Origin of the sequence: Facklamia languida CCUG 37842, assembly GCF_000245795.1 — a bacterium.
In the GTDB taxonomy this organism is placed as follows: Bacteria; Bacillota; Bacilli; order Lactobacillales; family Aerococcaceae; genus Facklamia; species Facklamia languida.
This window is the reverse complement of the sequence record NZ_JH601133.1, coordinates 1,318,665-1,376,335: the sequence shown is the minus strand read 5'-3', so window position 1 is coordinate 1,376,335 and position 57,671 is coordinate 1,318,665. Positions and strand designations below refer to the sequence as shown.

Genomic DNA, 57,671 nt, shown 5'->3' with positions numbered 1-57,671 from the left:
ATGTGGTGTGAAAGTTCGACATCATGGGGGACTCCGGATTCAACCAAATCCACAAAACTAGGACATGCTAGACTGTCAACTGTCACCCGATCACTCTTTTCTAAGATGGTCCGACGGTAGAGCTGACTTTGAATGGTCCCTTGGGTCCCGATCACTCCGATATGGTTATTCCTCGTTTGTTTAATAGCTGCCCGGCTTCCAGAAGCGATGACACCGACAACAGGAATCTTCAAGACTTGCTTCAATTCATCCACTGCAGCCGCTGTACCGGTATTGCAAGCCACAACTAACATTTTGATGCCTTGTTCTCTCAGAAAATTAGTCAATTGCCAGATATAAGCTCGTACTTGGTCCAGCGAACGGGGACCATAGGGACATCTGGCATTATCGCCTAGAAATAGAATCGATTCATTAGGCAGTTGTTTAAGACTTTCTTTGACAACAGTCAGTCCCCCTACCCCTGAATCAATATAGCCAATCGGTAACTCACGCATTTGTCTCCTCCTCAAACCAGTCTCTTGTTTATTTTAGCATATTTTCCTACCCTTAGCTGACGTTTTTTGATCTTGGTTGGGCCCTGTCTCGATCAATACAAAGCGATTACAGTCTTTTTATCCTTAAACTCCTTCACAAATCCTGGTCAAGAGACAACAAAACACCGAATAAGTCATCACTGGGAGGCGGAATACCACCTGACGATTGGTCGAATTGCTCGATCCTCGGCGGATTTCTCTCAACAACCCTCGTTTGATCAGGGCTTCTCCAGTGATTTCATATTCGGTGTGTTGGTTTTGATAGTAATTTTAAGACACTCTTTGTCTTCTTAAAGAGTCGCGAGTGGTCTCGTCCATTTCCCTTTCAGGCTTGTTGAATACAAGACCTAATGAATCGATCGGTTAGCGATTCGCTTGACGTTCATTACGCCAGATAGAAATGGATTGCTTGAAGGTCCCAATCAATCCCTTCTCACTATAGACCAGAACATTTGACTTGTAGAAGGCCACAGACAACCAGATGCTGAGCACTAAGAAGACCAGGACAATCGCAACCGACAGCCAGATCTCATTGGACATAACGGAGTCATTGGCCAACCGGAAAGGCATAACAAAGGGGGTGAAGAAAGGAATGAAGGAACCAATTTTGACCACAGGCGAATTAGGTGCATTCAAGGCATACATGGCTAGATAAAAGCCAGCTACCCCGATCAAGGTAATCGGTGTCACCATCTTATTGACATCTTCTACCTTGGAGACTAAAGACCCCAGGAAGGCCGCAAGAATGGAATAGATAGAAATTCCCAAGACAGCATAGAGTAAACCGTATAACAGAACTGGTTTAATTTGTGTAAAGAAGGGACGTAAGTTTTCCCAAGTTAACTGCATTCCCAGCCCCGCTTCGAGGCTTGCCAGTTGGTCGCTGCCGCCAAATAACTGCCCTCTGAAATAAAGGAGAGCTAAGTAAGCGATAATCAGGCCAAGAACCAGATAGATAACTAATTGTGTCAGAATAACCAGGCCAACCCCTAATAACTTACCTAAGAAGTGGGCACTTGGTGTAATTGAGGAAAGGATAATCTCCATGATCCGCGATCCTTTCTCTGCCGCAATTTCTTGTGAAACGATCGAAATATAATTCATAATAAATATGAAAATCACAAAGCAGACCACATAGGCAACGCCTGTCTTAATAAAATTAAGCGGGTCATCGGCTGAAACCTCAGTTGTTTGTCCTTCTTGGTCTGTCTTGACCTTAATCGTTTCAACATGAACAGCTGCATTCAATAGGTCTTGCACAGCTGTTTGATCAATATCCAGATTTTCGACCTTTATCGCCATCTGAACTTCCGAAAGCGCCTGGGCCATCCCTCTAACCGAAATATCCTTACCGGCATTCTTCCGGTAGAACTTAGCCTGGACCGTGTCCTCCTCCACACCTGCCAGGAGGTAACCATCGAGGGTCCCATCCGCCAGCTGGGCTTCTGCTTGGTCTTCGTTTAAATCAAAATGATAAGTATTATCATCCTCTAGGTCTTCAATGACCTGCTGAACCCGCGCATCTTCTGTGACGACCCCAACATTTCCCACGGAAGAGGTCGATTGATCACGCACAACGAAGAAAGCAATTGCTGCGATCACTGCCATCATCAAAATTGGACCAAAAATCATCCAGAAGAAGGCCCAAGACTTCACATTCTTGCGATAAACTTCTTTCGCTACTAACCACATCTTAGCCATGAATCAGGTCACCTGCTTTCATTTTGAAAATCTCATCCAACGTCGGTGGTTGCTGACTAAACATCTCAATATAATTACCCTTGGTGATCGTTTTAAAGAGGGCTGGACCATAAGAAGGATCGGTTAAGACCAGCGTATAGCGGTTGGGCTGAGTTTTTTCAACTTCACGAACCCCTTCTAAACCAGATAATTCTTCTTCCGTCCATTGGTCGGTCTCCAGATAGATCTTAACCCGGCCAAAGCTTTCGCGCACTTCTTGCAAGGTCCCGTAGAGGACTTCTTCACCATTGACGACCATGGCCAATTTGTCGCAAATATCGGACACGTTATTCATATTATGACTCGAAAAGATAATACTTGAACCTTGGTTCTTTAATTCAAAGATTCCTTCTTTCAAGAGGTCCGCATTGACAGGGTCCAACCCTGAGAAGGGCTCATCTAGAATCACTAATTTAGGCCGGTGGATCAAAGTCGAAATCAACTGAACTTTTTGTTGGTTCCCTTTAGACAAGGTGTTAATTTTATCTTTTCGGTTTCCTTTAACCGCAAACTTTTCCATCCAGATATCAATCTCATCCAGAATTTCCTTGCGGTCCATCCCTCTCAAACTCGCAAAATAGACGATTTGATCTTCGATGGACATCTTCTCATAAAGGCCGCGTTCTTCTGGTAGGTAGCCTACAATATCATGGATCTTACTACCTACTTCTTGGTTATTCCAAAGCACCTTCCCTCCTTGGTCCGGTGTTAGAAAATCAAGAATCATCCGAAAGACGGTCGTCTTACCTGAACCATTGGGCCCGATAAAACCCATGATGGTCCCGGGTTCCACCGTAAAGGAGACATCCTTTACGGCTTGAACCTCGCCAAAAGACTTGGCTAAGTGCTGTACTTCTAACATACTAAACTCCTCTCTTGTCTTGTCTGCTGGTCGTCTAGATCACGGGATACTTTACTCTGCCAATTGATCGACTAGGGGGTCTTCTACTTCTTCCAGTATCGCTTGGTCTTGGTTGGTCTGTGCTTGGTCACCAAAGGTTTCCGTCAAATCCACTGCATGAATGTTTCCTTGATCATCCTGTTTGAATTGAATCACTTGTCCTTCTTCTAGGAAGGGTAGGAAATCATTCAGAGAAGCAGGGGCTTGGTAGACCTGACCGTCCACCATGAAGTAGTAAATGGTCTCCCCTTGTCGAACAACTGCTTGGATCGATTCGACCTCACCCGTCACCTCTTTGAGTGTGGATTGGTCGATTGGCATCACTTCTAGCGGGTGGTCACTGGCATAGTTAGCCATCAATTGGCTCACACTAGGAGCCACATAAACATTCTGATAATTCTCGACATCTACTAAGGCATAGCTCTTAATCAGACCCGAGGAATCCTTTAAGGTCAGAATATACATGGGCTTACCTTGGAGGTTAATCAAGAGTGGGAAAGTAGCCACATAGCCCTTCTCCTGAACAGAACCTTCAGCTGATTCCATGGCAGAGAATTCTTCAGCTGCTGATTGTGGATACATGGTCGCTTCCTTTGTTCTTAGATTCACTAAGACAAAGCCGATATTTGAATCATCACTCGAGACAGAGGTAATTCCTGTGTAGAGGTATAAGTCATCTTTCATCGGCAAGTAGTTATAACCTTCAGAAGGACGCGTAACCCCCTCTTTAGCAAAGAGCGAATTCCAGAAACCAAAACGGTAATTACCATTTAAGCTTAATTGGTGAAGGACGAGATCTGCCGGATAGACTCGGTCTACCCAGGTCGGGATATCCTTTAAGCCATAATGCTTGTGGTCACCCGTCATCGCATTGACCAAGATCAGACCCGTTGGCTCCGGTTCTTTCAGGAAGAAATTCCGGCCAAAGGTAGTTGCGATATAATAGGGGGTTCCTTCATCATCAATCTCAAAGGCCGGCCGACCAAATAAGGTAAATGGATAGTTAAAGCGCAGGTGCCGCATGATATACCGGTTAAAATGATCGGCATAAGAATAGCGAATCGGTTTGTCAGGGGTCATGACATCCACCTGCCCTGTGACATTATTCACTTGTAAATAATGGGGAATTCCCTCCCGGAAATTATTCAACCATTTAAAGAAACCGGCATATTTTAAGGGGGTCACACGATAGGGTTCTGCCTTAATGTTGATTTGAGTATATTCAGGCGATACCTCAAATTGTGAGACAAGATCTGTTAAGGACCCTAACCGCCGATCCCCCAACCGCTCAGCGGTATCCCGGTCTACTAGTGGGATCTGATTCACATCCACTTCTGGAAAATCTGTTTGAATGTCCTTCTTAGTGGGTTGTAGGAGACTCGAGAATTGTTGGGACATAAATAAAGGAGAAAAAATAATTTGGGTCAGGATAAAGACCAGTCCCAAAGCGATGACTGGGGATAGCAATAAGCGGTATTTTTTACCGACACGTAATTGCTTCCAATCAATCGCTCTTACCTGACCTGACATGAGGTTTTTCACCAGGCGGCTGGAGTCATTGATTAATTCAATTAAGATGACACCCACCAGGATCAAGCCGAGGAAGAACCAAAATTCTCTCGAAGCATAGTGAAGGGGAGGTAATAAAATATAATAATAGATAGCCGCCAATAGGATCAAGATCAGGTAAAGTGACCGAGCCTTAAAGGGGCCTTTGCCGTGTGGGCGGTTGGACCTTTTCTGGTCATCTTCTCCTACATTAAAACCGGGGGTCACATCCTTAATTTTCATTTATCATTCTCCTCACTTAAAAATATAATAACCTTACTTTCATTATAAACTTTTCACAAATTGACCTCAAGATGGATCCACTCAGTCGAAAGTCTGATTTTTTTACCATTCAACTGAGTGGATCACTGATCTTGTAGGACCTGGATGGGGTTAATTTAGGATCTTTTCAAGTGGTGTGTATTCTTTATCTTGGGATTCGGCAACGGCCTTGGATGTGAGGTGGTTCTTATAGGTGTTAATACCGGTTGCGATGGTCGCGTTCTCCTTAACAGCTGCTAGGATGCCCTTGTTCGCAATTTCTTTAGCGTAGTGGAAGCTAGCATTCGTCAAAGCCAGAGTAGAGGTACGTGGGACCGCCCCTGGAATATTGGCAACAGCATAGTGAATCACCCCATGCTTAGTAAAGGTTGGCTTGGAGTGGCTGGTTGCGTGGGTAGTTTCAAAGTTACCCCCCTGGTCGACCGCGATATCGATCAAGACAGACCCTTCGTTCATTTCTTTAATGGTATCTTCCGTTACCAGGACTGGTGCTCGACGACCTGCGATGAGAACCGATCCGATGACCACATCCGAATCAATCACTGCTCGCCGAATATTAACTTCGTTCGACATCAGTGTTTGGACACCATTACCAAGAATATTTTCTAATTGGGCGAGTCGTTGAGGGTTGACGTCTAGAATCGTCACGTTTGCTCCCAAACCATAGGCCAGCTTGGCACTATTTAAGCCAACCACTCCACCACCGATAACGGTGACATTGGCCCGGCGGACACCAGGTACCCCACCGAGTAAGATCCCTGGCCCCCCATTATTCTTCTCTAGCAGGTTAGCAGCCGCTTGAACGGCCATCCGTCCAGCTACTTCAGACATTGGGGTTAAGAGAGGTAAGGTACCAGAATCTTCCATGGTCTCATAAGCAACCCCGATTACGCCTTTCTCAAGCAAGGCATCCGTTAAGTCATTCTCCGGTGCCAAGTGCAAATAGGTAAAGAGGATCAGATCTTCATGGAAATAATCGAATTCTTGTGGCAGAGGTTCCTTTACCTTGACCACCATTTCCGCTTTCCAGACCTCAGCAGGATCATTGACGATCTCAGCTCCCGCTTTTTCATATTGCGCATCAATGAAGCCAGACCCATCACCAGCGTGCGATTCCACAATCAGGGTATGCCCTGCATTTACAAGTTCTTCGACATTGGCTGGTGTAAGGCCAACCCGGTCTTCATTTTCCTTTATTTCTCTTGGTATTCCAATTATCATAATATACTCCTTTCTGATCCATGCTCGTGACAGGCCTTTATGAATGGCCAATAGGATGGTTTTCGATCCACTTCCTATCTTAGTCAGCATGATTTAGCTTGTGATTTTCCCTGCCTAGCAAGAAACCAGGTCATGCATGGACCTGGTTCAACTTTGACAGCCGCTTTAGAGGTGGTTATTTAAGATGGCTTGTAGACGGTCTTTATCATGGAAGCCGACTAATTTCTCAACCACTTGGCCATCTTTCTTGATAATAAGAGTCGGGATGGACATAATCCCGAAGGCCTGGGCAGTCTCTGGTTGGTCATCCACATTCATCTTGAAAACCTCTACTTGCCCTTCCATTTCATCTGATATCTCATCAACAATCGGTGACTGCATCCGGCAGGGTCCACACCAAGGTGCCCAAAAGTCCACGAGGCTGAGACCCTGGCTGGTTGCCTCTTCAAATTGTTGGTCTGTTAATTCTCTTGTCATAAACTTCCTCCTTCTATCTTAAATTCCATTAGTTATATTATCAGAAACAGCCATTCCATGCTATTTATCTGCTTATTAGAATGTAAATGGATCCTTCCATTCCTTACTTAAAGTAAACAACGGTTGAACCGTCCCCACCCGCATTGGGGGCTGAAAATTCATAATGGTCGACTTGGGGATGACTTTCTAACTTCTTTTGAACCCCTTTACGCAGAGCTCCTGTCCCCTTCCCATGAATAATGGTGACCATGGGGTGGTTTGAGAGGAGGGCTTGGTCTAGGTATTGGGTCAGGCCTTGCATGGCAGCATCATAGCGTTGACCTCTTAAGTCCAAGCTGGTTGAAACCTTGCTGCCAGCTCGGCGTTGGACATTGACTCGGTGTTTACTTGATTGGACGGGGGCAATGGCATTCAACTCCTCGGCCGGGAATTTCATTTTGAGAATGCCCATTTGAACGAGATATTCGTTCTTAGCCACCTGTTCAACGACCACACCCCGCTGCTGGTAAGATAAGACCTCTACTTGGTCCCCCACAGCAAATCCTTGCGCTTTTTTAGCTTTCTTGAGCACCTTATTCTTCTTGAGATTTTCGGCCTCTTTCAGCTGGTCAAAGGCTTGCTTCTTATCAATCAAGACATGTTCCTTGATGGTTTGATTTTGCCCTTGGACGAGCTGAAGGTCCCGAATTTCTTGCAAGAGCTTCTCGGCTTCTTTTTGGGCCTCAGCGACCTTCTCATTGGCTTGACGCTTGGCCTTCTCCATCAAGTCTTCCTTCTGATCCAAATAACGGTTGTACTCTGTTCTAAGGTCCTTGAGCAGCTGTTCAGACCGGTTCAGGAATTCAACCGCACTCGCGTGCTTGAGTTCAGACTGACGACGTTCACGCTCTAATTTAGCGACCATTTCATTCAGGGACTGACTTTCCTTAGAGATGCCTTGCCGGGCATCGGCTAGGATATCCTCTCTCAATCCCAGCCGTTTGGAGATGTCAAAGGCGTTCGATCGGCCGGGAACCCCAATTAATAAGCGATAAGTCGGTGAGAGTGACTCACTATCAAACTCCATCGAAGCATTCACAGTTTTGGGTGTTTCGTGGGCATAGACCTTCAACTCAGGATAATGGGTCGTGGCCATGACAGTCGCCCCAACCTTACGCAAGTAATCCAGAATCGCCATGGCTAAGGCTGCTCCTTCTTGAGGATCTGTCCCTGACCCCAATTCATCAAAGAGGACCAAGGAGGATTCATGACTGGCTTCAATGATCTTCACAATATTGGTCATATGACTTGAGAAGGTTGAAAGGCTCTGCTCGATGGACTGCTCATCACCGATGTCCGCATAAATCCCTTCAAAGACACCCAATTGTGATCCCGCTTCACAGGGCACAAATAAGCCGGATTGACCCATGACTTGAACCAGACCTAAAGTCTTCAGGATGATCGTCTTTCCCCCAGTATTAGGACCTGTAATCACTAAGAGCTGGTAAGAGTCACCAATTAAAATATCATTAGCCACAATCTTATCGGGGTCAATTAAGGGGTGACGTGCCTGCCATAAGGCAATCTGTTGGTCTTCAGAGAAGCTAGGCTTGGTCGCTTGATTGGCTTTGGCATAAGCTGCCTTAGCTTGAATAAAATCTAACTGAGCAATCATCCGTTCATTCTGCCGAATCTCCGAAACATAAGGAACCAAGGCCATAGATAGCTCCTCTAGGATACGCTCAATCTCCGCCTTCTCTTGGGCTGCTAAATCAGCCAACTTATTATTTAAGGCCACGACTGCTTGAGGTTCAACATAGAGGGTCTGGCCCGTTGAAGATTGGTCATGGACAGTCCCTCCAAATTGACCACGAAATTCTGCTTTGACTGGTAGGACAAAGCGATCGTTCCGAATGGTGATTAAAGCATCCGACAATTGGGAGGCTTTGGATCTGAGGAGTTGGTTTAGGACATTACGGATCGCCTGCTCCGTTTGACTTTGACTGCGCCGGATGCCAGCTAATTTAATGGAAGCAGACGAGAGGACGGACCCCTCCTCATTCACGGTTTGGTCAATCTGATGGACCAAATCAGGTAAGGCCACACACTGGTCCACCCACTTGTCAAGCGCTGGATAGTTCTTCTCTTCGGCCTTCATCTGATCGAAAAAATCGAGCAATTGACCAACAGTGGTCAGGAGCTTGCCAATCTGGCTGAGCTCATAGCCGTTAAGAAAGGCTTGGAGTTTCAACCGCTTGAAAGCCATTCCCAGCCCCTTCAAATGAGGAATTGGGATGGATTTATTCTGGTCGAGAATAGCCAACGCTTCTTCCACCTCATCCTGCCAGGTCTCGATCTCCTTGAGGGAGGCTGAAGGCTGGAGCTGATCGACCAAGTCTTTTGCCATATTCGTTCGACAATGTGGACGCAGTTGGTTCTTGACCTTATCGTATTCTAACTTCTGCAAAGTCTTCTGCATGTTCATAGAATCCCTCCTTGTCAAAAGCTAAATACCCAGTCCCAATTGATGGATAAAGTCGGATAAAAAAGGCGAAGAATCGACAATCCAAAAAAGCAAGGGATGATTAACAAACTGTTGTTGGATAAACTCGATGGGTAAGAGTGAAAGCAAGTATAAGACCATAAAGACGATAAAATAGACTACAAGCAAATTGATGAAGCCCCCTAGAATACGATTCACGAGGTTTAAGACATCATAATAAGTCACCTTAATCAGAAGGGTCGAGAGCAGATTGGTCACTAGCCAGCCAATGAGCCAGATAATCAAGAAGGTCAAGAGCTTATAGAAGGCTTGATCAAGGTAGAAACTTTGTGCTTCTGTATAGAGGACCAACTGGCTATCCGCTTGAACAGCTGGGAAGGGAACGAACATTTCGACCCAATGATTCAAGACATCAAAATAACGGGTCGCTAATAGAAAGGTGATGACATAACCAATTAACCGGACTGCCTGCATGATGAGGCCAGAACGGTAACCAGCATAGAAGCCATAAGCAAGGATGGCGATAACTAATATTGAAAGCATTGATTTTCTCCTTTAATTTTCCTTGGAAAAGGCCCCATTGGTTCGGTCTCGATCGGATTGACTCATCTGACTTAATTCAAGCTGGTTTTCCAAATCCATAATCCGCTTTTCTTTAATCATCTGATCAGAGATCGCATTGACCGCCATCAGAATCGCTAAGTCTTCTGTCGAGAGATCGGGAGCCAATTGGGCGAGTTGTTCAAGTTGTAGGTTGACCAGTTGGACGGCACCATCTAAGTGTTCTTTTGAATAGCTGCCAACTAGCGTATAATTTTTTCCTGCAATTTCAGCACGGTATCGGTCTCTTTGTACCATAACTTCTCCTTCATGAATCGTCTTTTTACTTATTTTACCAAAAGTCCCGCCAGCTTGCATTATCTGGCGGGATTTAATAGACTTTGACTGATGGATTGCCCTTTTACTCGTGATAAATCCAAGAAAGAAGTGACGGACATGCATTCAATCACCCTTAAATTAGACCAAGCAACCATTCAAAAAATGGCCAACCACTATCAAAAATATTTACAACCCCTCATTCCTCATAGCCAATTACGAGTTAAAATCAATCAGACGACGATTACCGCCTATCACACGGGTAAAGTACTCTTTCAAGGTCCCCAGGCCGAAAGCGAAGCCAAGCTCTGGCAAGATCAGTCAGATGTGCAGCCTCGCCTACACCAAGCCGCATCAAGCTTACCGTCAGAAATTGCTCAGTGGACCTTAATCGGCAGTGATGAGGTCGGCAATGGGTCTTATTTTGGCCCTTTAACTGTCTGTGCAGTCTACCTCGATAAGGACCAACAAAAAGCGGTGCGAAAATTAGGCGTCCAGGATTCAAAAAAACTCTCAGACCAACAAATCCACCAAATCGCTCAACAGCTCATCCAGACCGTCCCCTACCACTTGACCATCGTCAACCCCCACAAGTATAACCAGCTCACGCAATCCTATCATGCCAATGCGATTAAAGTAAAATTGCATGATTTTACCCTGCAGAAATTAAGGGCTAAATTAAGCAAACAAGAAAAAGATGACTTACAAGGCATCCTCATCGACCAATTCACCCCCAAAAAGAATTACTATCAACTCTTAGGTGAAACCATGCCTGACTACCAGCCGATTACCTACTTTGCCCAAAAGGCGGAGTCGATTCACCTGGCAGTTGCCTGTGCTTCCATTATTGCCCGAGATGCCTTTGTCCAGGGACTCATTAAGCTGGGCGCAGACTACCAAGTCCGCTTGCCTTCAGGCGCCAATCCGCCCGTAGACCAATTTGCGGCCCGCTTGGTCGCAGAACACGGTCAAGAAGTCCTCAATCAAACGGCCAAATTGCACTTCGCTAATACGCAAAAGGCCCTCAAGATCGCCCAAGAACTTGCGAAATAAAGCCATCATTCATCCCCTGCTGATGGGTCTTCGACTTCTTCTAAGATCGCGGCAAGACGCCCCTCATCGACTTCAATGGCCTTAATGATCTGAACAAAGCGCAAGAATTTAGCTAGGCCTTGATCCAATAATTCAATGCTCTTGGCATCAATCAACTCACCCTTTTGGTCAAACTTTTCTTGGGCCAGGCCAAGCAGAAACTCGTTACCAGGCAGGACATAGGCATTGAGCCCAGGTGCTTGCATAATTTGACGAAGATGGAGCTGGGCAGTCGAAGTCCCTTGGTCTTGATAGGAAGCCCCAATCACATAAACAGGCTTGTTCAAAAAAGGACGTAGACGGTAACTGAGCCATTCCAAGGTCGACTTTAGGGCCGTTGGGATGGTATAAAGATGCTCAGGGGTCGCAATCACCACACCATCTGCTTCCTTAATTGCTTGGTTGAGATAAAGGAGTGTCGGATGGTTACTCTGGTCCTGACTGACATTAAACATGGGCACATCCTTAATTTCCAATAATTCAAGTTCAAATCGGTCCGCATAACGCGTCTGAATATATTGTAGCAGCATGCGATTATACGAATGATTCGAATTGGATCCAACAATTCCGACCAGTTTCATCCTATTGACCTCCTTCTTCTTGTATCTGAATCAGCCCTTGGTAAAAGCTCTGCGCAGCTAGAACATTCGCCTCGTGATGGCCAGATAAGCCTTGAGTCATTTGAATAAAAGATTGAAAGACTTCAAAATAACCATCCAATTGAGCGACCTTGACAGGGTCCTGCAATTGCCCTTGATCGTCAAAGGCCTGTAAAGAGTGGCCCAAAAGAAAAGGAGGTCCTGGCATCACCATGGCTCGGATAACTGGCGCATTCAGGATAGAGCGTAGGTGACCTTGGGCTCTCGAAGTGCCCAAAGTCCCATAAGAAGCCCCTACAATCAAGGTTGGCTTGTCAACTAAGGGAAAGGACTCACAGGCCAGCCAGGAGAGGGCATTCGATAGGGCAGCTGGAATCGAAAGGTTGTACTCAGGAGTCGCAATAATTACGCCCTCCGCCCTTTCAATCTGGTCAATGGCTTTTGATATTTCCGCGGGCCTTCTCGCCACACCATCTTTATTAAAAACAGGCCAATTCTTCACTTCCAACAATTCAATCTTGGCATCTTTTTGATAGCGGGTCTGCATATAGGCTAACAAGGCCCGATTCGTTGAAACATCAGCATTATTGCCAACAATTCCGACTAACTTTCTCACCTAATCCTCTCCTCTTTCTCACTTGATATCTATTTCCCGGAACAGTGATGTTCCTTTTCCAAAAGAATCATTTAAAGTACTCCCTAAGACTCACCCTGCTCACTCGCTCTAGACAAAAGCGAGCGGGTAAAGCTTTCAAAGTCTGGGAGTGCTTTTTGTTCGGCTGTCATCCTCTGGTCAGATCATAAGGCACAGACCCTATTTAAAAGAAGAGGTGGATTAAAGCCATAAAAAAGGGCGGTAAAAGCATAGCAGGGGTATAGTTCATAATCTTTAAATCTGAGAGATTCAACATATTAAAGGCCAATCCAACTAGCAACAAAGAGCCGACCGCAATAATTTCATGAACCACTGCATCGGACAAGACGGGGGCTAGAACACCTGCCAAGAGGACAATCGCCCCTTCCATCAGGATGACTGGGATCGCCGATAGGATCACGCCAGCCCCAAGGGAGGACCCAAGTAGGATAGCAGTAATCCCGTCCAGAATGGACTTGGTATAGAGAGTCGTATTCGATCCGGTTAGTCCCGCCTCTAAAGAACCTAGGATGGACATTGAACCGATACAAAAGATCATCACACCCGCAACAAAGCCCGGACCTAAGTCCTGTTGCCCATTGCCTCGCGCATACTTTTGTTCTAACTTTTGGATGCCCCCTTTAATCCGGGCATCAATATCAATCCATTCTCCGATCATGGCCCCAAAAACCATGGATAAGATCATCACGATTGTTTCCTGTCCACCTAGCGCTCCATCGATTCCTATCGCTAAGACACATAGGGCAATCCCCTGCATCACCCGCTGGTGGATCTGATCTGGAATCCCCCCCGCAAGTCGAAGACCTAGAATCCCACAAATAACAATGACCGCTCCATTGATGATAACTCCCATATAGTCAATCTTTCCTTATCTATCGATCTCTTCCAATCGTCAGCTAATCCGCTTAAAAGCCATGGAAGGAGATCAAATTATTAATCCTCTTGTTTTTGCTCAGCAATCTGGGCCCCATCCGGACCTGGTATCGAACTGGACTCACTCTCTTGATAGAGTGACGAATTTTTGCGGAAAATCTCAAAGAGTTCCGTGAAAATCACCTTCAAGACCGCATAAGCAGGCACCGCTAAGATCACACCCGTCAGACCGAACAGACGCCCGGCCCCCAGTAGGACGACCAGAATCGTGATCGGATGAATCTCTAGATTGGACCCCAAAATTTGTGGTTGAACAAACCGGCCTTCAATCACATTTTCCACCATTAGGACAATCGCGACCTTGACAAACATGAAGGGCGAGGTAATTAAACCAATGATGAGGGCTGGCACTGCCGATATCACCGATCCGAGATAGGGAATCACATTTAAGAACATGGCAAGGACCCCTAAAGAAACCGCATAATCAAGTCCAATGATGGTGTAGCCAATTGAGAACATAATCCCAACGATGATCGCCACAATAATCTGACCACGAATATACCGTCCAATTTGATAGTGGGACTTATAAAAGATAGTCTTACAGGTTTGGCGGTACTTATTGGGAATGAACTTTGTAATAACCGGCAAGAGCTTATAACCTTCTAGGAGCATATAATAGAGCAGAATTGGGATCGTCACCAAGCCAGCAGCTACGGTTGATACCGTCCCAATGACACTCCCCAAGCCACCAAAGGTTGAAGAGACGATCGGCTGAAACTGCTTGTAGAGATTATTATAATCAATCGATTGAACATTCTTGGCGGTATCGGGAAACACCTCTTCCAGATCCGGCCAAAAAGGGATCCTATTTAAGATTTGATCCATACTCTTAATATAATCGGGTAAATTATCAATGAAAGCAGTCGTTTGCCTTTGAACAATCGGAACGATCGTCGCAATTCCCCACACCAAGAGCAGGGTCACCACAATATAAATAATCCAAATCGACAGATGGCGATTGACCCCCCGCTTGGATAAGCGGATGACCATGGGGGATAAGAGATAATAGAAGATCCCCGTTCCAATGATGGGAAAAGCAAAGAATTGGAAGAAAGTTGCGATTGGTTGAAAGATATAGGCAATCTGAGCAAAGACCCAAATAACAAGAAAGAGTAACAGCAGAAAGATTAGCCGTTGAATATGTTGATTCTCCCAAAAAGCTACCCGGGTCGACTGGTTCGAGTGATCTTTGTTTGGTTCCATGATTCTCACTCCTTTCGACTTATCGTGAATCTATTCTACCATAGTTCGCAAAAAGATGGCGACGCTTACTTATCGAATGAAGAAAATCTTATGCTATAATCATAGTGATTTAATTGAGGAGGTTGGATAATGTTACAACAATTGATCCTGGGAGGCTATACCAAGCGCGTCAACGAGGGGATTCGGACCATCCGTTTTGATGAAAGTCTAAGGAGTTCCCAAGCAATCCAAAGGGTTCTACCGATTGATCACCCCACTTACCTCTGTCTATCCGATCAAGAAGATTCTTTATTTTCGATTGTCAAAGAGGAAACAGGCGCTGGGGTGGCGAGGTTCAAGAAGAATCCCTTAGGTGAATGGGTCGAAGACCAGCGTCTACTCTATACAAGGATTCCCGCTTGCCATCTCACCTATGATTCTATTCGACGGTGCCTATATGTCTCCAATTACCACCTGGGTCGACTTGATGTGCTTGCCTTGAATAGCCAAGACCAGTTGGCTGTTATGCAAACGATTCAATATGGTCAAGATCAACAAACCGATCCAACCACCCCCTCCCATATTCACTATGCCGGAATTTCTAAAGACGGCCGCTTCTTATGGGTCTGTGATTTAGGCCAGGATACTGTCTGGTCCTACCAGATTCAAGCTGAGGGATCGCTAGAAGCTGTGGATTCCATCAAGTTGCCCCAGGGAAGTGGACCGCGCCATTTGGTCGAACATCCTCACCACAATTGGCTTTATTTAGTGGGCGAACTCGATAACCAAACCACTTTAATCGAATTTGGATCCACCGGTCGCTTAAGCATCCTTCCCTCTTGGCCAAACCTTTCCGAAGAAGAGGGACAGGCCGCAGGAGCAGCCATTAAAATCAGTCAAGATGGACGCTATCTCTATGTGTCCACCCGGTTCACCAACCAAATAACCGTCTTTGCGATCGATCCCGAAACGGGTTACTTAACCCCTATCCAAGAAATATCGACCTATGGTCAAATCCCAAGAGACTTTGCCTTAAGTGCCGATGAAAAGTGGGTCTTCGTAGGCCACCAAGAGTCGGATTATCTTTCTTTATTTGAACGGGATGAAGCAACCGGTCAGCTCACTTTCATTCATAATGAAGTCTACGCACCGGAGTGTGTCTGCGTGGTCACGACTCAATCAAGGCCATAAGAAGATATTTATCACACTTGCTAGCTATTCCTTGGACTTAGATCTTGTTAGTTAAAATCAAATGATTCCTCACAATAAAATAAAACACCAATGTGACTTCACAGACAGCTAGCCGACTCGATCCTACCTGTCGGCCTAGCCTCTAGGCAGGGCCCAATGGGATCCGTCCAGAAAAGGAGCCCTTTGTCGGCCATGGTCTGTGATTAACCACTTGGTGTTTTATTCATTTGATTGATTGGGAGTCTCGCGTCATAGGCTGCTTGATAATGAGCCTCTCTTAATGGAAGGTTACTTTTCCGATCTCTTGCCCCTGACTCACCCTACCCGATGCGGTCAGTTCGAAGTGGTCCAGCACCTCATCCCCATTAGTGAAGACCAAAATCATAACATTGTCCTTATTCGCCTCTTCTAGGGCCTGGAAATCGACCGTAGATAAGAGAGTTTGCGGGTCCACGTCATCATGAGCTTTAACAGCTCCCTCAAAAGGCCCTCCATCTAAATGAACGGTATCAATCCCCATATGTAAGAGTAGCTCTAGCTTGTCAGCCTTTAAACCAATCGCGTGCTTGGTTGGAAAAACAGAATCCACTTGGCCCTTGACTGGAGAATAGACCTGATTTGATGAAGGCTTAATGGCAAACCCGTCACCCATCATTTTCTGGGCGAAAACGCGGTCATCGACTTCCTCTATATTTAATAACTCACCGTCACACATGGCATAGAGTGTGACTTCTTGACTTTGTTCTTGACTTTCTTCTTGCTTCCGCTCTTTCTTCTTGAAAAGATTAAACATGACATTCTCCCCTTTCTTATAATTTTGATTTTACCATACTTGCAGGCAGATACCCATTCTTGTGCTTCCTTTGACAGTGACATCCTTCTTTCTTTTAGTTATAATAACCTTGGTCAAATCAACAATGAGGTGAAATTATGCAAGCAGTCGACTTATTAGAACTATTGAAAATCTTTATCTTGAGTGTCGTTCAAGGCATTACAGAATGGCTCCCCATCTCCTCAACTGGCCATTTAATTCTAGTCGAAGAGTTTATTCAATTAAATTTGGACCCTGCTTTTATCGAAATGTTTCGAACCGTGGTCCAATTTGGCTCCATCCTAGCTGTGGTCGTCTTATATTTCAATAAACTCAATCCTTTCAACCCCGCCAAGTCCCCACAAGACCGAAAAGAAACCTGGATCATCTGGTTCAAGGTTGTTGTTGCCAGCATCCCGGCAGCAGTCCTGGGACTCTTAATCAATGACTACATGGAAATGTATTTTAATACCCCGACGGTTGTAGCTTCTGCCTTAATTATCTATGGATTTGCCTTCCTATGGATTGAAGACCGTAAGACAGGCCGTCATGCCAAACATACTAGCCAGGTCACTCAAATCTCCTACCCAACCGCCTTTAAAACAGGGCTCTTCCAGGCCCTCTCCTTGATCCCAGGGACCTCTCGATCTGGCTCAACCATCTTAGGTGGCCTCCTCTTAGGGATGGATCGAACGGTCGCTACTGAATTCTCCTTCTTCATGTCCATGCCCATTATGTTAGGGGCCTCCTTGGTTAAGTTGAAGGACTTCGGCTTCTCCTTCACGACAGCCGAATTAGTCTATCTCCTATTCGGAATGTTGGTTGCCTTTATCGTCTCCTTGATCGTCATTCAAAGCTTGCTCAAATTTATCAAGACAAATAACTTCAAGCCCTTTGGTTATTATCGTATCATTCTAGGGGCTATCGTCATTCTCTACACACTTTTCAAATAAAATCTTTTCAAATAAAATGACGCCTAACAAAAATGCTCACTGATGACACCATTCATCAGTGAGCCTTATTTGTTTACTTAGCGACTGCATTTTCTCGATTAATCTCTGTGATACCACCCATATAAGGCACTAATGCCGTCGGAATCTTGATCGTGCCATCTGCTTGCTGGTAGTTTTCCAGAATTGCGACCAGGGTTCGACCGACCGCTAAACCAGACCCATTGAGGGTATGGACATAATTCAACTTACCTTCTGCATTGCGGAAGCGAATCATGGCTCGTCTTGCTTGGAAAGCTTCTGTATTGGAGCAAGAAGAGATTTCCCGATAGGTATTTTGGCCAGGCACCCATACTTCCAAGTCATAAGTCTTGCTAGCTGAGAAGCCCATGTCGCCTGTGCATAGCGTGATCACACGGTAAGGCAATTCTAAAGCCTGTAAGATCTCTTCCGCATTGACCACCATGGCCTCTAATTCCTCATAAGAATGGTCAGGGTGAGCATATTTTACCATTTCTACCTTATGGAATTGGTGCATCCGGATCAGACCACGTGTATCCCGCCCCGCTGATCCTGCTTCAGATCGGAAAGAAGGGCTCATAGCCGTAAATTTAACGGGCAAGTCCTCGATATCTAAGACTTCATTCCGGTAATAATTTGTCAGCGGAACTTCCGCCGTTGGAATCAGAACAAAGTGACGGTCATCGTTCAATTCAAAAGTATCTTCCTTAAACTTAGGGTATTGACCTGTTCCAAACATCGATTCTTGGTTCACAATATAAGGTGGGATCACTTCTGTATAGTCATTCTTTTGGGTATGGATATCCAACATAAAATTATAGAGTGCCCGTTCTAGCCGAGCCCCCAAGCCCTTGTAGAAGACGAAGCGGGATCCCGTCACCTTACCGGCCCGTTCAAAATCGAGAATTCCCAGGTTCTCAGCAAGATCCCAGTGGTTTAAAGGTTCAAAGCTAAATTCGGGTACAGTCCCCCACCGTCTCACCTCCACGTTATCCTCTTCATCCGCTCCAATCGGAACCGAATCATGGGCAATGTTGGGTAAGCGATGCTCAATATTAGCTAAATCCTGGTCCACTCTGGCTAGGTCTTGTTCGAGACCACTGATCTGTTGACCAATTTCCTGCATTTGTTGAATTAAGGCCTCAGCATCCCCTCGATTGCGTTTAATCTGGGCAATTTCTTGAGAGACTGAATTACGCGTCTGCTTTAAGCTTTCGACCTCTGTTAAGAGGGTTCGCCGCTGAGCATCCAAGTCCTTAAATTGACTTAATGTGGCTTCCTCAACACCTCGGTTGGTTAATTTTTGGGTCACTTCTTCTAAATGCTCACGCAAATATTTACGATCTAACATGGTGATTCCTCCCTTAAAGTAAAATAAAGAGGCCTCCTCCTATTGGGACGAAAAGCCTCTTTTCCGCGGTACCACCCGAGTTCGAGATTACATCATTAATCTCACACCTTCATCATAACGGTGATGGACCGACTTTATTTAATCCTTGCTTTCATAAAGTAGACAATGCGGGGATTCCTTGACTGAATGGGATAGCTTCCATCAACCGCTACCTTTCTGAACCATCGAGGTCAAATACTGGTCGCACTTACTGATATCTCTATTATATTAAACATCATCCTTTAGTCAAGAATTTAGATTTTCAAGGGTGCCAATCTCAAAACTGAATCATGATGGTTCAGCAACCCCAATCATCTGTGTGGGAAGAAGTGCTAATATGCTTCGCTTTAGATCTCTGCATAAGTGATCACTTTCGATAGACGATCTCCAGTCATTTTATCCATTGCTTAGGCCCTGGTTTTTCTACAGCTATCAATTCTAGCTGTAGAATGCGCCCTACCAATTTAACCGCCGTGATTTGTCAGTATCCCGGTAGTGGTGAATGCCATCCAGTCCAGCAAAGTTCTGTTGGCGCAAGGCTTCATAAATTATAATGTTGGCCGTATTCGATAAGTTCAAGGAACGGATATGGGTATCATTCATCGGGATTCGAAGGCATTGGGCTTTATGTTCTTGCATAAAGGCTTCAGGTAAACCGGTCGTTTCTTTACCAAAGAGAAAGAACTGCTCATCCACACTCGGATCGGCCAGATCGGCCTGAGTGTAGATCTGGGGGGCAAACTTGGTAATTAAATAGAGACGTCTGCCAGCTAAATAGGTTATAAAGGTTTCCAGATCTTGATGATAAACAATCTCAACATGGTCCCAATAGTCGAGTCCAGCCCGTTTGAGCATCTTATCATCAGTCGAGAAGCCCAAGGGCTCAATCAGATGCAGTGTTGTGTTCGTTCCAGCACAGGTCCGCGAAATATTTCCGGTATTCGCTGGCATCAAGGGTTCAAAGAGTACAATGTGGTTTTTCATACGGTGTCTTCTTTCTATCGATTCACTGGTTTTTTACGTTTTTTCTCAAGTGTTTCAATGGCTTTTTGCATCTCTGTGACGGTTTCTGGGTCACTTTCTCGGTCAAGTTGACCCTTAATGAGATCGACCATCTGTTCGTTTTGAAATTTTTGAATCCGACTAACCGCATAAGCAGAAGTCGCCCGAATAACAGGTCGTGGGTCGCGCTCAATCAACTCCAAGAGCAGAGGTAGAGCGGTTTGGTCGCCATAATTAGCCAAAGAAACAATGGCATTGCGTTGCAAGGGTTTCTTGCCCCGCCAGGAGCCGGCTAAGGAACCGAATTGTCGCTTAAACTCCTTATTATTGAGGGTCAGCATAGGCTTTAAGGCTGGCTGAACCTGATCAGGCTGAGGCTCCATCTCCGGATGACGGTGATGGTCATGCCCCTTGTTATAGGGACAGGTAAGTTGGCAAATATCACAGCCATAAATCACATGGGTGATTTTACGACGGAATTTTTCCGGCAGGTGGCCCTTTGTTTGAGTTTGATAGGATAGACAGCGTTGTGCATTCATCCGACCATCTCCCAAAAGGGCTTGGGTTGGGCATGACCGGATACATCGATCACAATCCCCACAACCATTTGGAATCCGTTGACTGGGGGTGAAAGGAATGTCGGTAATAATCTCTCCTAAATAGACAAAACTACCGAATTCTGGGGTAATGATTAGCCCGTTCTTGCCAATAAAGCCAATCCCTGCTCGTTCAGCGACTGCCACATCAATCAATTCTCCGGTATCCACCATGGCCTTAAAATGATTATCTGGAAACAAGTCTTGCAGGTAGTCCATTAAGGCCTTCATTCGCTGGCGCAGAATTTCATGGTAGTCAAGTCCCCAAGAAGCTCGTGCAAAGCTGCCTCTTCGATTGCCAGGATCTGAGGGAAGAGGATTGGGTAGTTGACTTGGATAAGCCAGACAGATTGAGATGATGGACTGAGGCTGGTCAAAGATTAAGTCCGGATAAATTCGCTCCTTAAGATTGGGGTGTTCAAACCCACTGGTATAATGCCGTGCTTTCTGCTGCATCAGGCTTTCCTCCAAATGATCAAAGGGCTCTGCTGAGGCAAAGCCAATTTTGTCAATCCCAATCTCGAGGGCCTTTCGACAAACTTGGGCTTGTAAGGCAGCTAAATTCTGGTTTGTCACAGACGACCCTCCTCCTATAAAAAAAGCACAACAAACAAAATGTTCGCTGTACTCTTTTTATCATTTAATAATTATTCTTCTGATTCAGAATCTTCTTGCTCTTCACCAATTACTTCTGGTTCTGCTGCTTCTTCTGAATCGGTTTCTTCTGGTTCCTCAGAAGGAGCTGAGACAGAAACAATGGTTTCTTCAGATTCAACTAATACTTCAACGCCTGCTGGCACTTCAAGGTCAGCGATTGACTTAGAATCCCCAATTTCCATCCCTGTTACATCGATTTCGAATGAATTTGGAATCGTGTCGGGTGCTGTTTCAACTTCAACCGTATTCATCACTAATTCCACGATTCCTTCCTTGATCGTTTCAGCATTTACAAGGACTAGAGGAATTTCCACTTGAAGTTTTTGGTCAGCTGAAATCGCTGCAAGGTCTACGGAGTAAAATTGATCGGCTAAAGCTGCCTTTTCAAAGTTCTTTAAGATTACTTTTTGTGTCTTACCATCGTAATTCACATCAAAAACCGCATTTGATCCTTCTTTTTTAAGAAGGGCTTCAAACTCACGACGGTTAACGAGAAGAGAAGTTGCTTCTAAATCACCACCGTATAAGGATACTGGAATTTTTCCTTCATTACGTGCTTTCTTTGAAGCACCGGTCCCTGTTTTTGTACGTAATTCTGCGTCTAATGCCATGTATATGAACTCCTTTATTATCGTATTGCATTTAGGGTAAATGCGACTTGTAAAATTTGCACATTTAAGATCATATCAAAAAATCAGCCATAATGCTAGTACAAATTTTGAATGGATTAAGGCAAAAGGAGGAAGGCCCTCGCTTCCTCCTAGATTTTTCTTTAATTATTCTGCTAAGTCTCTATTTTTTCTTGGAATCCTTAAGGTTTTTGGTTACCTTATCCGCCTTGTCCTTTGCGTCTTTTTCTAATTCATTTGCCTTATCCTTAACATCTTTTTCGAGTTTTTCTGCCTTATCCTTGGCATCTTTTTCAAGTTTTTCTGCCTTTTCTTTAGCATCCTTCTCGATCTTGTCCATTGACTCTTTGGTGTCTTTTTCTAAGGCGTCCGCTTTATCCTTTGCGTCCTTTTCTAACTTATCCACTTGGTCCTTAGCATCTTTTTCAAGGTCTTCCGCTTTTTCTTTGGCGTCTTTTTTGACTTGGTCTACACTTGATTCCTCAGATGCTGCTTCGTCATCCTTAGCCTGTTCAATCAAGACTTCAACTGATGCCTTGAAATCTTCAAGGTAATCTTCGGCCCCTTCAATTTCAATCGCATCCAAATCTTCCTCATTCACAAGCGCTTCATCAAGGGTTTCAAAGACATCTTTCAAGGTTTGTTTATGGTCTTTCTCAAAAGCTTCGTTGGCTTCCTTATCTTCTGAAAGCTTTTCACCCTCTTCATTCACATAATCAAAGACAGATTCAATGATTTGACCGTCTTTTACCTGAATAGTGTGTTCCACAGCCCAACCTTCTTCATTAGCTTCGCCTTCGAGGATGTAGTCGCCATCTTTTAGTGCAGGCATTTCTTGGTCAAATTCGATCATGGTCTCTTTTGTATCCCCTTGTCGTGCAAGGTCTAGAAGGGTTTCAGCAGATTTCTTAAAGTGTTTGCTCGTCTCATTAGCTCCTGCTACAACCTTGATCTTAGCAGTTGGATCAGCTAAGAAGGCCTCATTCAACTCATCGATCGCATCTTTTAATGTCACTTCCGTCGCTTGCTCCATTTGAAGATTGTATTCTTCATCTTCACTTAAACGATCGCCTTTTTCATTTAGGTAATCAAAGTCTGATTCTACCACTTTCCCTTCTTCGACCTTGATCGAATGGGCTAAATGCCAACCTAATTCATTGGCTTCTCCTTTGACAGAATAATCACCATCTTGAAGTGGTTCTTCTTCAGCGACTGGTGCAACTGGGCTTACTTTCTTATCATATGATGAATCCTTTTCCTGATCTTCAGCAGATGTTTCTTCTTCAGAAGATTCTTCGGTCTCATCTTCTTTTGACTTGTCTTCTTTACTTGTTTCTTCAGACTTGTCTTCTTTTTCTTTGCTAGTTTCCTCTTCTTCAGAGGACTCTTCTTCTGTCATTTCGTCTTTTTTGTCTTCTTTACTTGTCTCTTCTTTATTATCTTCTTCAGATTTGTCCTCTTTGCTTGTTGTTTCTTTTTGATCTTCTTTATCTGTTTCTTCGGATTGGTCTTCTTTGGTTGTTTCTTCAGACTTTTCCTTTTTAGCTTTTTCTTCTTTACTTGTTGCTTCAGACTTTTCTTCTTTGGTTGTTTCTTCTACGGTTGTTTCTTCTACGGTTGTTTCTTCTACGGTTGTTTCTTCTTTGGTTGTTTCTTCTTCGGTTGTCTCTTCTTTCGTTGTTTCTTCTTCGGTTGTTTCTTCCTCAGTTGTTTCTTCTTTAGTTGTTTCCTCGATTGTTGTTTCTTCAACAGTTGTTGGTTCAGCAACTTGACTTGTTGTCACTTCGACCGTGGTGGTTTCTTTGGAATTATCTGATTGACAAGCAGCTAAGATTAACATTGAGCCGAATACAAGTGATCCTTTTAACAGCAACTTTTTGAACTTCATATAATCTTCCTTTCACTTATCTAAAACCCAACATGACATCATAACTAAATAGTAGTTAATTTTAAGCCTTTTGTCTACTAAATAACCTTTAAACTATGAAATTTAAGGTTCTATTTGAATAAGCAAAAATTATAATAAGAATTTGCGCAAAACAATTCACTTTTATTACGAATAGTGTATAATGGAAGTATAGAAAACGTTTTAATCTTTTAGCTCTCAAAAAGGAGGAGAAGTCATGGACGCATTTTGGGTTTTATTATTCACTACGATTTTTATCGCGGTAACCTTTGCGGTAGGATTAAATATGAATGATGATTTTGGAGATCCAGAAGATTCTCGTCACCCAAGTTTCTTCTAATCCTAACCGTTTTTTATGAGTAAGGCATGGTTCATTTGATAACTATGTCTTATTTTTTTATTTTCCCCTATTCTTTTTGATTTTCATTTGTTATAATGAATGAGTTACGTCGCCGTAGTGTAATGGATATCACGAGAGATTCCGGTTCTTTCGATGGGGGTTCGATTCCCTCCGGCGATATTAAGATAGGATATTATCAAGCTTTACGAGGGATGAAAGAAGCAAACAGCTTCTTTCATCCCTCTTCTTTTCTTGTAATACTCTCCCAATAAAACGATATACCTCTGAGTCTCTCTTCTTGCTTTCTTCATTAATTCGTTTCCTCTCCCATCTTTAACCTGGGACCATTATGAGCAATAAATTATCACCTCTGATTGCTAAAATGTTAAACTAAACTAAACCGTTCCTATTAAGCAAAATAAAGTGAGGTGCCTATGAAAAAGAAATTTAAAGCGCTTGCCCTACTCCTTCTGAGTTCCAGTGTACTAGTTGCTTGTGAGAGTAGCGCATTCAATAGCGGCAACAACTCAACCCCGGCCGTGTCGGAATTAGAGAAACAATCTCAAGATATTCTTGAAAGTCAACCCTTCATGGATTTCAATGGAATGATTTCGCAGGAAACGGTCAACTATCAAGAAGCAAAAGATAATTTAATGCAGACGATTACAGACCACCAAATCAAAATTCAGTATCAAGATGAAGGACGACATGTTACGTCCAATATCGGTCAAAACCAAGGCTTGATGGAACTCTCGATGACCCTAAAGGTTAAACGCGAAAACTTCATGGAAGCCTATAATGCCCTACAAAGCATTGATAAAGCAATCCTTATTACTTCCAACCTAGGAAGTGAAGATAAGGAAGACGAAGTCGATTATCAAGCGACAGAATTAGAAGAAATCGAAAAAGAGATTGCTGAACTTGAAAAGCAAATCGAAGAAGAAAAAGACAAGGACATTCGTGCAAGTCTTCATCAATCTCTTGACCAAGCGAAAGCACGTCGTAAAGAGCTACTTGATCAACAAGCAGCCACGGACAAGGACTTAGAATGGGGAACCATTAATTATTACCTCTTCGAACGAGAACGGATTGGTAATCAAGAAAATGATGACTTCAGCATTGGAACACAGGTCGGGTACTCCTTCAATAGCTTCTGGATTCGTACCAAACGTGTCTTCCAATGGGTGATTGTGTTTTTCCTCAATATCTTGCCTTATCTGCTCGTTCTATTAGTTCTTTCGCTCCTCTGGCGATATATTCTTGGTCCCGTCTTACGCAAGATTTTCCCTAAGCGAAAAGATGATCAGAAAGTCAAGGTCCACCCTGATCAAAAGAATCATCCCTCATACGGCTTGGCCCCAAGAAAAACGAAACAGGCGATAAACGACACTGAATCACAGAGTCAACCATCCCAACCGCCAATAAAAGAAGAAACTATTTATCCGAAACTTGAAGATGAGCCTGAATCCCAGGACCACGATCCAAAATAAAAATGAAGCCAAGGGTTAAGAAGACCCAAAAAAGCATCCGCGTCAATGCGGATGCTTTTTTATGACTCTAAATAGTTAAGCGCTAATCTCAAATAATTTACTCGTCTTTTGTTCCTAGCTTCTCACTTAGTTTTTCCAGCATATCTTCAACCATTCGGTCCAAATCATATTCTGCTTTGAAGCCCCACTCTTCTTGAGCAGCTGATACATCTAAGGCATTTGGCCAAGATTCTGCAATCGCTTGGCGGACTGGATCAACCTCGTATTTCATCTCAAAGTCAGGTAGATGCTTACGGATAGCGGCCGCGATCTCTTCAGGTTCAAAGCTCATTGCTGAGATATTAAAAGCATTCCGATGAACGAGTTGCGCTTCATCTGCTTCCATCAAGTCAATAATGGCTTGGAGGGCATCTGGCATATACATCATATCCATCTTTGTTCCTTTGTCAATAAAGCTGGTATATTCCCCTTCTTTAAGCGCTTGATAGAAGATGTCCACCGCATAGTCAGTCGTTCCCCCACCTGGTAGCGCGACATAAGAAATCAAGCCAGGGAAGCGAACGCCCCGAGTATCCAGACCATACTTGGTATGATAATAATCACAAAGTAATTCACCTGATACCTTGGTAACACCATACATCGTTGTTGGGCGTTGAAGGGTATCTTGAGGGGTATTGTCTTTAGGCGTCGAAGGTCCAAAAGCACCGATCGAAGAAGGAGTGAAGAATTGTAATTCTAATTCACGCGCTACCTCTAAGGCGTTGACGAGTCCTCCCATGTTAATTTCCCATGCTAAATAAGGCTTTTCTTCTGCCACTGCTGAAAGTAAAGCAGCTAGATGCATCAAGGTATCTACTTGATAGTCTTTGGCAATCGCCATAAACCGTTCTGCATCGGTGACATCAAGAATTTCAAAGTTTGGGTTCTGACAAACTGGGTGGTTGTCATCTTTACGAATATCAGTTGGAATAATATTTTCTGCCCCGTAACGTTCACTCAATGCACCGATTAATTCTGAACCAATCTGGCCCAAGGCACCGGTTACCATAATTCGTTTCATATTCTATATCCTCCTAAGTAGGCTTTCTTTAAATAACTCCAAGTTCCTTGCCAACTTTCTCATAGATAGCAATCGCTTGATCCAACATTTCCTTGGTATGAGCTGCAGTCGGCATATTCCGGATCCGGCCAGTTCCTAAAGGTACCGTTGGGAAGACAATGGACTTGGCATAAACCCCTTCTTCTCTTAAACGAGCTGAGAATTTCTGAGCCAATCCTTCATCGCCAATAATACAAGGAGTGATTGGTGTCTCAGAATTTCCAATATTAAAGCCGAGTCCTTGTAATTTTTCTTTGAGGTAGCGACCATTTTCCCATAATTTATCGTGAAGTTCACTTGATTCCATGAGAATTTCAATGGCTTTGGTGGCAGCCGCCGCATCACCTGGCGTTAAAGAAGTTGAGAATAAGAAAGGTCGTCCTGCTACTTTTAGCCAATCGATCAGTTGTTGAGATCCAGCGACATACCCGCCTACAACACCAAGGGCCTTCGATAAGGTACCAATTTGAAGGTCAATCTTATCGGATAGGCCAAAGTGCTTAACGGTTCCCGCACCTTGCCCCATGACACCTGATCCGTGCGCATCATCCACATACGTAATGAGGTTATATTCTTGAGCAATTTCAACAATCTCAGGTATCTTCGCCACGTCCCCATCCATGGAGAACACGCCATCCGTAATATACATGACTTTCTTGTAGAGGCCTGATTCTGTCGCTTCTTTAGCCTTAGCCCGCAAGTCTTCCATATCCTGGTGCTTGACTGGAATAATTTTAGCCCGGGATAGTCGGCAACCATCAATAATGGATGCATGGTTCAAAGCATCTGAAAGGATCGCATCTTCCTTGTTCATAATCGCGGACACAGCAGCCATATTACAGTTAAAGCCTGATTGGAAGGCAATTGCTGCCTCTGTCTTTTTAAATTCAGCAATCTTCTTTTCTAACTTGATGTGCACATCGAGGGTCCCATTGATCGTCCGTACAGCACCTGCACCTACCCCATATTGGTCGATCGTCGCTTTGGCTACTTCCTTCAGGCGTGCGTCTGTCGCCAAGCCCAAATAGTTGTTGGAAGATAGGTTAATGAGTTCTTGGCCATTGATCGTAATGATTGGCCCATTTGCTGAAGAAAGTGGCTCGATCTCATTATAGAGATTTTTAGCTTTCTTTTCTTCGATTGCCTCTGTTAGAAATTCTGTCAACGTTTGTACCACTGATGATTCCTCCTTTGGTATTTTCTTTATTATAAAACGTTTCCAGTACAAATACAAGCGATTCCAAGGAGAGTTAAATAATACTTTGATGGGATTCTCTTGATTGTTTAATGAGGAATTCAAAAATCAGAACAATCAAGCGCCTATTGGACAACAAATCAAAATGTCCTAATTTTGAATAGTCTACGTGCCACAGAAGGTCTGTCAGTCTAATAGCAGCGTGTCGCAAATGAAAAAACGACTGGGAACCACACTTCAAAGTTCAGCTTTCCAGTCATGGCCACCCTTTCATTAAGCAATGTCCTTCCTTCTTTTTGTCTTTCATAAAATGATCATGGACCGAAAGCTCATGATGATTGACCTTTTTAATTCCTAATCATTTATATTTGAAAAAAACTAATAAAAGCAGGACCTTCTTCTTGTTTTTTGGTGACTCTTTGGTATAATTAAATAGACAATTGTCCTTATAAAGGATTATTGTTGTTATCTTGTTGAAAGGAGTGGTAAGGATCGCTTTAACAGATAATGAATCGCGGGTCCTGGACCTTATCCGCCGGGATCCCTATCTCAGTCAAGCAGCCATTAGTGAGCAATTAGACTTGAACCGGTCCACCGTCGCCAGTATTATCGCCTCGCTCATTGCAAAACGTCACCTTAAGGGCAGGGCCTATGTTGTGAACCAGACCGCTGAGATTTATTGTGTTGGGGCCATGAATGTAGACCGCATCTACCGTCTACAAGAGCCGATTAGTCACCATACCTCGAATCCTGTCGTCTCCTCTGTCACCCTAGGTGGTGTTGGTCGCAATATTGCCGAGAATTTAGGCCGCCTTGGCGAATCCGTGAGCATGTTATCTTTAGCGGGCTATGATGCAGACTTTGACTTGATTCGTCGGACAACCCAGGCCTATGTCCGCCTTGACCATGTTCAGCAATTAGCGGAATGTTCAACCTCCTCCTATACGGCTGTTCTCAATGAGCAAGGCGAAATGGAAGTTGCCTTTGCTGATATGGCAGTCTGTGACCGAATGAATGGTGCATGGGTTCAAGAGCACACGGCAATTCTCCAACAAGCAGCTATGATTGTCGCAGACCTCAATCCCGAACGTTCTGCCATTAAGCAACTCATTCATATAGCCAAGACGCATGCCATTCCACTGGTCATTGTGCCAGTATCCGGTCCCAAGATGCACCATTTACCTCGCAATCTAAAAGGAGTGACCTGGCTGATTGTCAATCAAGATGAATCCGAACGATTCCTGGAGAAGACGGTCCAATCTGAAGAGGACTTTAACGAGTTAGGACAGCAATGGCTTGAATTAGGGGTCGAGAATGTTGTGATTACGCGCGGAACCCGGTCCATTCTTTACGCCAACCAAGAACAAGTCTTCAAGCATTTTCAGCCTAAACTATCCGACCATGTCGTGGACGTCACAGGAGCTGGTGACTCCTTCTCCTCTGGCATCATTTATGGTCTTAACCAGGATTATCCAGTTGATCAGTGTATCCAACTTGGCATGGCCAATTCCTACTTTACTGTCCAGTCTCCTTCCACTGTCCGAACCGACCTCAGTCGTGAACAATTAGAAGCAGATTATCAATTCATTACTAAGCAAGATTAAGAAAAGGAGCTTATTATGACCCATCATCCATTATTATCATTATCTAAAGAAGTCGCTCAAGCCTTAGAGAATAACCAACCCGTTGTAGCCCTTGAATCGACCATCATTTCCCACGGTATGCCCTATCCAAAGAACGTGGAGATGGCTAAAAAGACCGAGCAAATTATTCGGGACCACGGTGCAATTCCTGCTACTATTGCTATTATTGATGGCCAATTTAAGATTGGTCTGGAAGAAGAAGACCTCGAACGAATGGCAACAGCCAAAGATGTTCGCAAGGTCTCTCGACGTGACCTAGCTGAAGTATTTGCCAGTAAAGCACTTGGGGCCACAACAGTTGCAACAACTATGATTGGGGCGCACATGGCAGGGATCAAGGTGTTTGTAACAGGAGGAATCGGTGGCGTCCACCGAGGCTATGAAGACCATATGGATGTCTCAGCTGACCTAGAAGAACTGGGTCAGACACCTGTTACCGTCGTATGTGCTGGAGCCAAAGCGATTCTTGACCTACCACGAACCTTAGAATATCTTGAAACCAAAGGGGTGCCAGTTGTCGGTTATCAAACAGATTACCTCCCCGCCTTCTACTCAAGTCGATCCGAACATAAACTCGTCTCTCGAGCAGACTCCCCTGAAGAAATCGCAAGCCGCATGAAGATTTCCGAAGCCCTCGATCTCCAGGCAGGTACCCTGATCGCAAACCCGATCCCACAAGAATATGAGATCCCAAATGAAGAAATTGAAAAGATCATTGACCAAGCAATTGCTGAACAAGATGCAGCAGGTGTTCATGGTAAGGATTCGACTCCTTTCTTATTGGCTAAAATTGTTGAATTAACTCAAGGTCGCTCCTTAGAAACAAATATCCAATTGGTCTATAACAATGCTAGACTTGGAGCAAAAATCGCGGTTGCCTACCAGAAGTAAGGATAATCGGTCCTTAACACAAGAATCATCAGATCCATAAAAACATCAAATACCGAATGTTTAATCACTCGAAAAGAACTTTCCTAAACCAGTGCGCTAATAAAGCCGTCACTCGTCCATGCCTGAACCATCTCCCCATCGTCATGGGCCGGGTTGAGTCCTTTTCCTGCCTATGATTTTACATTCGGTATTTGTCTTTTTAATCGGATAGCCTTCACCTAACCTGTCTCTCAATTAAAGCGATTGAATATTTTCACCGATTTAAAGTGAGCCGAAAAACATGAACATTCCCTTCAACCAAGAGGCTAATTTATCTTCACCTATTGAATTGTCTGATTTAATACCGTACAATATGATTGTCAATGACCTAGAAAACGCTTGCTTTATTAAAGTTCCATAGGTCTATTGAAGACAAAATTTAATGGAGGGATCTTATGCGTAAATTCATTACTTTATCAATGGCAGCTCTTTCAGCCATTGGAGTTGGCTTGCCAATCGCTCAAGTTTCTGCTCAAGAAACAGTAGCTCCTGTGATCATTACAGACGTTGGTGGGGTTGATGACAAATCCTTTAACCAATCCGCTTGGGAAGGATTAAAAGCTTACGGCGATGAGAATGGCTTAGAAGAAGGACCAGGAGGCTACTTCTTCCTAGAATCTAAATCAGACTCTGACTATGTAACCAACATCAATACTGCTATCCAAGGTGGATCAAACCTCATCTTCGGTATTGGTTATAAATTACAACCAGCCATTAGTGAAGCAGCTGGTCAGCACACTGATAAGAACTTTGTCATTGTCGACGATGTAATTGAAGCGGATAATGTCGCATCTATCACTTTCAAGGATAATGAAGCGGCCTTTCTAGCAGGTGTTATCGCAGCTATGACCACTAAGACGGACCATGTCGGCTTTATCGGTGGTGTTGAATCTGAAGTCATCGACCGGTTTGAGGCTGGTTTCGTTGCTGGGGTAAAGGCTGTCAACCCTGATATCAAGATCAACGTGGAATATGCTGGTCACTTTGCCGATGCTCCTAAGGGTAAACAATTAGCCGCTGCTATGTACTCAGATGGTGCTGATATCATCTATCATGCTTCTGGTGGAACCGGTGCTGGAGTCTTCTCTGAAGCTAAAGACCGTGTTAAGAATGACCCAAGCCTTGAATTATATGTCATTGGTGTCGATTTAGACCAGGATGCTGAAGGAATCATCGAAATTGATGGCGAAGAACGTCACTTGACGCTTTCTTCAACCCTCAAGGAAGTTGGAACCTCAGTCAAGGCCTTTACAGAACAAACTGCTAAAGAAGGCTTTAAGGCTGGTCAGCAAAACCTCGGTCTTGCTGACGGTGGCGTTGATATTACAACAGACCAATTAAGCGAAGATGTTAAGAAGGCTGTTGAAGAATATAAACAAAAGATTATCGACGGAGAAATTGAAGTTCCTGTTAAGCCAGAATAAGGTCCTAAACACTAAACGAAGCCCGCAACAGATTGCTGTTGCGGGCTTTTTCTAGTCATCTCGTCGCCAATAGTGCCGAAACTGGTTAAAGCCTTTGCCCGAAGTGATCGCTTCATAGAAGGCTGCATGTGTACACCAAAAGATCCCAGGTCCAGCTAACACGATAAAGCCAGGACTGATCCGCCATAACAAGGCCATCCCTGTCCAGAAAAAGACCTTAAAAATAATCAGTTCCCCCATCCGAGCCAGTGTATAACTTAAGGCATTTCTTAATCGTTCGATCTGCGAATAAGTTTCAAAGCGAGCAGACAAATAAATAAACCACTCCCCTACCAGACAAAGGAGGATGAAGCTGATCGTATTGAGATAGAAGAGTAGCATTGCCCCCACCGTGCGTCCATAGCTCAAATAATAGACCGTGGTCAGAATGATTAAGAGGCTTAAAGACAATAGCCCACTTTCCTTCCAGTAGGTCCGAATGGCTCGACCATAGACCTGCCAAAAATCTCGCCAGAGATTCGCACGGATCAAACGGCTGGGATCTTTACGGTATTGCCATAAGTGAATGACCGCTATGCTGGAAGGAATCAAACCTACCGCTCCTAGCCCCACCACCAAACCTACTAGCCAGAGCAAATTGGAAATAGCAATGAGATAGATCCTAGAAAAAATTTTCTGCCAAAGGGTCTCTTTATAATCCATTAAACGTCATCCTTTTGATAATAAAGTGCTTGTTCCATCCATTGGCCACGATTCCAGCGGCGAATGAATAGCCACAGCCTAAAGCCTTCATCGATAATAAAGACGAGCCAGATAAAAGCAATCCCCCAATGCCAAACACGTCCAATCAAGAAGGCGACCGGCACGGTAAATAAATAAGTCACGATCACTGCAATCACAACAGGATAGCGAACATCCCCCATCACATTTAGGCTCGCAATCATGATCTCGTTACCGACCCGAGCCGGATCATACAAGGCGTTCAGCCATAAGAGAATGCGAGCAATGGCGATAATCTCCGAATTTTGGGTGAAGATACCTAGGATCCAGGGGCCAAAAAAGGCAAGCAATAGATTGAGGATCAGCCCAAGGCCCATAAATGAAAGAGTCGTCTTCACCGCAAAAGCTTGTGCCTGTTTGACTTCCTTCCTTCGAACCAAACGCCCCACAATGACTTGAACGGCCTGTCCAGCTGCAACCGATAAAGTAAAGACGATGGCAGTAATGGTTTGGGTATAAATCCTTGCATTCACCTGGATGGTCCCAAGCGAAGCGATCACGGCCGTAATGATGGTTTGAGAGAAGTTATAGGAGACATTCTCCATTCCTGACGGGATTCCTAAGGCCAGCATCCGTTGACCAATCTGCCAATCTTTCACCTGGAAATGACCCAGCCCCTTCCAGACCAAGGGTAAAATCTGGCGAATACATAGCAGAGATAGAACAGCACCCAGAAAGCGTGTAAAGAGTGTCGCCACAGAAATTCCCATGATCCCTTGACCGAAGAGCCCAAAGGGGGTTAAGAGAACTAGGGCATTCCCAGATATGACGAGCAGGGTGTTGATAATTGATACGGTCATGGCAACCTGCACTTTACCAAAAGACCGCATTAAAGCGGAAGCGGAGGTAGAAATAGCTTGAAAAGCTAAAGAAAAAGAAACAATTCGAAAGTAGGTCACTGATTCAGCCAGAATATCATGGGGTGTCTGCATCAAAGACATGATCGGGTAGCCACTGGTCAGGGCTAAGAGTCCAATCAATAATCCTAGACAGACATTCAAGAGGATGGATTGGCGGGCTACCCCCTGAAAATAATCCAACCGGTCGAGGTCTGCATTCTGCAAAAATAAGATGGTCGCACCTAGGGAGACAATCCCCATCGCCATCGTTCCGATGGCCAAGACCTGGTCTGCTAGACCAATCGCCGCCACAATCTGATCATTATAAAGCGAGAAAAGAAATACATTCACATTCCCAATCAGCATCATAAAGACCTGCTCGACCATGAGAGGCCAGTAGAGCTTCAAGAAGTCTTGCCGTAAGTTTGAATTAGATGAAGTCATCAACTGTCACCGTGTAAGTCTTAATCTCTTGAGTGTGCTGATTTAATTCGATGATCCGAACCCCCCGGTCTAAATCGCCATAGGTCTGATAGCCAGAGACATTTCCATAGACCAAGTGGATGCCTTGGTAGAGACCGTCAAAATTGTTCTCATGATCATGCCCAACAAACATGCCCCACACCTCTCCATCAAGGTAAAGATTAGCGAAGAGGCCTGTATTAATATAAGGAGCAGAGATCGCATCATTCGTCTCAAGATTAACCCCCGCTAGAATATGCGTCGCCGCCTTCCAATACTCTGGCAAGGGAATGTGTTGGAAGACAAGATTGCGCTTAACCCGGTCGCCACGCCGATAAAGATTCGACACTTGTCTAAACCAAGCCACTTGTTCGGGTTGGTTCCAATCATAAATTCCAATCGGCAATGGCGCAGCAGCTCCAGAATCGAGAAAATAAAGGGTGTTTTCGACTTGATCGTGATCATGTCCCAGAATTTCCAAGGTATAAGATTCACGGTCATCGACAATAAGCGAATGGTGTTTATCCGCCCTCATCTCCACACACTCTTCAAAAATTCGCCTGAGGTCTGAGCGTGTAATGATTTCTTCTGAATCATGATTGCCAAAGGTAACCGCCATGGGAACCTTAGCCTGATCAAAGTAATGCAGGCACTGAGCAAACACTTGATCAGCATCCTTCACACCTTCTGACCAGATTACATCCCCTGTATGGACGATCAAGTCAACGTCAAAATGGTCTAAGGCCTTGGTAATTAGTTGAAAGGTGCGATGGTCATCCTCATGAAACGGCATGTTGCCAATATGAGTATCCGTAAATTGAATAATGGTAAATGTTCCATCCTCACGGTATCTTAATTGCATCCTGATCCTCCTCTACTTAATTGACTATCCCTAATAACTCATGACGGCCTTTATTCCTTAACTGACCCAATGGTGATCCCTTTAACAAAGTATTTCTGGATAAAAGGATAGAGGATCACAATTGGCAAGATGACCACAATAATCGTCGCCATCTGAAGGGATTGCCCGGTTAATTCTACCGCATCGAGTTGTTGATAAGCCGCCGAATTAGACCCTGCTTTCAACAATACATCGGCTAAGTTCGCTTGTCGGGTTAACATTTCTTGGAGGATGGTGGCTAAGGGCTTTAATTCACTCTTACGGACATAGAAAGAACCAGCAAACCAATCATTCCAGTGACCAACAGCCGTAAATAAGGAAATCGTCGCAATCGTGGGCTTAGACATGGGCATAACAATTGTCCAGAAAATCTTAAATTCTCCCATTCCATCGATACGGGCCGCTTCCACAATCGACATGGGTAATTGTTTAAAAGAAGACCGCAAGAGTAGAATATTCGTCACAGAATAGAAGCCGGGAATCACATAAACCCAAATTGAATTAGTCAAATTCAGTTCACTTAGAACTAGATAGTAAGGAATCGTACCGCCTGAAAAGAGCATGGTAAAGAAGATAAAAAAGGTTATTTGCTTTCTCAAAGGCAGTTCTGGAATGGTCAAGGCCCAAGCACACATGGACATTAAGAACACGCCACCGACCGTCCCAATGACCGTTCGAAAGATTGAAATTCCCAACCCTGTTAATAGGTTACTCTGCTTAAAGACCTCCTTGAAATTCTCCAGTGAGAAGACCCTTGGCCAGAACCAAATCCCACCCGAAGTGGCATCCCGTCCAGAGTTAAAAGCAAGAGCCAAAATATGCATAAAGGGCAAAATAATGGCTAAGCATAGTAAGACGAGCAGGATATTAAAGAGAATACGGGCCCATCTACTTGTCTGCATTGTTTCAGGCATAATCATCCTCCTAAAAATTGGAGACTAGCCGAAGCTAGTCTCATCCATTATTGGCTGCATCGATCACTCATTAGTAGAAGATGACATCGCCGTTTGCTTCTTTTTCTTCAAGGAATTTACAAAAATCTTCGATCCCTGCATCAATCAGGTCTTGACGAGAAGCGTCTAAGATCTTTTGTGCTTCTTCTTCACTTGTTGCATAGTAAGCCTTAATGACATCTTCATTCCATGCATCAAGTGCTTGATTCAAGTCGCCATCTTCTCCCTCAAATTCATAGAGATAAGCACGAGCATAGAGACCATCGATAACTTCTTTTTCTTCATAGCGTTTATCATAATCATAGAGTTCAATAATCTTCTTAGCAGCAGAGTTGTCTTCACCGCGAACCTTTTCACCCCAAGAGGCTTCACCAAATTGGGCAAGATTATTGATGTCCGTAAAGGCCAAATGTTCACCCCAGAAAGCTCGAACACCACGGAAGCCTTCTTTGATTGCTTCATCTGGATTCTCATCTTGTAATTTGACCAATTCTTCCTTGGCAACAGGGAAGCCATCTTCATCTAAGTCATAATGAACGCCTTCTAAGCCGTAGAAGTATAATAACTTCCCTTCTGGACCTGCTAACCAATCGGCAAACTTCACAACTTCTTCTGGGTTTTCCGTTGTTGCTGGCACTGCCCAACCTGCATAACCTGATTTATAAGACATTACCATATTGTTTGTACCATCTACCCGATTGATTGGGCCTAATGGAACATATTTCAAATCTCCCACTTCAGGGCGGTAGCTATGCATATCAGATGTGATCGCGAAGCTACCATTGACAATCCCCTCAGCAGCCCGGGTTTCTTCCATTGTGTAGAATTCTGGATGCATCAGCCCTTCAGCTAATAATTCACGAACATAAGCCACGCGCTTTTCAGCATAATCCGTCATGGATTCATGCTTGACTTGGTCGCCGTCTTTCCAGAATTTCTCTCCACCTTCACCTTGCCACACTAGGTCATTGTAAATGAATGGACGGTCAGATCCACCCCAGACCGTTGGCCCTAATGGTGTGACAGGGTTGCCATTATCATCTGTAAAGCCACCTTCTTTGATTTGGTTTAACAAATCTCTCAACTGTTCAGTCGTATTAATTTCTTGAGGGTTGATTCCTAATTCTTCTGCGATATCGCGGCGGATATAAGGTCCGCCAATTTGCTTAGAACCTGGATCCGCTGGTTCTTGATTGATCGCCATATGAACCAAGTAGGTTGCACCCTCTTGGTCTTCGCGCATCATGATATTTTCTTTTGTATCACGTGGTAGGTATCCTTCTTCAAAGTATTTACCGTAGACCTTACCTTCTTTTAAGTAAGGCGCGATGTCATGGAACATGCCTTGGTTGGCTGCTTGTAATAATAATGGGAATTCTGGTCGACCAGAGTGATTTAAGTAAAAGGCGATAAAGTCTGGTAAATCTCCAGATGCAAGCCCTGCCGCTAATGCTTGAGCAGAATCTTCACTGGTCACTGTTTCTAATTTTAAGGTGATTCCTGTTCGTTCTTTGATATAAGCTGCGATTTCAGGTGACATAGTGTCCACACCCGCATCTCCAGCTGACTGGAAGACGAGACCAGTAATTTCGCGATCTGCAATAAAGGCATCCGATTTTTCTTCAGCTTGAGCAATTGGAGCAGCTGAAAGGAAGGTAGAGGCAAGTGTCACAACAGTTAAGCTTTTTTTGACTAAGTTCTTAAGATTCATTCTACATCTCCTTTATAATTATTTGAGCTATTACCATACGGCATTATCTCCATACTTATCAGCCAGTTTATTGGCAATAATCGTGAGAATCAGTCCCACAATCCCTTGCATTAAACCGACAGCGGTAGCAGGCCCATATTTCGCCTGCTCAAGTCCAGTCTTCACAATGTAAGTGTCAATTGTTTCTGAAACCGTGAAGTTACCTGGGTTTTGCATGAGGTAGATCTGGTCAAAGCCAGCGGTTAAAATACCACCAAGTGAGAGAATAAAGAGGATCATAATGGTTGAGCGGATGCCGGGCAAGGTGACATGCCTGGTCTGCTTGAGACGGTTAGCCCCATCAATCGCCGCTGCCTCATAGAGTGAAGGTGAAATCCCCATAATCGCTGCGAAGTAGATGATGGAATCCCAACCAATATTCTTCCAGAGATACGAACCAAAGACGGCTGTATAGAAGAAATTGGGGTCCATCATCCAGAATTTCGATCCGTCTGATAAATTTAAATTCTTCAATAAGACGTTGATCATTCCGGTATCTGGAGCAAACAAGCGGCTAATTATTCCAACCACCACAACCCAAGAAATGAAATAAGGTAGGTATGAAATAGACTGATAGATAGACCTTAAGCGTGGTTTACGCACTTCATTCAAGATCAAAGCTAGCATAATCGGAAAAGGCAAATAGATAAACAGCTTAATTAAGGAAATAACCAAGGTATTCTTGACATACATCCCTGCTTCCCGATTGTTGAAGAAGTCTTCAAAATACTTGAAGCCCACCCACTTAGCCCCATACATACCGGAAGTAAAAGTAAACTTGCGAAAGGCCAAAATAATACCAGTCATTGGCCAATATGAAAAAACTAAAAATGAAATAATAGCTGGGAGTAGCATGAGGTAGAAGACCCGGTACTTAACCCATTTGTCTTTGAGCGTCATCTTGTTAGGTCGAAAGTTTGGATCCTCCACTTTCGTTTCCTGCATGGCCTGATGGGCTTCACTATGAATCATGGATTGCGTGGTGACTTTTTCTCTTTCCATCTTACCCCTCCTCTTGTTTCATGATGAGGTTAGGCTTTGAAATTGGGATGACTTGCCCATCTTGCAGGTTAAAGAAGTGAATCTGGTCAAAGTCAAATTGAATTGCGATTTCTTGTTCTCGTTCATAGGGATCCATGGTAAAGAGTTTGGCCACCATGGCTTGGTCTAGCACTTCAAAGTGAATCAGTGTCTCACTTCCTAGCATTTCCGCTAATTTAATGGTTGTGGGATAGGCAAATTGCTGATGCTCTGTTAATTCTTTCCTGACTAATGAGATATTTTCAGGACGAATACCGAGGCTGATCTTCTGGTCTAGGTAGCCTTGGTCGTGAAGGTCAGCCAAGATCGAATCGGGCACCTCCATCACATGGCCTGCCCTTTCAAGTCCTTGCGCTGTGGCGGTTACTTCAATAAAGTTCATAGCGGGTGACCCCATAAAGCCAGCGACAAATCGATTGCGAGGATGCAAGTATAGGTCTCTAGGTGTCCCCACTTGCTGAATAATTCCGTCATCCATAATCACAATCCGGTCCGCCATGGTCATCGCTTCCACTTGATCATGGGTCACATACACGGTGGTCACACCCAGTTGTTTGGTTAATTGAATAATTTCTGCCCGGGTCTGTCCTCTTAATTTAGCATCCAGATTGGACAAGGGCTCATCCATCAAGAAAACCTTAGGCTTACGAGCAATCGCTCGTCCCAGAGCCACCCGTTGCCTTTGGCCTCCAGAAAGTTCCTTAGGTAACCGGTCCAGGTAGTTTTCTAACCCGATCGTTTGTGCCACCTGTCTCACCCGTTGATTAATTTCCTCTTTACCAAGACCTTGCATCTTCAAGCCAAAGCCCATATTCTCAGCAACGGTCATATGAGGATAGAGGGCATAGTTCTGAAAGACCATGGCAATATTACGATCCTTGGGGTGAACCGAGTTAACACGTTGTCCTTCAATATAGATATCGCCCGCTGTTATTTCCTCCAGTCCAGCAAGCATCCGTAAGGTAGTGGACTTGCCACAACCAGAAGGTCCGACTAATACCACAAATTCCCCATCCTCAATCGTCAAGTTCAGATCCGTTACAGCGTGGATGCCTGGTACATAGTCCTTATAGACATTCTTAAATTCAATCCCGGACATTCCCTTCCTCCTCAATAGCCAAGCTCTTTCTTAATTCCTCTGTCATCATAACAAGTGATTGTAAATTTAGCGTAAAAATAATGTAAAATCCCTTTTGATTTGTAAATTTTTTACCTAATCAAATTTACATTTTATTTACAATTGTAGTAAATGGCCTATATTTATTAGAAAATATAATATAATTTGGCCCTTTCAAGAGGGAACTTTATTCAGAGGGATCAGCTGAACCAAGATAAATTGGATTGGTAAAGAGGATGCGCTCATCCTTGTTATTTTTTACCTCAAGACGGAATAAGCGACTGCTCCTAGATTGAAGGGTCCAGTCCCCTATAAAAGAGACGTCTTGGACTTCTTCTTCAATCAAAAGCTGATCTTGATCAAAGATCATCACGCAATCGCCTGGTTCAAGTGAAGCCATCGATAGGCGAATGTGATAATCTTCAGCTTCTTGCATCCGATCCCCCAATTGGTAATGGTCATTGAGAATAAAATGATGAATAAGAGGTCGGATGGAAGCGTAAGATCGTCCAAGTTGATGCGCTTGTAAAACCTGGTCCAGCGTCTCATTTTCTTCGACTAATAAATAAGACCGCGCCACTTCTTCATCGCCCTCCAGGGGTCGGTGCCAATCATGGCCCGCTGTTGCGGCGATTTCATACCCTTGAGCCAATAATTGGACCCACTGCTGATAGGCTTCTTCACTGGATTGGGATTGGTGGGGATTGACATAATTCCAAATTTCGATGGCATCGATGGACCGCAAATCGGCTAATTGATAATCCCAACGACAGCCTGTGCACCAAGGGTTGCCTTGATCAAAGGGATGCGCAATCGTCAGATTCACTGGATTTTCCTTGAGATAATCCAAATAAGCACCCACATTGGTTAAATTGACTTCTGTCCAATTACGAAAAAGATAGCGGGGGGCACCATGCATCAAGAAATGCCCATAGAAGGTGGTGAACTCCAGTCCCGGTATCACCTGAATCGGCTGGTCTTCAACCAATCGAATGGCTTCCTCAATGGCCGTAATTGTATTATGGTCCGAGATGGCCAACCAAGCGATCCCTTCCTTAACCGCTTGGTCGATCAGTTCTTGTGTCGTTTGTTGGGCGTCAGAATGGATGGTATGAGCATGAAGCTCTGTTTTTACAAATCGGCTGGCTTGCTGATAAGGTTGACGGTCTTTTAAGTCTTGAACGACTTGAATTTGCCCAAAGCTTGCTTGTTGAGCCAAGCGCGGTGGTTCCGCATTAATCCCAATGATTTCAATCGATCCTTTGACCTGGTTTGAGAAGATCCCATGGCAGGACAAGATGACCTGCCAATTTCCTGGGTGGATCTCACCCGCCACAAAGCCCTGGGAGGCTTCCTTGGAATTTAAAGAAATAGTTTGATTTAAGTTGAAATAATGGTGGGCCCCACGAAATTGCTTGGGATCATTTAGCGATAAGGTGATTAAATTACGGAAGGAATCACCTTCTTGTAAATGCTCCAGCCCAATCCCCTCTCTTTCAAAAGTAGGGAGCAAATCTTCATAGTGGTCCTCTACAAGCGGGCCATATTCGAAATGAATGATCAATTCTTCTGTCCCCTTAGGAACAAAAAATTCATAATGAATATGCGATTGATGGCTAGATTGGTAGAGTGTAAAATCCTGCTTAAATAATTGTCTTTCCTTCATCCCATTACCTCCATTCATAGTTGAGCAAATTATAGCAAGTCCTTATAAATTTAATGTAAAAATTAAGTAAATCATTGTAAAGATTGGCTGACTAGCTGCCATAGGACTTTGAAAAATTAAAATTTCTTGAGTGTTCTCTTATAAAATTATTGCCTTATTCTCATAAAACCATTAGACTAGTAGATAATTTCATTATTCAAGATAGAAAGAGGGATATAATGAAAACATTCAAACATACTTTAGTCACTGGGTTTGCCCTATTTGCCATGTTTCTGGGAGCTGGAAACATTATTTTCCCCCCGACTATTGGAGCTCTAGCTGGTGACCAGTGGTTGCTCACACTATTAGGCTTTCTTTTGACCGGAATTTGTTTACCTCTATTAGGAATTATTGCTTCCGCTAAGGCAGGTGACAATGCTGCTGATTTTGGTAAATATTTGGGCAGTACGAATGCCCAAGTGCTCGTCTTTTTAATTATCATTACAATTGGTCCCTTGCTGGCCATTCCGCGAACAGGATCTGTCACCTATGAATTAGCGATTGCCCCCATCTTTCCTGGAATTAATAGCTATCTTGCGATCGCTGGTTTCTTTACTATTACAGCCTTCTGTACCTTAAATGCTAATAAAGTCATTGACCTGATCGGGGCCTATTTAACGCCGATTTTAATGATTACCCTGATCATTATTATCTTCCTAGGTATCATCCATCCAATCGGCCAACCCGTTTCAACTCAGCAGAGCCAAACCTTCTTGAAGGGCTTTGAAGGAGGCTACCAAACAATGGATGCTCTGGCCTCCATCGTCTTCTCTGGGATTATCATGCATACCATTCACCACTTAGGCTATGAAGACCTCAAACAAAAAACCCGCCTGACTGCCATTGCAGGAGTCATTGCGGGATTTGGGCTCTTAATTGTCTATGGAGGCTTTATCTATCTAGGAGCTTCTGCTTCAGGTCAAGCGATTCAAGACCTTTCGCGAGTCGAATTATTGATACAAGTGATTGACCAAATCTTGGGGTCTTGGGGAAGCATCGGCTTAGGAATCATTGTGGCCCTCGCCTGTCTCACAACTGCCGTCGGTTTGACCGCGACGGTTGCTATGTACTTCTCTGATCGGTCTAGCAAATTGTCCTATAAGCCCATGGTCTATATTATTTGTATTTTTTCTACCATCTTGGCAGTCAATGGAGTGGATACCATTATCAACTTCGCTTCTCCGATTCTGTCCATCCTCTACCCTGTTACCATCATTATTATCCTGTTATGGCTGGTCGATGACTGGATTAAGCACAAGAGCATCTACAAGGGAGCAGCACTCGGAGCCCTCCTCGTGTCACTCAGCCAGGTAGTCTTCTCGGCAGAAGATAATATTAACCACGTATTAAAATCTTTATCTTGGGCTCAAGTTTTCTCCCCTGATACCCCACTCCGGGTCAATTTCGACACCCCTCTCAACATCCTCAATTCACTCCCTCTCAGTGGTGAAGGGTTTGCCTGGGTCATTCCAGCCATTATCGGTGGCCTCCTCTTCTTAACTTGGGACCTCTATCAGGAACATAAATAGGTAACACTTGACTCCTCTTCTGGTTATCCTCAGCGATCCATCAATTATTCAAATTTTAAATAACAAACCTGGTAACCTACCTTTATTTCAAGAATTTATTCATCCCATAGAATCCGACACCCAGTCATAGGCTATTAAAATAGGTTTTCTTAAGGTCCTTATCTTTCAAATAATTCTATTTAATTATTAGAAATCTAAATAATTATATAGACAAAGTTCTTATTTTAGATTATAATATGTCTATATTAGTGCTATTTACTTTTATGCTTCCCAATAAAAGTAAAGGAAAAGACCCGCTCAGCTCGAGCGGGTCTTTTTTTGTATCCTTAACGATTCTTTTTACCTCGAATTAAAAGACTGATGCCACCAATCAGTGCAATGACTGCCACAACAACCAAAATCCAAGTCGCTGCTTCACCTGTTTGGGGTAACATACTGTTCATGGATCTACCTCTTTTCTCATTTTATATAGCTAGTTTACACCATAAAACCCGTAATTAATAGGTGTTTTGCATAATATTTTGAAGACTCGAACAGAATCAATCACATAATTCGATCGATCAAATTAAGACAGACGCCAAAAAAAGCGCCATGTGGGCGCTCTTGCTTAGGATTAAGCATGGTATTGTTCTTGGTACTTAGCAAATTCCGCTTCATTACAGTAAATAAAATGACCTGGTAAGACTTCCTTAATAGTCGGTTTATCTGTTTCATAATCATGCATATTCGGATCATAGATCTTCAACTGAACCTTACGTGCCAATTGAGGGTCTGGAATCGGAACAGCTGATAATAAGGCTTGGGTGTAAGGGTGAATAGGGTTCTTGAATAGTTCTTCCGTCTCCGCTACTTCTAGAATGCGCCCATTCCGAATAACGGCGATCCGGTCTGAAATATAACGAACTACTGACAAGTCGTGCGCAATAAAGATGTAAGTCAAACCTTTTTCTCTTTGGAATTTACGCAAGAGGTTGAGGACTTGAGCACGGACCGACACGTCCAAGGATGAGATTGGCTCATCCGCTAGGATCAAGTCTGGCTCCATAATCAAAGCACGAGCAATCCCAATCCGCTGTCTCTGACCACCAGAGAATTCGTGTGGGTAACGGTACATATGCTCAGACAACAGACCTACTTCTTCCAGAATGTTTTCAACTTTTCTCAATCGATCTTCTTCATTCTCAAAGAGACCAAAGTTATAAAGACCTTCTGAAATAATATATTCAATCGTTGCACGGTCATTTAAGGACGCAGAAGGGTCTTGGAAGACCATTTGAATTTCAGAGATGAGCTTCCGTCTTTCCTCAGTACTTAAACGAGTGTTGATGCGCTTACCTTTAAAGTAAATCTCGCCACCTGAGGTCTTATTAATTCCGTTAATCGCACGTGCAATCGTCGTTTTACCAGATCCAGATTCCCCTACGAGTGAGAAAGTTTCTCCCTTAAATACATCAAAGGTTGCATCTTGAACTGCTACAAAGCGGTTCTTTCCTTCACCGAAAGAAATCTCTAAGTCTTTAACGGATACTAGAACTTCTTTTTCATTATTCGTCATGTAATGACTCCTCTCTCAATACCGCATCAGTAGCATGCACTTTTACTAATTTCTCATGGAGATCTTGAATAACGCTCGGCATCTCTGCTTCTGGAGCTCTCGGATCTAACAACCATGTCTTCGCATAGTGGGTATCAGAGATCTTGAATGAAGGGGGTTCTTCCTCGTAGTCAATCTGCATTGCGTAAGGACTACGTGGTGCAAAGGCATCTCCCTTGATCTCATTGTATAGAGAAGGTGGGGTCCCTGCGATGGAATAAAGGTCATCATTCTGATCAGATAATTGAGGTAAGGAGGATAGGAGGGCCCATGTATAAGGGTGACGTGGGTCATAGAAGATATCTTCTACCGTTCCTGTCTCAATAATTTGGCCTGCATACATAACAGCAATCCGATCGGCTATTTGAGCCACAACACCCAAGTCATGGGTAATAAAGATCACGGTAAATTCATATTCTTTCTGCAAGTCTTTCAAGAGATTCAAGATTTGAGCCTGAATGGTCACGTCTAAGGCCGTTGTCGGTTCATCACAGATGAGAACACGTGGACGGCATGCTAGCGCAATCGCAATGACAATCCGCTGACGCATTCCACCAGAGTATTCAAATGGATAATCATCAAAACGTTTTTCAGGTTCACGAATACCTACCCGGTCCATCAAGTCGATGGCAATTTTCTTCGCTTCCTGACCTGAAATACCACGGTGTTTAGTAATGACTTCAGTGATTTGTACACCAATTGTCCGAACAGGGTTTAGTGAAGTCATTGGGTCTTGGAAGATAGTCGCTAATTCTTTACCACGATATTTCAACCATTGACGGTTCGTTTTTAAGTCCTGTAATTCGTGTCCGTTATAGACAATCTTACCTGAAGGAATGTAACCATTTTTTTCGAGCATTCCTGTAAAGGTCTTAGTTAGAACCGATTTACCAGAACCTGATTCCCCTACAAGGGCTAACACTTCTCCTTCATAGAGATCCAAATCGATTCCACGGATAGCCGTTAATTCAGTATCCCGAACCTTAAACTTCACATAAAGGTCTCTTACTTCTAAAATTTTATTTTTTTCTGTCATGATTGAGTCCTCCTATACGTGATTCTTAGGATCGGTTGCGTCTGCCAAGGCTTGTCCCACAATATAAAGGGAGATCGAAATCAAGGCAAGCACAGAAACTGGAATCCAGAATAGATATGGCTTAGATGAAAGGTTGGTCGAATACTTGTTAATGAGTCCCCCTAGCGATACGACATCGGCACTTAAACCGACCCCAACGAAGGAAAGGAAAGTCTCGGTTGAAATGAAGCCAGGCAAGACCCGGGATACATCAGTGGTAATAACTGAAGTGAGGTAAGGCAAGATGTTCTTAAAGATCATCCGACCTGCCGGTGTTCCTAAGGTTCTAGACGCCATATTATACTCACGGTCCCGCATGATCATAACTTGAACCCGAATAAAGTAGGCTGTATAGATCCAAGAAGTGACTGTCATCGCAAAGAGCAAGTTCCAGAAACCATTCCCTAAAGAGTAGGCAAGAACCATCACGATGAGAAGCATTGGGATGTTTGAGAAGATATTGTAGATTTCCAACATGAAGACGTCAATCTTTTGAGACATCCCCCAATAAGCTCCTACGACAACCCCAATTACAGTGGTAATAAATGTTGCCAAAACAGTAATCGAGATGGAAGTCCGAGCGCCTGACCAAACAGCATCAAAGAGCGATTGCCCATTCGCATCGGTACCAAACCAATATTCAGAATTTGGCTCAATATAACGAGCAGATAAATCATTAATCTTAGCCGTGTCCATTGGATCATAACCAGAGAAGAGAGGTTGAATAAAGGACATCAATATGATCGCGAGGATGACAAACAGGAAGAAAATCGTCACTTTACTCTTAGCAAAGGTTCTCCATACAGATTCCCAATAAGAGTATTTGGGTGATTCAATTTTTTCTGCTTCTTTCTCATTCGTCTCGACGAAGACAAATGATGAATCATTTCCTTTTGTAATTTCTTCCATTATTTATCCTCCTTCACATTTAGTCGAATCCGTGGATCGACTAGGGTCATGGCAATATCACCAAATAGGATGGATACAACACCGAGAACAGAGAAGATGAAGACTAAACCAATAATAATTGGGTTATTGTGTGCTAAGATCGCATCTGGCAACATCTTACCCATACCTGGAATAGCGAAGACTTGCTCCGTCATGGTTGCACCCGTGATTGTAAAGATAATCGCACCTGGAATACCGTTGACAATTGGAATAAAGGCATTCCGGAAGATATGCTTACGTGAAATCTCACGTTCACTTAGACCCTTCGCCCGAGCGAACTTAACATAGTCTGATGACTGTTGGTCCACCATATAGCGACGCATCCACATAACGGATCCTGAGAGGGCTAGGACAGCTAAGACAATAATCGGCATCACATAAGATTTAACATTGTTCGGTCCTAAGATTGGGAATAAGTCCGGTAGTCCAAACCAATTGGATCCAATATAGCGACCAAAGAAGATCAAGGCTAAGGCTGGAATAGCGATAAGTAGTGTGATAATAACGGTTCCTAACTTATCTACCCATTGCCCCTTGTAGCGGGCCATTAGCGATGCCATCGGAATAGCAATAAGGTACAGTAAGATGAGTGAAACAATCCCATTTCGGAATGAAATTCCCATCATGGATGGATCACTGTTGACATTCTCAGCGCCAGCATAATTACCTTCAAACATCCGCTTCTCAGTTGGCGTAATTTCAGCTGTTGGCTTGTAGAAACGTGTGTAGGGGTTTAATGAAGACTTGAAGACCTTACCATCTTCCAAGGTCACTTCTGAAGTCATTGGCCGCCCTTGTTTATCCGTAATGACATCCTCTACTGGCTCTCCAGCAAATGTTGGGTAAGAAATTCCTAGGTGCATTTTCAGGAAGTTCTGATGGATGAAGGGGAATTTGTCATTGAAGTAGATTTGGTAATAATATTTTGTCCCAGATCCCGTTAAAGCCCATCCAACCGTCTCATCATGGGTAATTTGATAGCCCCGTTTGAGGTCAGGATTTTCAGGGTCCTTTACGCGCCATGGATGATCAAATTCGAATAGGTTTTTGTAGAAGTTCAAGACCCGGATACCAATTGAAATATCGTTTGTTGCAAAGTAGGCACCTGAAATCGGCAACTGTCCGACAGACCATTCTTTATTCTTTTTGTTCCATTCTTCAACGATTTTCTTACTTTCAGGACTTTCGCTATTTTGGAATTCAGGGTAATCCTCCTGAATGAGAGATTGGAATTCTCTTTGGTTTAAATAGTCGTGGTAGCCCATCCGTTCGAAGGCATTATTCTGATAGTCTAATAACTTATCAGGTTGAGACTTTAGCTTCGTAATGGCTGGGTCATCCTTGAAAATGGAATTTCTCGGCACTAGCGTATATACGGTTAAATAAAGTAAAGTTGTAACCATAAAGATTGAGAATAGTGACCGAAGAATCCGATTAAATATATATCTTCCCATAATATATGAATCCTCCTAAAAATTAACATTAAAGAGCAAGCTCTTTGATCAAACGGTTAATCAGCAATTAACCTGTGGCTGTAAAAAATACAATAAATACGCTTGTCATGAGGCAAGCTGTCCAATCAACTCACCAATCTATCTACTCTTCTAAACTTCTCTCCCCCCACTAATTCACTAGAGGCTTTGGTTGATTCAGTGATGAGGGCCTGCATAAATGATAGCAGTCATCAAAACATTCTTTGACCTACTGTCATTCAGAATGTAGTTTTCTATCTGTTTATCCGTATGCACTATCCATATCACCGCCCTTAATCATCAACCGCTCTAGTATCCAAGTCGCAAGACCTTGGTCACGCCCCCGAATGTACGACAAAACAAAAGGGAGAACGCCTATTCATGATAGAATTGTAAATTCCATTCTCTCAAAAATTGGTCCCAGCAGATCAGAAATGAGTCCTTCCTTGCATTTAATCTGCCTCACGACAAGTCATTTCCAATTTAATTTTATCGATAGTCCCCCCACTTTCAGCTTCCGAGATAATCCCATCATAACAACCGTTGAAAACGCTGTCAATGCATTAAAAGGATTTTATTTAGAATCTAATCAGGGATAGAGCTTTTTTACACGATTTTAATAATTATAAGCCAAAAATATAATAATTGCTAGTTTTTCTGAAAATAAAAAAAGACTCTTTTCACTTGCTTAAAAGTGGAAGGTCCAATTATGAATCCTTAGCTCGCTCGTGCTATACCTATAGTACACAATTTAAAGGCTGATTTCTAGCTATTTTTCAATAAACTTTGAATTTTAAAATTTTTTGAATTGGCTAAATCATTTTTCCATTACTTTCATTTTCATTAGAAGTAGATTAAATTAAGCTTTATAGGGTTTTGATTATAAGTTGTATAACTTAAAAACTATTTGTCTGCTTAAATAGATAAGGATCACCTTTTTTAATGAACAAAAAGCGAGCACAAAATGTGCTCGCTTGTCGCAGTTCACTTGGGGGGCTTCAAGCTTATTCAGCTGACTCTTCAGCGGGTGCTTCTTCCTCAGCTTCGCTTGATTCATCCATAATTTCTTCAGTCTCTTCCATACTTTCTTCACTTTCTTCGGCCTCTGCTGACTCTTCTGTTTCTTCCGTTTCTTCAGCGGATTCTTCTTCACTCATCTCAGAATCATTTGCAGGAGCTTCTTCCTTTTTGGCAGAAACGCTTGATCCAGTCACTCTGTTTGCTGACCAGTCATCAAAGGCTTTTTGCCATTGTTCCATTGAAACAGGTTCCGCTTGCACTTGGACGAACTTGAAGCGTTCAGCACCTGGACCTGCGTAAGCATATGGACCAGAGAATGGAACAATCTTAGTAACACGCAAGTAAGAGCCACCTGTCCGGATTGGCAAAGCAATAGCAGAATCTGTCAACCAAGCTTGAGCCTTAGCGTAAGCATCAAAACGTGCATCTAAGTCATCTGTGATAGCATTCGCTTCTTTTAGAAGCTCTCCATATTCAAGTAGACCAGAAGCCTCTCTCGCTTCAGCATAGGGGTCTTCTTGTCCTGTCTTAATAATAGGGTCGAAACCAATTGCAACTAAGAAGGTTCCTAGATAAGGATCATAGATATCCAAGAAGGTTGAAGGGTCTAGGAAGTCTGGAATCCAACCAGATTCATTCGTAAAGTCATAGTCCACTTCAGAGGCTACAGTTGCATCGAATGTTGCTGCATAATAAGCATCTTGATTCAAGAGTACAGGGTTAATCACTACATTGTCGCTACCTAATGAGTCTTCAACGGTTGCTTTCAATGACTTCGCTTGGTTAACGGCATTTGGTACACTTTCAAGAACTGGAAGGTCTAGTTGAATTGGGAATTCAACCCCTCCTGCTTCGAGCTCCTCACGAGCTTCAGCCATTAATTTAGCAGCCAATTCAGGATTATAGAAGGCATCTTGTCCGTCCGTTAAGTCAATGTCATCATATAATTCAGGATCCATTTCTTTTAAGTGACGTTCGACTGCTTCACCGAATGTTTCTTCACCCACATTAACATATTCTGGTGGAACCAAGGTATTCCGGATATCTGTATCCGCAAATTCCTCACCAAATTGTTGGGTCATATAAGTATGACGGTCAAAGCCGAAGTTGATTGCTTGACGGAATTTCTTGTTGAGAATCGCCATATGCGTTGCTTCGTGCTGCGCTTCATCACTCTTACCAGTCGCTTCATGCTTGATCCGGTTTACGTTAAATTGAAGGAGGAAGGTTGACCCTTTTCTTTGTTGTTGAGTGATGTAATCACCGAATTCTTTTTGGATATCACCGTAAATTGGGAGGGTTGGGTTGACCCCAAATGAAGATACTGCATTATCCTTAAAGAGTCGATAGAAGACTTCAGGGTCTGATCCATCATTATAAGTATAAGTGACAGAGTCTAAGAAGACATTGTCTTTGTCCCAGTATGCTTCGTTCTTAAGATACTCAATCTGTGACTTAGCTGTTAAGTTTGATAAGATAAATGGCCCATTATAAAGAATGGAGTCAGGTGATAAAGAGCCGAAACTATCGCCAACAGAATCTAAGAATTCTTGGTTAATCGGATAGAGAATACCGTAAGTCGTCTTAGAGTTGAAGTAAGGTTCGGGGCGCGCCAATGTATATTCTAAGGTATAGTCATCAAGTGCCTTTACCCCAACTTCTTCAAAGTCTGTTATTTCACCATCGATATAAGCTTGTAAATTCGCGATTGAATCTGAAACGATTGGAAGCGATTCGGATTGTGTATCAGCCGCATGCTTCAAGCCCGTTACAAAGTCATGAGCAGTTGTTTCAGCATATTCGTTCCCATTCATATCCACCCACATCACACCAGGGCGAATCTTATAGGTATAAACTAATCCATCTTCAGAAACTTCATGGGACTCTGCCACAGCTGGGATATAATTCCCGTAGCGGTCGTTCTCATAAAGACCATCAATAAAATTGGCAACGTGTTGTGTATTTGAGTTACGAGAAGTAAAAGTATAGTCCAATGTTGTTGGGTCTAGTAGATAGGTTGCCTTAAAATTAGGATCTAATTCTCCAACCTCTTCCTGGGCCTTAACCGCTGCTAGCGGCGCAGCCACTGCCCCCAATGTAAGCGTTGTGACAAATCCAATAAAGGCTTTCTTAAAGAATTTATTCATTCAGCAATTCCTCCTTGCTCAAGCTATTGATCAAACAACAACAACAATCTTCAATAATTAACCTCTCTTTCATTATATGGTAAAACCATCATAACAAGTAATGAAAACGTTGTCAATATTTTTTTATTGTTTTTTAACCTTATTATCACTCTATTTTATAAATAACTTCAGTTTTATTTAATTACCCGCCATTTTAAAATCTGCACATTCTACTAACAAATAAAAACCACCAGTGCTTACACTGGTGGTCCTAACCAAAGTTATCTATTTTTAATTATTCTGCAGCTTCTTCTGTTTCTTCTGCTGCTTCTTCTTCTGTTTCTTCTGTTTCTTCTGCTGCTTCTTCTTTTGTTTCTTCAGCTTCCATTTCTTCAGATTCCATCTCTTCAGCTGATTCAGATTCTTCTGAATCTTCCGCTTTTTGTGAAGAGATGCTTGAACCGTCAACCTTGTTTGCATGCCAGTTTTCATAGGCAGCTTCCCATTGCTCATATGAAACAGGCTCAGATTGAACCTTGAAGAATTTGAATTTTTGACTACCGGTACCCGCGTATGCATATGGTCCAGAGAATGGAACAACTTTTGTTACACGTAAGCCTGAACCACCTGTACGGATTGGGATGATAATCGCAGAGTCCGTCAACCAAGCTTGAGCTTTCGCATAAGCATCGTAACGTGCATCTAAATCATCGGTAATGTCATTTGCAGCCTTAACCAGTTCAGCATACTCGAATAAGCCAGATGCTTCACGTGCTTCGGCATAAGGATCTTCTTGTCCTTCTCTTACAATTGGGTCAAATCCAATTGGAACAAGGAAAGTACCATTAGTTGGTAGGTAAATGTCCAAGAAGGTAGATGGGTCTAAGTAGTCAGGAATCCAACCAGATTCATTGGTCATGTCATAGTCCACTTCAGATGCAACAGTTGCGTTAAAGGTTGCAGCTAAATAAGCATCTTGGTTAAGTAGAACAGGGTTCACAACCACATTGTCGCTACCAATTGCATCTTCAACGGTTGCCTTTAATGATTTAGAAAGGTTAACAGAGTTTGGTACACTTTCTAATACAGGCATATCCAATTGAATTGGGAATTCAACCCCTTCAGCTTCTAACTCAGCCTTAGCTTCTTCCATTAATTTAGCAGCTTTTTCTGGGTTATAGAAGCCGTCTTGACCATCGCTTAAGTCAATATCACCATAGAGCTCAGGATCCATTTCTTGTAAGTGACGAGTGACTGCTTGACCAAATGTTTCTTCGCCAACGTTAACGAATTCAGGTGACACAAGAGTATTCCGGATATCATTATCGGCAAATTCTTCACCAAAGATTTGAGTCATGTAAGTGTGACGGTCAAAACCAAACATTAAAGCTTGACGGAATTTCTTGTTAAGTAAAGCTTTATGAGTTGCTTCGTGTTGTGCTTCATCGCTCTTACCTGTTGCTTCATGTTTAATCCGGTTAAGGTTGAATTGGAGAAGGAATGATGACCCAGTCCGTTGAGCTTGAGTAATGAACCCATCAAACTCTTGCTTCACATCATCATAAATAGGTAGGGTTGGGTTCACTCCAAAGGCAGAAACCGCATTTTCCTTGAAGAGACGGTAGAAGACTTCTGGGTCAGATCCGTCATTATAAGTGAATTGAACAAGATCTAAGAAGACATTCTCCGCATCCCAATACATTTCATTCTTAACGTATTCAATTTGAGATTTCGCTGTTAAGTTAGATAATAGGAAAGCTCCGTTATAAAGAATGGAATCTGGCGATAGAGAACCAAAGTCTTCTCCAACTGAATCTAAGAACTCTTGATTAATTGGATAAAGAATTCCGTAGGTAGTCTTAGAGTTAAAGTATGGCTCTGGCTTATTCAATGTATATTCAAGAGTATAATCATCGATTGCCTTAACACCTACTTCTTCAAAGTCCGAAATCTTACCATCGATATAATCTTGTAATCCTTTAATTGATGAAGAAACGATTGGTAACATTTCAGATTGAGCTTCGACCGCATGCTTTAGACCAGTAACGAAGTCATGTGCTGTGGTTTCAGCATATTCGTTTCCGTTCATATCCACCCACATTACGCCTGGGCGAATCTTGTAGGTATAAGTGAGGCCATCTTCAGATACTTCGTGAGATTCCGCAACCGCTGGAATGTAGTTACCATATTGGTCATTCTCATAAAGACCATCGATAAAGTTCACAGTATGGTTGGTATTGATGTCACGCATCGAGAAAGTGTAGTCTAGAGAAGTAGGGTCAGTAAGATAAGTCATCTTATACTCTGGAACCAAATCCCCTTCTTCTTGAGCATAGCTCGCGATAGGTGCTACAACTGAGCTCAAAGTTAAAGCAGCCACAAAACCAAGTAAGGTTTTTTTCAAGCTTTTCTTCATTCTTAAATTTCCTCCTTTAATAAAACACTGCGACGTCCAACATTGCTAAAATTGCTGGTTTTCTTTTCCCTCACTTTCAGCATTGATTATGGATACATAATAGCAAATAATGAAAACGCTGTCAACTCATTATGAGGATCTTACTCATTTTTCTGTAAATTTTAATAATAATTAATATTTTGCTCATTTTATAGGGTGTTTTTATCATTTTTTATTTCGAATCGATTTCCTAGTTCGCTATAAAACAGGTTTTTTGATTGTTTTTTCAATTATTTCATTTTTTATTTTCTTATCTCTTTTTATATCCATTTTAATATTTTTTCATTTTTAAATGCAGTGTTCACCAATTAAAAGCGCTTTATAATACGCTTTCATATTTTCTTTTCATTATTTTATCATTATTAGTGGGCACAAAAAAAGAGCCGTTTCTAGAACGGCCCTTAAACTTGATTATTCAGCAGCTTCTTCACTGCTCTCATCTTCATTGACTGATTCTTCAGACGTTTCTTCACTATCCTCTTCACCATCGTTCGCGTTCGAAGAGATGCTTGACCCGCTGATCTTATTAGCTGCCCAATCCTCATAAGCCGCTTCCCACTGTTCATAAGAAACTGGTTCTTGTTGGACTTTCACGTATTTGAACTTATCGCTACTAGATCCTGCGTAAGCATAAGGTCCAGAGAATGGGACAACTTTCGTAACACGTAAGCTAGAGCCACCAGTATACACTGGTAAAGAAATGGCTTCATCAGTTAGATAAGCTTGCGCCTTGGCATAGGCTGCAAAACGTGCATCGAGATCATCCGTAATACTTGCAGCTTCATCAATTAACTTCTGATACTCATAAAGTCCCGTTGCTTCTCTGGCTTCAGCATAGGGATCTTCTGCTCCTTCTTTAAGAATGGGATCGAAGCCAATATTCACGATAAAGGATCCGTCAACTGGACCATAGATATCAAGATAAGAAGATGGGTCAAGATAATCTGGCGACCATCCTGATGCAGACGTGATATCGTAATCAACTTCTGAAGCGACGGTTGCGTAGTAGGTTGCAGCGTAATAAGGATCTTGTGCCAGTAGGACAATATTCACCTGCACATTCTCTGCACCTAAGGCATCTTCAATTGAAGATTTGAAGGACTTAGCATTATTGACGTCTAATGGAACGGATTCTAGAACAGGGAAATCAATTTGGATTGGGAATTCAACCCCTTCCCCTTCTAATTCTTCCTTGGCTTCAGCGAATAGTGCACTCGCCTTTTCGGGGTCATAGAAGGCATCTTGTCCATCACTTAAATCAACACCAGCATATAAATCTGAGTTGAGTGCTTCTAACTCTTCAGCCACCACTTCACCAAAAGTCTGGTCCCCTATATTGACGAACTCAGGTGGAACTAAAGTATTTCGCATATCCGCTTCGGCAAACTCTTCACCATAGCGTTGAGACAGGTAGGTATGGCGGTTAAAACCAAACATGATTGCTTGACGGAACTTCTTGTTTAGCAAAGCTTGGCGCGTATCTTCATGTTGTTTATTGCTTTCCTTGCCAGTTGCTTCGTGCTTAATCCGGTTAAGGTTGAATTGAACCATGAAGGCCGTTCCTGTACGTTGTTGTTGGGTAATGTAACCTTCATATTCTTTTTGAACGTCCCCATAGATAGGCAGGGTCGGATCGACACGGAAAGAAGAAACGGCACCATCGCGGAAAAGTCGGTAATACACTTCGGGGTCTGAACCATCGTTATAGGTATATTGAACTAGGTCTAAATGAACATTATCCTTATCCCAATAAGCCTCGTTCTTAATATACTCAATCTGTGACTTAGCTGTCAGATTCGTTAAGATAAATGGCCCATTATATAGAATGGAGTCAGGAGACAGGGAACCAAAGTCTTCACCGACTGCATCTAAGAATTCTTGGTTCACAGGGTATAGAATACCGTAGGTTGTTTTTGAATTGAAGTAAGGCTCTGGTCTTGTCAAAGTATATTGGAGGGTATAATCGTCTAAGGCTTTAACCCCAACTTCCTCGAAGTCTGTAATATCCCCATTAATATAATCTGCCAAGCCGGCAATGGAATCTGCCACAATCGGTAATAATTCTGATTGAACATCGACAGCATGCTTCAAGCCTGCCACCCAGTCATGGGCCGTCGTCTCAGCATATTCATTTCCGTTCATATCGACCCATTTGATTCCTGGACGGATCTTATAAGTATAGGTCAAGCCGTCTTCAGAAACTTCATGCGATTCAGCAGCTGCTGGAATATAATTACCATATTGGTCATTCTCATACAGACCCTCAACAAAGTTGACTGCGTGCATTGAGTTTGTTTGACGCTGGGTAAAGATATAATCCAAGGTCGATGGGTCTGATAAATAAGTTGCTTTAAATTCAGTTCCAAGTTCCCCTTCTTCTTGCGCACTTGCAGCAAGGGGAGCAACCACTGACCCTAAGGCCAAGACAGCCGCAAAACTAACAAAAGCTTTTTTTAATGTATGCTTCATTCACAATTTCCTCCTTTTACATTCCATACGCTGCGAATCTCATCGATTGCTTTGCATGATAAAAAAATGAGATATAAAGTTGAAAATCTTACTTGTTGTTGCAAAGCGTTCATTTTCTTTTCTTTAATTTCATTTGTTTTTAATAATTTATCATAGATTTCATAAAAATCAAGCCTAAATTTCAAATATTATTCTTAAAAAGAATAATTTAAGAAATGGCTAGAAAGATCTATTGGATAATACCGCCATTTAAACCGCTACCAATTCATGATAAATTTATTTAAGTAATATTATTTTTCTTCTGATAAAATCTTGAAAAAATAATTCACCCTGTTATGAAAACAAAAATAGCCACCCCAGGGTGGCTAATAGAGTGACCCCAAAAGTTAGATGTTCTGGTCTAACTTTTGGGGCCAGGTCATAATGGATTCTTTTTAATTTAAGTAAGCGAGGGCCCCCATTGGATCCCATGGTTCTAATTTGATGGCCTCTTGGTCATAATCCTCCAACCATTCACTTGGGATAAATTGACGGGGAACAGTGATCTGATAGGTATATTCCTCGAACCATTTGTCAGACATCGAATAGATCCCTTCATCGCCCGATGTCTTGCCCCAACTGTTCTCAACTTTCCAAGTGAGGGGTTGTCCTTGATCATCCAGATCAACTCCGACAAAGACCATGGCATGCGTTAGCATGCTGGCACTATAATCCAGTCTTTCCGCCTTACTCAAGGTAAAGCTTTCCCCCAAGGTGTCTGCATAGGCATACATCTCATCATCCATTATGCCATACTTGCGTTCTGAAAACTTTCCAACATCACAACCAAACCAGACCGGCTGTCCACTCTTAATGGCATCGACTGCTGCTTGCTTCATTACATCAATTGGGACATTCAAATATTTGATTGGCTTGGCTTCAGCAATCGAAGCTAGATATTGAATCGTATAGGGCTTGCCAAAAGGCTTATCTTGAGTTGGTGCATTGATTAAGCTGACCATCTCTTCCAGCTGAACCCCACCATATTGCTTAAAGAATTCTTGCGGGGTAATACCAGATAACTTGTGATATTGGTTATCTTTGTCTCGATAAGCATAATCAAAAACGGTAGGCACTTGCCCCAAGGCCTTGACTAAAACACTGTAGATAAAATAGAGCTGCTCTTCCTTCTTAGCTAGGAGTTGCGACCGATCGGCCCCTGCTTCATGCATCTGCCGCAGCCGGGCTGCAAATTCGCGTAACTTATTCGTCAAAAGTGAATTTAAGCCAGCCGTATTCGATGAATGATAAGTTTCAGGCATCACTTCTTTTGGGACAGCTCCATATTTTGTGAGGATGCCCGCAAACATCTCCCACTGACCTCCATCTTGGATGGGTTGTTGCAACAAATGCCAAACGAGTCGCGAATTCAGCGGTTGATCAGCTGTTTCAATAATTGAATCTAATACGTAATTAGACCGTTCTAACTTATCCCAGAAAAGTGGATAATTTTGCGAATATTCGAAGGTCTCAAGATTTAATTGCTCCATGGTCCCAACCCGCATCGTGTTAAGAGCTGCAAACATCCAGCACCGTCCGGTTGCCTTTTGGTTAGTAATTTTGCCATGCTGCGTCTCGTGCGAGAAGACAAAGGGGTGCTT

The 57,671-nt window shown here is 43.2% G+C and carries 47 protein-coding genes, 1 tRNA gene and 1 other annotated feature (2 of these 49 cut by a window edge); of the genes, 10 read left to right on the top strand and 38 right to left on the bottom strand.

Annotation, left to right across the window (positions count from 1 at the left end):
- The 9 genes from racE to HMPREF9708_RS06340 form a co-directional block, all read right to left on the bottom strand.
- Positions 1–494, bottom strand: the 5' portion of a protein-coding gene (gene racE, locus HMPREF9708_RS06380) for a glutamate racemase (protein WP_006309440.1). Its footprint begins 355 nt before the window's first position; 494 of the gene's 849 nt are visible here — the first part of the coding sequence; its start codon is at positions 492–494; its stop codon lies beyond the left edge, outside the window.
- A 402-nt stretch (positions 495–896) separates the two neighbouring features.
- The gene (locus tag HMPREF9708_RS06375) at positions 897–2,234 is read right to left on the bottom strand and encodes an ABC transporter permease (protein ID WP_006309439.1); all 1,338 of its coding nucleotides are present in this window, start codon (positions 2,232–2,234) and stop codon (positions 897–899) included.
- Positions 2,227–3,135 carry an ABC transporter ATP-binding protein gene (locus HMPREF9708_RS06370; protein ID WP_006309437.1) on the bottom strand — a complete coding sequence of 303 codons (909 nt, stop codon included), beginning with the start codon at positions 3,133–3,135 and terminating at the stop codon, positions 2,227–2,229. Before HMPREF9708_RS06370 ends, HMPREF9708_RS06375 begins: the two co-directional genes overlap by 8 nt.
- A gap of 51 nt (positions 3,136–3,186) precedes the next feature.
- Positions 3,187–4,965: a hypothetical protein gene (locus HMPREF9708_RS06365; RefSeq protein WP_006309435.1), complete on the bottom strand. Its 1,779-nt coding sequence runs from the start codon at positions 4,963–4,965 to the stop codon at positions 3,187–3,189.
- Between the two features lie 150 nt (positions 4,966–5,115).
- Positions 5,116–6,225 carry an alanine dehydrogenase gene (ald, locus tag HMPREF9708_RS06360; protein ID WP_006309434.1) on the bottom strand — a complete coding sequence of 370 codons (1,110 nt, stop codon included), beginning with the start codon at positions 6,223–6,225 and terminating at the stop codon, positions 5,116–5,118.
- A gap of 165 nt (positions 6,226–6,390) precedes the next feature.
- On the bottom strand, positions 6,391–6,702 hold the full coding sequence (trxA, locus tag HMPREF9708_RS06355; RefSeq protein WP_006309433.1) for a thioredoxin: 312 nt from the start codon (positions 6,700–6,702) through the stop codon (positions 6,391–6,393).
- A 103-nt stretch (positions 6,703–6,805) separates the two neighbouring features.
- The gene (locus HMPREF9708_RS06350) at positions 6,806–9,166 is read right to left on the bottom strand and encodes an endonuclease MutS2 (protein ID WP_006309432.1); all 2,361 of its coding nucleotides are present in this window, start codon (positions 9,164–9,166) and stop codon (positions 6,806–6,808) included.
- 21 nt (positions 9,167–9,187) lie between these two features.
- Positions 9,188–9,727, bottom strand: a complete 540-nt coding sequence (locus HMPREF9708_RS06345; protein ID WP_006309431.1) for a CvpA family protein — start codon at positions 9,725–9,727, stop codon at positions 9,188–9,190.
- A gap of 12 nt (positions 9,728–9,739) precedes the next feature.
- Positions 9,740–10,042, bottom strand: a complete 303-nt coding sequence (locus HMPREF9708_RS06340) for a cell division protein ZapA (protein WP_006309430.1) — start codon at positions 10,040–10,042, stop codon at positions 9,740–9,742.
- 90 nt (positions 10,043–10,132) lie between these two features.
- Here HMPREF9708_RS06340 and rnhC point away from each other — a divergent pair, with 90 nt between their 5' ends.
- Entirely contained in the window at positions 10,133–11,113 is a 981-nt protein-coding gene (gene rnhC / locus HMPREF9708_RS06335; protein ID WP_232215552.1) for a ribonuclease HIII, read from the top strand.
- Between the two features lie 5 nt (positions 11,114–11,118).
- On the opposite strand, the gene HMPREF9708_RS06330 is transcribed toward rnhC, so the two are convergent.
- The 4 genes from HMPREF9708_RS06330 to HMPREF9708_RS06315 form a co-directional block, all read right to left on the bottom strand.
- Positions 11,119–11,733 carry an NADPH-dependent FMN reductase gene (locus HMPREF9708_RS06330; RefSeq protein WP_006309428.1) on the bottom strand — a complete coding sequence of 205 codons (615 nt, stop codon included), beginning with the start codon at positions 11,731–11,733 and terminating at the stop codon, positions 11,119–11,121.
- Position 11,734: 1 nt separating this feature from the next.
- Positions 11,735–12,367: an NADPH-dependent FMN reductase gene (locus HMPREF9708_RS06325; protein ID WP_006309427.1), complete on the bottom strand. Its 633-nt coding sequence runs from the start codon at positions 12,365–12,367 to the stop codon at positions 11,735–11,737.
- Between the two features lie 202 nt (positions 12,368–12,569).
- A complete protein-coding gene (locus tag HMPREF9708_RS06320) occupies positions 12,570–13,259 on the bottom strand; it encodes a DUF554 domain-containing protein (protein WP_006309426.1) in 690 nt (229 codons plus the stop codon).
- 80 nt (positions 13,260–13,339) lie between these two features.
- Positions 13,340–14,542, bottom strand: a complete 1,203-nt coding sequence (locus tag HMPREF9708_RS06315; RefSeq protein WP_006309425.1) for an AI-2E family transporter — start codon at positions 14,540–14,542, stop codon at positions 13,340–13,342.
- A 129-nt stretch (positions 14,543–14,671) separates the two neighbouring features.
- On the opposite strand from HMPREF9708_RS06315, the gene HMPREF9708_RS06310 reads away from it, so the two are divergent.
- Positions 14,672–15,712 (top strand): lactonase family protein, encoded by a 1,041-nt coding sequence (locus tag HMPREF9708_RS06310; protein ID WP_006309424.1) that lies wholly within the window; start codon positions 14,672–14,674, stop codon positions 15,710–15,712.
- 277 nt (positions 15,713–15,989) lie between these two features.
- Here HMPREF9708_RS06310 and HMPREF9708_RS06305 read toward each other — a convergent pair whose 3' ends face one another.
- Positions 15,990–16,505 carry a PTS sugar transporter subunit IIA gene (locus tag HMPREF9708_RS06305; RefSeq protein ID WP_006309423.1) on the bottom strand — a complete coding sequence of 172 codons (516 nt, stop codon included), beginning with the start codon at positions 16,503–16,505 and terminating at the stop codon, positions 15,990–15,992.
- A gap of 137 nt (positions 16,506–16,642) precedes the next feature.
- Here HMPREF9708_RS06305 and HMPREF9708_RS06300 point away from each other — a divergent pair, with 137 nt between their 5' ends.
- Positions 16,643–17,476 (top strand): undecaprenyl-diphosphate phosphatase, encoded by an 834-nt coding sequence (locus HMPREF9708_RS06300; protein ID WP_006309422.1) that lies wholly within the window; start codon positions 16,643–16,645, stop codon positions 17,474–17,476.
- 73 nt (positions 17,477–17,549) lie between these two features.
- On the opposite strand, the gene serS is transcribed toward HMPREF9708_RS06300, so the two are convergent.
- From serS to HMPREF9708_RS06275, 5 genes are all read right to left on the bottom strand, one after another.
- A complete protein-coding gene (serS, locus tag HMPREF9708_RS06295) occupies positions 17,550–18,845 on the bottom strand; it encodes a serine--tRNA ligase (protein WP_006309421.1) in 1,296 nt (431 codons plus the stop codon).
- 40 nt (positions 18,846–18,885) lie between these two features.
- Positions 18,886–19,109: a binding site (T-box leader), on the bottom strand.
- A 231-nt stretch (positions 19,110–19,340) separates the two neighbouring features.
- Complete coding sequence (gene trmL / locus HMPREF9708_RS06290; RefSeq protein WP_006309420.1) at positions 19,341–19,868, bottom strand: tRNA (uridine(34)/cytosine(34)/5-carboxymethylaminomethyluridine(34)-2'-O)-methyltransferase TrmL; 528 nt, start codon at positions 19,866–19,868, stop codon at positions 19,341–19,343.
- Positions 19,869–19,882: 14 nt separating this feature from the next.
- Positions 19,883–21,058 carry a tRNA epoxyqueuosine(34) reductase QueG gene (queG, locus tag HMPREF9708_RS06285; RefSeq protein ID WP_006309419.1) on the bottom strand — a complete coding sequence of 392 codons (1,176 nt, stop codon included), beginning with the start codon at positions 21,056–21,058 and terminating at the stop codon, positions 19,883–19,885.
- 71 nt (positions 21,059–21,129) lie between these two features.
- Positions 21,130–21,750, bottom strand: a complete 621-nt coding sequence (locus tag HMPREF9708_RS06280; protein WP_006309418.1) for a 50S ribosomal protein L25 — start codon at positions 21,748–21,750, stop codon at positions 21,130–21,132.
- Between the two features lie 181 nt (positions 21,751–21,931).
- Positions 21,932–23,656, bottom strand: a complete 1,725-nt coding sequence (locus HMPREF9708_RS06275) for a hypothetical protein (RefSeq protein WP_006309417.1) — start codon at positions 23,654–23,656, stop codon at positions 21,932–21,934.
- Between the two features lie 235 nt (positions 23,657–23,891).
- Between HMPREF9708_RS06275 and HMPREF9708_RS08620 the strand changes: the two genes are divergently transcribed.
- From HMPREF9708_RS08620 to HMPREF9708_RS06265, 3 genes are all read left to right on the top strand, one after another.
- Positions 23,892–24,014, top strand: a complete 123-nt coding sequence (locus HMPREF9708_RS08620) for a hypothetical protein (protein ID WP_006309416.1) — start codon at positions 23,892–23,894, stop codon at positions 24,012–24,014.
- Between the two features lie 108 nt (positions 24,015–24,122).
- Positions 24,123–24,194 (top strand) — tRNA-Arg (locus tag HMPREF9708_RS06270).
- A 359-nt stretch (positions 24,195–24,553) separates the two neighbouring features.
- On the top strand, positions 24,554–25,504 hold the full coding sequence (locus HMPREF9708_RS06265; protein WP_198004240.1) for a DUF4349 domain-containing protein: 951 nt from the start codon (positions 24,554–24,556) through the stop codon (positions 25,502–25,504).
- Positions 25,505–25,601: 97 nt separating this feature from the next.
- Here the strand turns inward: HMPREF9708_RS06265 and HMPREF9708_RS06260 are convergent, their stop codons facing one another.
- Both HMPREF9708_RS06260 and HMPREF9708_RS06255 read right to left on the bottom strand, forming a co-directional pair.
- Positions 25,602–26,564: an L-threonine 3-dehydrogenase gene (locus HMPREF9708_RS06260; protein ID WP_006309414.1), complete on the bottom strand. Its 963-nt coding sequence runs from the start codon at positions 26,562–26,564 to the stop codon at positions 25,602–25,604.
- Positions 26,565–26,592: 28 nt separating this feature from the next.
- On the bottom strand, positions 26,593–27,780 hold the full coding sequence (locus HMPREF9708_RS06255) for a glycine C-acetyltransferase (RefSeq protein ID WP_006309413.1): 1,188 nt from the start codon (positions 27,778–27,780) through the stop codon (positions 26,593–26,595).
- A gap of 500 nt (positions 27,781–28,280) precedes the next feature.
- Between HMPREF9708_RS06255 and HMPREF9708_RS06250 the strand changes: the two genes are divergently transcribed.
- The 3 genes from HMPREF9708_RS06250 to HMPREF9708_RS06240 all read left to right on the top strand — a co-directional run bounded on the left by HMPREF9708_RS06250 (position 28,281) and on the right by HMPREF9708_RS06240 (position 31,795).
- On the top strand, positions 28,281–29,402 hold the full coding sequence (locus HMPREF9708_RS06250; RefSeq protein WP_232215551.1) for a PfkB family carbohydrate kinase: 1,122 nt from the start codon (positions 28,281–28,283) through the stop codon (positions 29,400–29,402).
- Positions 29,403–29,417: 15 nt separating this feature from the next.
- Positions 29,418–30,332 (top strand): pseudouridine-5'-phosphate glycosidase, encoded by a 915-nt coding sequence (locus HMPREF9708_RS06245; RefSeq protein WP_006309411.1) that lies wholly within the window; start codon positions 29,418–29,420, stop codon positions 30,330–30,332.
- A 434-nt stretch (positions 30,333–30,766) separates the two neighbouring features.
- Positions 30,767–31,795, top strand: coding sequence for a BMP family lipoprotein (locus HMPREF9708_RS06240; protein ID WP_006309410.1), 1,029 nt, complete (start codon positions 30,767–30,769; stop codon positions 31,793–31,795).
- Positions 31,796–31,846: 51 nt separating this feature from the next.
- Here HMPREF9708_RS06240 and HMPREF9708_RS06235 read toward each other — a convergent pair whose 3' ends face one another.
- From HMPREF9708_RS06235 to HMPREF9708_RS06200, 8 genes are all read right to left on the bottom strand, one after another.
- The gene (locus HMPREF9708_RS06235) at positions 31,847–32,497 is read right to left on the bottom strand and encodes a DUF624 domain-containing protein (RefSeq protein WP_006309409.1); all 651 of its coding nucleotides are present in this window, start codon (positions 32,495–32,497) and stop codon (positions 31,847–31,849) included.
- Positions 32,497–33,858: an MATE family efflux transporter gene (locus HMPREF9708_RS06230; RefSeq protein ID WP_040447819.1), complete on the bottom strand. Its 1,362-nt coding sequence runs from the start codon at positions 33,856–33,858 to the stop codon at positions 32,497–32,499. The genes HMPREF9708_RS06235 and HMPREF9708_RS06230 overlap by 1 nt, the downstream gene beginning before the upstream one ends.
- Positions 33,845–34,738 (bottom strand): metallophosphoesterase family protein, encoded by an 894-nt coding sequence (locus HMPREF9708_RS06225; protein ID WP_006309407.1) that lies wholly within the window; start codon positions 34,736–34,738, stop codon positions 33,845–33,847. Before HMPREF9708_RS06225 ends, HMPREF9708_RS06230 begins: the two co-directional genes overlap by 14 nt.
- 50 nt (positions 34,739–34,788) lie before the next feature.
- Positions 34,789–35,691 carry a carbohydrate ABC transporter permease gene (locus HMPREF9708_RS06220; RefSeq protein ID WP_006309406.1) on the bottom strand — a complete coding sequence of 301 codons (903 nt, stop codon included), beginning with the start codon at positions 35,689–35,691 and terminating at the stop codon, positions 34,789–34,791.
- A gap of 70 nt (positions 35,692–35,761) precedes the next feature.
- Positions 35,762–37,441 carry an extracellular solute-binding protein gene (locus HMPREF9708_RS06215; RefSeq protein ID WP_006309405.1) on the bottom strand — a complete coding sequence of 560 codons (1,680 nt, stop codon included), beginning with the start codon at positions 37,439–37,441 and terminating at the stop codon, positions 35,762–35,764.
- Positions 37,442–37,471: 30 nt separating this feature from the next.
- The gene (locus HMPREF9708_RS06210; protein WP_006309404.1) at positions 37,472–38,482 is read right to left on the bottom strand and encodes an ABC transporter permease; all 1,011 of its coding nucleotides are present in this window, start codon (positions 38,480–38,482) and stop codon (positions 37,472–37,474) included.
- Between the two features lies 1 nt (position 38,483).
- Positions 38,484–39,620 carry an ABC transporter ATP-binding protein gene (locus tag HMPREF9708_RS06205; RefSeq protein WP_006309403.1) on the bottom strand — a complete coding sequence of 379 codons (1,137 nt, stop codon included), beginning with the start codon at positions 39,618–39,620 and terminating at the stop codon, positions 38,484–38,486.
- Positions 39,621–39,825: 205 nt separating this feature from the next.
- A complete protein-coding gene (locus HMPREF9708_RS06200) occupies positions 39,826–41,304 on the bottom strand; it encodes a CehA/McbA family metallohydrolase (RefSeq protein WP_006309402.1) in 1,479 nt (492 codons plus the stop codon).
- 218 nt (positions 41,305–41,522) lie between these two features.
- Between HMPREF9708_RS06200 and brnQ the strand changes: the two genes are divergently transcribed.
- Entirely contained in the window at positions 41,523–42,872 is a 1,350-nt protein-coding gene (gene brnQ / locus HMPREF9708_RS06195; protein WP_006309401.1) for a branched-chain amino acid transport system II carrier protein, read from the top strand.
- A gap of 326 nt (positions 42,873–43,198) precedes the next feature.
- On the opposite strand, the gene HMPREF9708_RS06190 is transcribed toward brnQ, so the two are convergent.
- The 9 genes from HMPREF9708_RS06190 to HMPREF9708_RS06145 form a co-directional block, all read right to left on the bottom strand.
- Positions 43,199–43,315, bottom strand: coding sequence for an LPXTG cell wall anchor domain-containing protein (locus tag HMPREF9708_RS06190; protein ID WP_006309400.1), 117 nt, complete (start codon positions 43,313–43,315; stop codon positions 43,199–43,201).
- Between the two features lie 170 nt (positions 43,316–43,485).
- Positions 43,486–44,427: an ATP-binding cassette domain-containing protein gene (locus HMPREF9708_RS06185; protein ID WP_006309399.1), complete on the bottom strand. Its 942-nt coding sequence runs from the start codon at positions 44,425–44,427 to the stop codon at positions 43,486–43,488.
- Entirely contained in the window at positions 44,417–45,502 is a 1,086-nt protein-coding gene (locus HMPREF9708_RS06180) for an ABC transporter ATP-binding protein (RefSeq protein WP_006309398.1), read from the bottom strand. The genes HMPREF9708_RS06185 and HMPREF9708_RS06180 overlap by 11 nt, the downstream gene beginning before the upstream one ends.
- A gap of 12 nt (positions 45,503–45,514) precedes the next feature.
- The gene (gene oppC, locus HMPREF9708_RS06175) at positions 45,515–46,450 is read right to left on the bottom strand and encodes an oligopeptide ABC transporter permease OppC (RefSeq protein ID WP_006309397.1); all 936 of its coding nucleotides are present in this window, start codon (positions 46,448–46,450) and stop codon (positions 45,515–45,517) included.
- Positions 46,450–47,943, bottom strand: a complete 1,494-nt coding sequence (locus tag HMPREF9708_RS06170; protein ID WP_006309396.1) for an ABC transporter permease — start codon at positions 47,941–47,943, stop codon at positions 46,450–46,452. The genes oppC and HMPREF9708_RS06170 overlap by 1 nt, the downstream gene beginning before the upstream one ends.
- A gap of 1,022 nt (positions 47,944–48,965) precedes the next feature.
- Positions 48,966–51,128 (bottom strand): peptide ABC transporter substrate-binding protein, encoded by a 2,163-nt coding sequence (locus HMPREF9708_RS06165; RefSeq protein ID WP_006309395.1) that lies wholly within the window; start codon positions 51,126–51,128, stop codon positions 48,966–48,968.
- Positions 51,129–51,402: 274 nt separating this feature from the next.
- The gene (locus HMPREF9708_RS06160; RefSeq protein ID WP_006309394.1) at positions 51,403–53,523 is read right to left on the bottom strand and encodes a peptide ABC transporter substrate-binding protein; all 2,121 of its coding nucleotides are present in this window, start codon (positions 53,521–53,523) and stop codon (positions 51,403–51,405) included.
- Between the two features lie 450 nt (positions 53,524–53,973).
- Positions 53,974–56,031 carry a peptide ABC transporter substrate-binding protein gene (locus HMPREF9708_RS06155; RefSeq protein WP_006309393.1) on the bottom strand — a complete coding sequence of 686 codons (2,058 nt, stop codon included), beginning with the start codon at positions 56,029–56,031 and terminating at the stop codon, positions 53,974–53,976.
- 434 nt (positions 56,032–56,465) lie between these two features.
- Positions 56,466–57,671: the 3' portion of a C1 family peptidase gene (locus tag HMPREF9708_RS06145; RefSeq protein WP_006309392.1), read on the bottom strand. The gene runs 129 nt beyond the window's last position; only the last 1,206 of its 1,335 coding nucleotides appear in the window; the start codon falls outside the window, past its right edge — the gene reads right to left on this strand; it ends in the stop codon at positions 56,466–56,468.

What these genes read in the sequence shown, in the direction of transcription:
- HMPREF9708_RS06375 (WP_006309439.1), bottom strand. Translation starts at nt 2,234, where the DNA reads ATGGCTAAGATGTGGTTAGTAGCGAAAGAAGTTTATCGCAAGAATGTG.
- HMPREF9708_RS06185 (WP_006309399.1), bottom strand. Translation starts at nt 44,427, where the DNA reads ATGACGAATAATGAAAAAGAAGTTCTAGTATCCGTTAAAGACTTAGAG.
- HMPREF9708_RS06170 (WP_006309396.1), bottom strand. Translation starts at nt 47,943, where the DNA reads ATGGGAAGATATATATTTAATCGGATTCTTCGGTCACTATTCTCAATC.
- HMPREF9708_RS06275 (WP_006309417.1), bottom strand. Translation starts at nt 23,656, where the DNA reads ATGAAGTTCAAAAAGTTGCTGTTAAAAGGATCACTTGTATTCGGCTCA.
- HMPREF9708_RS06210 (WP_006309404.1), bottom strand. Translation starts at nt 38,482, where the DNA reads ATGGAAAGAGAAAAAGTCACCACGCAATCCATGATTCATAGTGAAGCC.
- HMPREF9708_RS06370 (WP_006309437.1), bottom strand. Translation starts at nt 3,135, where the DNA reads ATGTTAGAAGTACAGCACTTAGCCAAGTCTTTTGGCGAGGTTCAAGCC.
- HMPREF9708_RS06225 (WP_006309407.1), bottom strand. Translation starts at nt 34,738, where the DNA reads ATGCAATTAAGATACCGTGAGGATGGAACATTTACCATTATTCAATTT.
- HMPREF9708_RS06345 (WP_006309431.1), bottom strand. Translation starts at nt 9,727, where the DNA reads ATGCTTTCAATATTAGTTATCGCCATCCTTGCTTATGGCTTCTATGCT.
- HMPREF9708_RS06155 (WP_006309393.1), bottom strand. Translation starts at nt 56,031, where the DNA reads ATGAAGCATACATTAAAAAAAGCTTTTGTTAGTTTTGCGGCTGTCTTG.
- HMPREF9708_RS06180 (WP_006309398.1), bottom strand. Translation starts at nt 45,502, where the DNA reads ATGACAGAAAAAAATAAAATTTTAGAAGTAAGAGACCTTTATGTGAAG.
- HMPREF9708_RS06235 (WP_006309409.1), bottom strand. Translation starts at nt 32,497, where the DNA reads ATGGATTATAAAGAGACCCTTTGGCAGAAAATTTTTTCTAGGATCTAT.
- HMPREF9708_RS06350 (WP_006309432.1), bottom strand. Translation starts at nt 9,166, where the DNA reads ATGAACATGCAGAAGACTTTGCAGAAGTTAGAATACGATAAGGTCAAG.
- HMPREF9708_RS06160 (WP_006309394.1), bottom strand. Translation starts at nt 53,523, where the DNA reads ATGAAGAAAAGCTTGAAAAAAACCTTACTTGGTTTTGTGGCTGCTTTA.
- HMPREF9708_RS06220 (WP_006309406.1), bottom strand. Translation starts at nt 35,691, where the DNA reads ATGCCTGAAACAATGCAGACAAGTAGATGGGCCCGTATTCTCTTTAAT.
- HMPREF9708_RS06260 (WP_006309414.1), bottom strand. Translation starts at nt 26,564, where the DNA reads ATGAAACGAATTATGGTAACCGGTGCCTTGGGCCAGATTGGTTCAGAA.
- HMPREF9708_RS06245 (WP_006309411.1), top strand. Translation starts at nt 29,418, where the DNA reads ATGACCCATCATCCATTATTATCATTATCTAAAGAAGTCGCTCAAGCC.
- HMPREF9708_RS06340 (WP_006309430.1), bottom strand. Translation starts at nt 10,042, where the DNA reads ATGGTACAAAGAGACCGATACCGTGCTGAAATTGCAGGAAAAAATTAT.
- HMPREF9708_RS06320 (WP_006309426.1), bottom strand. Translation starts at nt 13,259, where the DNA reads ATGGGAGTTATCATCAATGGAGCGGTCATTGTTATTTGTGGGATTCTA.
- HMPREF9708_RS06300 (WP_006309422.1), top strand. Translation starts at nt 16,643, where the DNA reads ATGCAAGCAGTCGACTTATTAGAACTATTGAAAATCTTTATCTTGAGT.
- HMPREF9708_RS06190 (WP_006309400.1), bottom strand. Translation starts at nt 43,315, where the DNA reads ATGAACAGTATGTTACCCCAAACAGGTGAAGCAGCGACTTGGATTTTG.
- HMPREF9708_RS06240 (WP_006309410.1), top strand. Translation starts at nt 30,767, where the DNA reads ATGCGTAAATTCATTACTTTATCAATGGCAGCTCTTTCAGCCATTGGA.
- HMPREF9708_RS06215 (WP_006309405.1), bottom strand. Translation starts at nt 37,441, where the DNA reads ATGAATCTTAAGAACTTAGTCAAAAAAAGCTTAACTGTTGTGACACTT.
- HMPREF9708_RS06305 (WP_006309423.1), bottom strand. Translation starts at nt 16,505, where the DNA reads ATGTTTAATCTTTTCAAGAAGAAAGAGCGGAAGCAAGAAGAAAGTCAA.
- HMPREF9708_RS06165 (WP_006309395.1), bottom strand. Translation starts at nt 51,128, where the DNA reads ATGAATAAATTCTTTAAGAAAGCCTTTATTGGATTTGTCACAACGCTT.
- HMPREF9708_RS06365 (WP_006309435.1), bottom strand. Translation starts at nt 4,965, where the DNA reads ATGAAAATTAAGGATGTGACCCCCGGTTTTAATGTAGGAGAAGATGAC.
- HMPREF9708_RS08620 (WP_006309416.1), top strand. Translation starts at nt 23,892, where the DNA reads ATGGACGCATTTTGGGTTTTATTATTCACTACGATTTTTATCGCGGTA.
- brnQ (WP_006309401.1), top strand. Translation starts at nt 41,523, where the DNA reads ATGAAAACATTCAAACATACTTTAGTCACTGGGTTTGCCCTATTTGCC.
- ald (WP_006309434.1), bottom strand. Translation starts at nt 6,225, where the DNA reads ATGATAATTGGAATACCAAGAGAAATAAAGGAAAATGAAGACCGGGTT.
- serS (WP_006309421.1), bottom strand. Translation starts at nt 18,845, where the DNA reads ATGTTAGATCGTAAATATTTGCGTGAGCATTTAGAAGAAGTGACCCAA.
- HMPREF9708_RS06315 (WP_006309425.1), bottom strand. Translation starts at nt 14,542, where the DNA reads ATGGAACCAAACAAAGATCACTCGAACCAGTCGACCCGGGTAGCTTTT.
- rnhC (WP_232215552.1), top strand. Translation starts at nt 10,133, where the DNA reads ATGGATTGCCCTTTTACTCGTGATAAATCCAAGAAAGAAGTGACGGAC.
- HMPREF9708_RS06200 (WP_006309402.1), bottom strand. Translation starts at nt 41,304, where the DNA reads ATGAAGGAAAGACAATTATTTAAGCAGGATTTTACACTCTACCAATCT.
- HMPREF9708_RS06310 (WP_006309424.1), top strand. Translation starts at nt 14,672, where the DNA reads ATGTTACAACAATTGATCCTGGGAGGCTATACCAAGCGCGTCAACGAG.
- oppC (WP_006309397.1), bottom strand. Translation starts at nt 46,450, where the DNA reads ATGGAAGAAATTACAAAAGGAAATGATTCATCATTTGTCTTCGTCGAG.
- HMPREF9708_RS06230 (WP_040447819.1), bottom strand. Translation starts at nt 33,858, where the DNA reads ATGACTTCATCTAATTCAAACTTACGGCAAGACTTCTTGAAGCTCTAC.
- trxA (WP_006309433.1), bottom strand. Translation starts at nt 6,702, where the DNA reads ATGACAAGAGAATTAACAGACCAACAATTTGAAGAGGCAACCAGCCAG.
- trmL (WP_006309420.1), bottom strand. Translation starts at nt 19,868, where the DNA reads ATGAAAAACCACATTGTACTCTTTGAACCCTTGATGCCAGCGAATACC.
- HMPREF9708_RS06205 (WP_006309403.1), bottom strand. Translation starts at nt 39,620, where the DNA reads ATGTCCGGGATTGAATTTAAGAATGTCTATAAGGACTATGTACCAGGC.
- HMPREF9708_RS06330 (WP_006309428.1), bottom strand. Translation starts at nt 11,733, where the DNA reads ATGAAACTGGTCGGAATTGTTGGATCCAATTCGAATCATTCGTATAAT.
- HMPREF9708_RS06280 (WP_006309418.1), bottom strand. Translation starts at nt 21,750, where the DNA reads ATGGCATTAGACGCAGAATTACGTACAAAAACAGGGACCGGTGCTTCA.